General features: G+C 67.1%; 48 protein-coding genes and 3 tRNA genes (2 of these 51 cut by a window edge). 30 read left to right on the top strand and 21 right to left on the bottom strand.

Annotated features, from left to right (window positions below):
* Positions 1-51, top strand: the 3' end of a protein-coding gene (locus N4S67_RS19300) for a hypothetical protein (protein WP_313959965.1). The gene continues 537 nt to the left of window position 1, outside the view; 51 of the gene's 588 nt are visible here — the last part of the coding sequence; its start codon lies beyond the left edge, outside the window; it ends in the stop codon at positions 49-51.
* An 82-nt stretch (positions 52-133) separates the two neighbouring features.
* A complete protein-coding gene (locus N4S67_RS19295) occupies positions 134-772 on the top strand; it encodes an IspD/TarI family cytidylyltransferase (RefSeq protein WP_260994586.1) in 639 nt (212 codons plus the stop codon).
* Here N4S67_RS19295 and N4S67_RS19290 read toward each other — a convergent pair.
* The gene (locus N4S67_RS19290; protein WP_390893451.1) at positions 741-1,421 is read right to left on the bottom strand and encodes an IspD/TarI family cytidylyltransferase; all 681 of its coding nucleotides are present in this window, start codon (positions 1,419-1,421) and stop codon (positions 741-743) included. The genes N4S67_RS19295 and N4S67_RS19290 overlap by 32 nt on opposite strands.
* A gap of 68 nt (positions 1,422-1,489) precedes the next feature.
* Here N4S67_RS19290 and N4S67_RS19285 point away from each other — a divergent pair, with 68 nt between their 5' ends.
* Complete coding sequence (locus N4S67_RS19285; RefSeq protein ID WP_260994584.1) at positions 1,490-2,683, top strand: FAD-dependent monooxygenase; 1,194 nt, start codon at positions 1,490-1,492, stop codon at positions 2,681-2,683.
* 7 nt (positions 2,684-2,690) lie between these two features.
* Here N4S67_RS19285 and N4S67_RS19280 read toward each other — a convergent pair whose 3' ends face one another.
* Both N4S67_RS19280 and N4S67_RS19275 read right to left on the bottom strand, forming a co-directional pair.
* Entirely contained in the window at positions 2,691-3,113 is a 423-nt protein-coding gene (locus tag N4S67_RS19280; RefSeq protein ID WP_260994583.1) for a PPOX class F420-dependent oxidoreductase, read from the bottom strand.
* A 152-nt stretch (positions 3,114-3,265) separates the two neighbouring features.
* Entirely contained in the window at positions 3,266-3,823 is a 558-nt protein-coding gene (locus N4S67_RS19275; RefSeq protein ID WP_260994582.1) for an AfsR/SARP family transcriptional regulator, read from the bottom strand.
* Positions 3,824-3,955: 132 nt separating this feature from the next.
* Between N4S67_RS19275 and N4S67_RS19270 the strand changes: the two genes are divergently transcribed.
* Both N4S67_RS19270 and N4S67_RS19265 read left to right on the top strand, forming a co-directional pair.
* Positions 3,956-5,218, top strand: coding sequence for a low temperature requirement protein A (locus tag N4S67_RS19270; RefSeq protein ID WP_260994581.1), 1,263 nt, complete (start codon positions 3,956-3,958; stop codon positions 5,216-5,218).
* Between the two features lie 211 nt (positions 5,219-5,429).
* Positions 5,430-5,849, top strand: coding sequence for a ChaB family protein (locus tag N4S67_RS19265; RefSeq protein ID WP_260994580.1), 420 nt, complete (start codon positions 5,430-5,432; stop codon positions 5,847-5,849).
* On the opposite strand, the gene N4S67_RS19260 is transcribed toward N4S67_RS19265, so the two are convergent.
* Positions 5,846-7,138 (bottom strand): MFS transporter, encoded by a 1,293-nt coding sequence (locus tag N4S67_RS19260; protein WP_260994579.1) that lies wholly within the window; start codon positions 7,136-7,138, stop codon positions 5,846-5,848. The genes N4S67_RS19265 and N4S67_RS19260 overlap by 4 nt on opposite strands.
* 309 nt (positions 7,139-7,447) lie before the next feature.
* On the opposite strand from N4S67_RS19260, the gene N4S67_RS19255 reads away from it, so the two are divergent.
* The gene (locus N4S67_RS19255; protein ID WP_260994578.1) at positions 7,448-8,230 is read left to right on the top strand and encodes a MerR family transcriptional regulator; all 783 of its coding nucleotides are present in this window, start codon (positions 7,448-7,450) and stop codon (positions 8,228-8,230) included.
* On the opposite strand, the gene N4S67_RS19250 is transcribed toward N4S67_RS19255, so the two are convergent.
* The 4 genes from N4S67_RS19250 to N4S67_RS19235 are packed head-to-tail and all read right to left on the bottom strand — an operon-like array spanning position 8,227 to position 12,154.
* Positions 8,227-9,027, bottom strand: a complete 801-nt coding sequence (locus tag N4S67_RS19250; RefSeq protein WP_260994577.1) for an ABC transporter permease — start codon at positions 9,025-9,027, stop codon at positions 8,227-8,229. The two genes, N4S67_RS19255 and N4S67_RS19250, sit on opposite strands and share 4 nt — an antisense overlap.
* The gene (locus tag N4S67_RS19245) at positions 9,027-9,899 is read right to left on the bottom strand and encodes an ABC transporter permease (RefSeq protein WP_260994576.1); all 873 of its coding nucleotides are present in this window, start codon (positions 9,897-9,899) and stop codon (positions 9,027-9,029) included. Before N4S67_RS19245 ends, N4S67_RS19250 begins: the two co-directional genes overlap by 1 nt.
* Positions 9,878-11,065, bottom strand: a complete 1,188-nt coding sequence (locus tag N4S67_RS19240; RefSeq protein WP_260994575.1) for an ABC transporter substrate-binding protein — start codon at positions 11,063-11,065, stop codon at positions 9,878-9,880. The genes N4S67_RS19245 and N4S67_RS19240 overlap by 22 nt, the downstream gene beginning before the upstream one ends.
* Positions 11,066-11,068: 3 nt before the next feature.
* Positions 11,069-12,154: an ABC transporter ATP-binding protein gene (locus tag N4S67_RS19235; RefSeq protein WP_260994574.1), complete on the bottom strand. Its 1,086-nt coding sequence runs from the start codon at positions 12,152-12,154 to the stop codon at positions 11,069-11,071.
* 138 nt (positions 12,155-12,292) lie between these two features.
* On the opposite strand from N4S67_RS19235, the gene N4S67_RS19230 reads away from it, so the two are divergent.
* The 4 genes from N4S67_RS19230 to N4S67_RS19215 all read left to right on the top strand — a co-directional run bounded on the left by N4S67_RS19230 (position 12,293) and on the right by N4S67_RS19215 (position 24,565).
* A complete protein-coding gene (locus N4S67_RS19230; RefSeq protein WP_260994573.1) occupies positions 12,293-13,027 on the top strand; it encodes a DUF1906 domain-containing protein in 735 nt (244 codons plus the stop codon).
* Between the two features lie 490 nt (positions 13,028-13,517).
* On the top strand, positions 13,518-22,739 hold the full coding sequence (locus tag N4S67_RS19225) for a type I polyketide synthase (protein ID WP_260994572.1): 9,222 nt from the start codon (positions 13,518-13,520) through the stop codon (positions 22,737-22,739).
* A gap of 46 nt (positions 22,740-22,785) precedes the next feature.
* A complete protein-coding gene (gene acpS / locus N4S67_RS19220) occupies positions 22,786-23,178 on the top strand; it encodes a holo-ACP synthase AcpS (protein ID WP_260994571.1) in 393 nt (130 codons plus the stop codon).
* 40 nt (positions 23,179-23,218) lie between these two features.
* The gene (locus N4S67_RS19215; RefSeq protein WP_260994570.1) at positions 23,219-24,565 is read left to right on the top strand and encodes a dipeptidase; all 1,347 of its coding nucleotides are present in this window, start codon (positions 23,219-23,221) and stop codon (positions 24,563-24,565) included.
* Here the strand turns inward: N4S67_RS19215 and bcp are convergent.
* Positions 24,542-25,015, bottom strand: a complete 474-nt coding sequence (bcp, locus tag N4S67_RS19210) for a thioredoxin-dependent thiol peroxidase (protein ID WP_390893428.1) — start codon at positions 25,013-25,015, stop codon at positions 24,542-24,544. The two genes, N4S67_RS19215 and bcp, sit on opposite strands and share 24 nt — an antisense overlap.
* Positions 25,016-25,115: 100 nt before the next feature.
* On the opposite strand from bcp, the gene N4S67_RS19205 reads away from it, so the two are divergent.
* On the top strand, positions 25,116-25,337 hold the full coding sequence (locus N4S67_RS19205) for a DUF3618 domain-containing protein (RefSeq protein ID WP_260994568.1): 222 nt from the start codon (positions 25,116-25,118) through the stop codon (positions 25,335-25,337).
* Between the two features lie 497 nt (positions 25,338-25,834).
* Here the strand turns inward: N4S67_RS19205 and N4S67_RS19200 are convergent.
* Positions 25,835-25,907, bottom strand: a tRNA-Lys gene (locus tag N4S67_RS19200).
* A gap of 152 nt (positions 25,908-26,059) precedes the next feature.
* On the opposite strand from N4S67_RS19200, the gene N4S67_RS19195 reads away from it, so the two are divergent.
* Complete coding sequence (locus N4S67_RS19195; protein WP_260994736.1) at positions 26,060-27,280, top strand: L,D-transpeptidase; 1,221 nt, start codon at positions 26,060-26,062, stop codon at positions 27,278-27,280.
* 54 nt (positions 27,281-27,334) lie between these two features.
* Here the strand turns inward: N4S67_RS19195 and N4S67_RS19190 are convergent.
* A tRNA-His gene (locus N4S67_RS19190) sits at positions 27,335-27,410 on the bottom strand.
* A gap of 26 nt (positions 27,411-27,436) precedes the next feature.
* Entirely contained in the window at positions 27,437-28,084 is a 648-nt protein-coding gene (orn, locus tag N4S67_RS19185) for an oligoribonuclease (RefSeq protein WP_260994567.1), read from the bottom strand.
* 56 nt (positions 28,085-28,140) lie between these two features.
* On the opposite strand from orn, the gene N4S67_RS19180 reads away from it, so the two are divergent.
* On the top strand, positions 28,141-29,724 hold the full coding sequence (locus N4S67_RS19180) for a DUF853 domain-containing protein (RefSeq protein ID WP_260994566.1): 1,584 nt from the start codon (positions 28,141-28,143) through the stop codon (positions 29,722-29,724).
* A 20-nt stretch (positions 29,725-29,744) separates the two neighbouring features.
* Here N4S67_RS19180 and cmrA read toward each other — a convergent pair whose 3' ends face one another.
* Positions 29,745-30,551 (bottom strand): mycolate reductase, encoded by an 807-nt coding sequence (gene cmrA, locus N4S67_RS19175; protein WP_260994565.1) that lies wholly within the window; start codon positions 30,549-30,551, stop codon positions 29,745-29,747.
* A 26-nt stretch (positions 30,552-30,577) separates the two neighbouring features.
* On the opposite strand from cmrA, the gene N4S67_RS19170 reads away from it, so the two are divergent.
* A complete protein-coding gene (locus N4S67_RS19170; protein WP_260994564.1) occupies positions 30,578-31,903 on the top strand; it encodes an MFS transporter in 1,326 nt (441 codons plus the stop codon).
* Here the strand turns inward: N4S67_RS19170 and N4S67_RS19165 are convergent.
* Positions 31,900-32,682 carry an MmpS family protein gene (locus tag N4S67_RS19165; protein ID WP_260994563.1) on the bottom strand — a complete coding sequence of 261 codons (783 nt, stop codon included), beginning with the start codon at positions 32,680-32,682 and terminating at the stop codon, positions 31,900-31,902. The genes N4S67_RS19170 and N4S67_RS19165 overlap by 4 nt on opposite strands.
* A gap of 130 nt (positions 32,683-32,812) precedes the next feature.
* Here N4S67_RS19165 and N4S67_RS19160 point away from each other — a divergent pair, with 130 nt between their 5' ends.
* The 3 genes from N4S67_RS19160 (at position 32,813) to N4S67_RS19150 (ending at position 35,159) form a co-directional block, all read left to right on the top strand.
* Positions 32,813-34,654, top strand: a complete 1,842-nt coding sequence (locus tag N4S67_RS19160; RefSeq protein WP_260994735.1) for an alpha/beta hydrolase family protein — start codon at positions 32,813-32,815, stop codon at positions 34,652-34,654.
* A 100-nt stretch (positions 34,655-34,754) separates the two neighbouring features.
* Complete coding sequence (locus N4S67_RS19155) at positions 34,755-34,964, top strand: hypothetical protein (protein ID WP_260994562.1); 210 nt, start codon at positions 34,755-34,757, stop codon at positions 34,962-34,964.
* 39 nt (positions 34,965-35,003) lie between these two features.
* Entirely contained in the window at positions 35,004-35,159 is a 156-nt protein-coding gene (locus N4S67_RS19150; RefSeq protein ID WP_260994561.1) for a DUF6131 family protein, read from the top strand.
* On the opposite strand, the gene N4S67_RS19145 is transcribed toward N4S67_RS19150, so the two are convergent.
* Complete coding sequence (locus N4S67_RS19145; protein WP_260994560.1) at positions 35,156-35,791, bottom strand: SACE_7040 family transcriptional regulator; 636 nt, start codon at positions 35,789-35,791, stop codon at positions 35,156-35,158. The two genes, N4S67_RS19150 and N4S67_RS19145, sit on opposite strands and share 4 nt — an antisense overlap.
* Before the next feature lie 88 nt (positions 35,792-35,879).
* Here N4S67_RS19145 and N4S67_RS19140 point away from each other — a divergent pair, with 88 nt between their 5' ends.
* The 8 genes from N4S67_RS19140 to N4S67_RS19105 all read left to right on the top strand — a co-directional run bounded on the left by N4S67_RS19140 (position 35,880) and on the right by N4S67_RS19105 (position 45,521).
* Positions 35,880-37,418: a carboxyl transferase domain-containing protein gene (locus tag N4S67_RS19140; protein WP_260994559.1), complete on the top strand. Its 1,539-nt coding sequence runs from the start codon at positions 35,880-35,882 to the stop codon at positions 37,416-37,418.
* Between the two features lie 7 nt (positions 37,419-37,425).
* Positions 37,426-39,432 carry an acetyl-CoA carboxylase biotin carboxylase subunit gene (locus tag N4S67_RS19135; RefSeq protein WP_260994558.1) on the top strand — a complete coding sequence of 669 codons (2,007 nt, stop codon included), beginning with the start codon at positions 37,426-37,428 and terminating at the stop codon, positions 39,430-39,432.
* Between the two features lie 16 nt (positions 39,433-39,448).
* Positions 39,449-40,588, top strand: a complete 1,140-nt coding sequence (locus tag N4S67_RS19130; protein WP_260994734.1) for an acyl-CoA dehydrogenase family protein — start codon at positions 39,449-39,451, stop codon at positions 40,586-40,588.
* A complete protein-coding gene (locus tag N4S67_RS19125; RefSeq protein WP_260994557.1) occupies positions 40,585-41,076 on the top strand; it encodes a MaoC family dehydratase in 492 nt (163 codons plus the stop codon). The genes N4S67_RS19130 and N4S67_RS19125 overlap by 4 nt, the downstream gene beginning before the upstream one ends.
* On the top strand, positions 41,076-41,894 hold the full coding sequence (locus N4S67_RS19120; protein ID WP_260994556.1) for an HpcH/HpaI aldolase/citrate lyase family protein: 819 nt from the start codon (positions 41,076-41,078) through the stop codon (positions 41,892-41,894). Before N4S67_RS19125 ends, N4S67_RS19120 begins: the two co-directional genes overlap by 1 nt.
* Before the next feature lie 100 nt (positions 41,895-41,994).
* On the top strand, positions 41,995-43,104 hold the full coding sequence (gene pdhA / locus N4S67_RS19115) for a pyruvate dehydrogenase (acetyl-transferring) E1 component subunit alpha (protein WP_260994555.1): 1,110 nt from the start codon (positions 41,995-41,997) through the stop codon (positions 43,102-43,104).
* Positions 43,105-43,287: 183 nt separating this feature from the next.
* Positions 43,288-44,346 carry an alpha-ketoacid dehydrogenase subunit beta gene (locus tag N4S67_RS19110; RefSeq protein ID WP_260994554.1) on the top strand — a complete coding sequence of 353 codons (1,059 nt, stop codon included), beginning with the start codon at positions 43,288-43,290 and terminating at the stop codon, positions 44,344-44,346.
* Positions 44,343-45,521, top strand: coding sequence for a dihydrolipoamide acetyltransferase family protein (locus tag N4S67_RS19105; protein ID WP_260994553.1), 1,179 nt, complete (start codon positions 44,343-44,345; stop codon positions 45,519-45,521). Before N4S67_RS19110 ends, N4S67_RS19105 begins: the two co-directional genes overlap by 4 nt.
* 1 nt (position 45,522) lies before the next feature.
* Here N4S67_RS19105 and N4S67_RS19100 read toward each other — a convergent pair whose 3' ends face one another.
* From N4S67_RS19100 to N4S67_RS19075, 6 genes are all read right to left on the bottom strand, one after another.
* Complete coding sequence (locus N4S67_RS19100) at positions 45,523-46,275, bottom strand: enoyl-CoA hydratase (protein ID WP_260994552.1); 753 nt, start codon at positions 46,273-46,275, stop codon at positions 45,523-45,525.
* A 23-nt stretch (positions 46,276-46,298) separates the two neighbouring features.
* Positions 46,299-46,619 carry a hypothetical protein gene (locus N4S67_RS19095; protein ID WP_260994733.1) on the bottom strand — a complete coding sequence of 107 codons (321 nt, stop codon included), beginning with the start codon at positions 46,617-46,619 and terminating at the stop codon, positions 46,299-46,301.
* Positions 46,620-46,795: 176 nt separating this feature from the next.
* Positions 46,796-47,407, bottom strand: coding sequence for a class I SAM-dependent methyltransferase (locus N4S67_RS19090; protein ID WP_260994551.1), 612 nt, complete (start codon positions 47,405-47,407; stop codon positions 46,796-46,798).
* Positions 47,408-47,425: 18 nt separating this feature from the next.
* Positions 47,426-48,763 carry a PE-PPE domain-containing protein gene (locus N4S67_RS19085; RefSeq protein ID WP_260994550.1) on the bottom strand — a complete coding sequence of 446 codons (1,338 nt, stop codon included), beginning with the start codon at positions 48,761-48,763 and terminating at the stop codon, positions 47,426-47,428.
* 65 nt (positions 48,764-48,828) lie between these two features.
* A complete protein-coding gene (locus N4S67_RS19080) occupies positions 48,829-49,584 on the bottom strand; it encodes an acyl-[acyl-carrier-protein] thioesterase (RefSeq protein ID WP_260994549.1) in 756 nt (251 codons plus the stop codon).
* 40 nt (positions 49,585-49,624) lie between these two features.
* Positions 49,625-49,698: transfer RNA gene (locus N4S67_RS19075), tRNA-Arg, on the bottom strand.
* Positions 49,699-49,822: 124 nt separating this feature from the next.
* Between N4S67_RS19075 and N4S67_RS19070 the strand changes: the two genes are divergently transcribed.
* The 5 genes from N4S67_RS19070 to ssb all read left to right on the top strand — a co-directional run.
* On the top strand, positions 49,823-51,307 hold the full coding sequence (locus N4S67_RS19070) for a wax ester/triacylglycerol synthase family O-acyltransferase (protein ID WP_260994548.1): 1,485 nt from the start codon (positions 49,823-49,825) through the stop codon (positions 51,305-51,307).
* Positions 51,304-52,959: an HAD-IB family hydrolase/lysophospholipid acyltransferase family protein gene (locus tag N4S67_RS19065; RefSeq protein WP_260994547.1), complete on the top strand. Its 1,656-nt coding sequence runs from the start codon at positions 51,304-51,306 to the stop codon at positions 52,957-52,959. Before N4S67_RS19070 ends, N4S67_RS19065 begins: the two co-directional genes overlap by 4 nt.
* A complete protein-coding gene (locus N4S67_RS19060; protein WP_260994546.1) occupies positions 52,956-55,295 on the top strand; it encodes a glycerol-3-phosphate 1-O-acyltransferase in 2,340 nt (779 codons plus the stop codon). Before N4S67_RS19065 ends, N4S67_RS19060 begins: the two co-directional genes overlap by 4 nt.
* A gap of 21 nt (positions 55,296-55,316) precedes the next feature.
* Positions 55,317-57,314 (top strand): cytochrome c oxidase assembly protein, encoded by a 1,998-nt coding sequence (locus N4S67_RS19055; RefSeq protein ID WP_260994545.1) that lies wholly within the window; start codon positions 55,317-55,319, stop codon positions 57,312-57,314.
* A gap of 181 nt (positions 57,315-57,495) precedes the next feature.
* Positions 57,496-57,671 carry the 5' portion of a single-stranded DNA-binding protein gene (gene ssb, locus N4S67_RS19050; protein WP_260994544.1) on the top strand. The gene runs 280 nt beyond the window's last position, so 176 of the gene's 456 nt are visible here — the first part of the coding sequence; it begins with the start codon at positions 57,496-57,498; the stop codon falls past the right edge of the window.

The following is a 57,671-nucleotide window of genomic DNA, read 5'->3' as shown; positions in this document are numbered from 1 at the left end:
TTGACCAAGAGCGACGACCGCTGGCTGATTTCGGCGTTCGACCCCGTGTAGGTCGGCGGTGCACAACCGGCGCGACCAAGCTGTCTCGGCCATCGTGTCGCTCCCGCTCTCGGTGGCGGACAACAGAGCGGCCGTGTTCGCCCCGCTAGCGGGTCTGCCACCCTTGGTGCGATTGATCGACACACTGCTCGACGCTGCAATCGAGCAGAGCCGCATCGTCGTCGCGGTGGCCGCGCCGCTCGCCGACGACGTACGCGAGTTCCTTGCCGGCCATCAGCTGCCTGAGGTGCGCATCGCGGTCGCCGCGGAGTCCGGGTCGCGGGCGGAGTGCGTGGCTGCGGCGCTGAAACTCGTTGCCGGCGACGTTGTTCCGGCCCACAGCGTGCTGCTCTGCGACGTCCGGCAACCGCTGACGCCCGTCGAACTGTGCGCCCGGGTGATCGCGGCCCTCGGGTCGGCCGCCGTCGTGTTGCCCGTCCTGCCGCTGACCGACAGCGTCAAGGTCGTCGACGCGCGCGGCACCGTGCGCGGCACACTCGATCGGGCGACCCTACGCGCGGTGCAGTATCCGCGCGGCTTCGCCGTCGACATCCTCACTCAGCTACTTGCGCAGCGTGCGTCCGATGAGTTCGACGAACTCGACGAGACGCTCCGCGCCGGCGTTCCGCTCACCGCGGTCGAGGGGGATGCCGAGGCGTTGTGCGCCGACCTTCCCCGGGACGCGCAGTTCGTCGAGGCGATCATCGCCGGGGGCGCTGGGCACGGTCGATGAGAAGGCGTTCGGCCACGGCGATGTCGCGGGCGTAGGTGACCTTGAGGTTGCGCGGTTCGCCGGGGAAAGTGCGCACCTCGACGTCGGTGTAGGCCTCGACGCACGACGATGTGTCGGTGCCCTCGAAGCCGTCTCGATCCGCCGCCCGATACGCGTGCAGCAGTGGGCCGGCCTGAAACGCCTGCGGTGTCTGTACCCGCACCGGCGCACCGGCGCCAGACATGGCGGCGATTTCGGCGCCCGTCGCCCAGACGACGTCCGGGACGGCCAGCGCGGGGATCGCGCCGCCGAATTCGCGGGCGACCGCGAGCGCGGTGGCGAACATGTCCAATTCGGCGACCGGTCGTGCGGCGTCGTGGATCAGGACGGCATCGACGGCGCCGGAATCGATGTCAGCGGCCAGATAGCGCAGCACGTTGTTCTCCGAGGCGTGTCTGCTGTCGCCGCCCTCGACGAATTCCACAGCGGCGGCGGGCAACTCCCGCCTCACCGTGGTCTCGGCCAGCTCGCGTTCGCCGCGCCGGAACACCAGGACCACGCGCGCCACGTCGGCGCATCGGTCCAGCGTGTCCAGCGACCACGACACCATCGAGAGCCCCGCAACCTGCAGGTACGCCTTGTTGCCGTCGGCGCCGACCCGGGTGCCCATACCCGCGGCCAGCACCACCCCGACGGCGTAGGGCTCCACGGGTGTGCTCACCCTCGTATCTTGGCATTGTGCGACGCCCCCTGACGATTCTCATTTCGGGCGTCGGTGTCGCCGGTCCGGCGCTGGCGTACTGGCTGCACCGGCGTGGGCACCGTCCGATTCTGGTCGAGCGGATGCCGCAACTGCGGGTCGGCGGGCATGCCGTCGACATCCGCGGCACCGCGCTCGAGGTAGTCCGCCGGATGGGTCTCGTGTCCGCCGTGCGCGACGCGCGGACGCAGATCGACACGCTGTCGGTCGTGCGCCCCGACGGGCGTCGCACCTACGACATACGACTGCGTCCCTCGCATGAGACGCGTGGCGATCACGACGTCGAGATCATGCGTGACGATTTGGTGCGCATCCTGTTCGACGCGATCGCCGAGGACGTCGAGGTGGTCTTCGGCGACTGGCTGTGCGCCATCGCGCCACACGAGAACGGCGGCGTGGCCGTCGAGTTCGAGCACGGCTCCCCGCGCGAAGTCGACGTGGTCATCGGTGCCGACGGGCATCACTCAAGCGTTCGCGAGCTGACTTTCGGGCCCGAAGACCGGTTCACCACCCACCTCGGTGCATACCTGTCCATCTACACGCTCGACAACGCCCTCGGGCTGGCCGACCAGGCGGTGCTGTACAACGAGCCCGGCCGCGGCGCTGCGATGTTCACGGTGCGCGGCAACGAGCGGGCGAAGGCGGTTCTGCTGTTCCGCAGCCGGCCTCTCGACATCGACTTCGGCGATCCGGGAATGCAGTGGGCGCTTCTGCGGGAGCGCTTCGACGGAATGGGCTGGGAGACAGCACGTCTCATCGATGCTCTGCCCCACGCCCACGACTTCTACTTCGACGAGATGAGTCAGGTGAAGATGCCGTACTGGTCGAAGGGGCGGGTCGGCTTGCTCGGCGACGCTGGGTTCGGGCCGTCGCCGATGTCCGGACAAGGTACCTCGCTGGCCTTGATCGGCGCCTATCTGCTTGCGCACCATCTCTCGAACACGGCAGACCCAGTGGAGGCATTGGCGTTGTGGGAGAGCGGTTTTCGACAAACCGTCACACAGAACCAGGACTTGGCGACCGGCGGGTTGACAGCCCTACTGCCCGCTTCGCGGACCGCTATTCTGGCACGAAACCAGGCGGTTCGAATGCTGCCGGTGCTGGCGCGACTGGGACTTGGCTTCGGCGGGCGGGTCGAACGCGCCTCGCGCGCAGTGATCCTGCCGGATTGACGGGGCGTCAGGTCGCGACGTCGAACGTCGCGATCACCTTGGTCGGCCTGATGCGGACCACAAGTTCGCCGGGCACGCCGTTTCGTCTTCCAAACTCCTCGGCCCGCTCCGCGCCCATGTACCGGGCGCCGGTGCGGGTCGCGATGTCGAGAAGGTCGCAGGGATCCTCGCTTATCGACGCGACGCCCTGCACCTGAACGAACGAGTACGGCGGCCGCGATTCGTCGACGCACAGCACAACCCGTGAATCACGAGCCAGGGCACGGCCTTTCGCAGTGTACTTTCCGGTGTTGAACGCCAGTTCGTCATCGTCGACGACGAACCAGACGGGCGCCACCAGCGGCCTGCCGTCGGACGCGACGTAGCCGAGCATGCCGGTGCGGGTGCCTTCGGACAGGAAGTCGATGACGTCATCGGTCAAGTGGTCCATCCGGCCACGGTAGGACGCGCCGGCCCGAGCCGTCGACCGTCAGTCCTCCGCGTGCCGGTTGTAGTCCCACTGCTCGAGGTGGGCCTGCAGGTGGTGCAGCCCGATCGCAAGCAGCGTGATTCCGGCAGCGGCGCAGACCATCGTCAACGCGTTCACGGCCGTCTCGGCTGGGCTGCGCGGTCGGGATGGCTGCGGCGGAGGGGACCGCACACCGAGTGGACGACTTGTTTGTCGGCGCCGTGACCGAGCGCCTCGAACGCGCGCGATCGCATGTCGTGGTAGCGCGTGCGCTCCTGGGCGACCCAGCTCTCAACCCACTTGTCCAACAGTTCTCCGGCCCCCAGCAGCGGAAGCAGCTCGGCGACCAGGTCGGGATCCAGGTCGCCGCGGAGCAGCCGTTCGATGCCGTCGACGGCGTCGTGCCAGTCGACCGCGACATCCGGTGACAGTTGCAAATACTGCGGGTCGATCAGCAGCAGCGGCTCGGCGCCTGCCGGTCGCAGCCGCCACATCGCCGAGCGCAGGCTCGCCACTGCCCGTCGCGTCTGGGCGTGCGGCCACAGCGTGGCACAGACCCACAGGCGATGGACGGGACGGCGTTTGAGTGCTAGAAGTGCGACGAGTCGTTGGCAGGCCGGTGGTAACTCGACCGGCCGATCACCGTCATGAACTGCGAATTCGCCGAGTAGTTGCACGTTGAACTGTTGCACTCATCGATCGTCTGGCTTCGCCCGACCGCAGGCATGCGTAGTGCACTACTCCTTTCTCGGGGACCACCCACATCCATCGCGCCCACCGCCGCGGCCATGAGGTTCGATGTAGCGGGGAAAGGACATGTTGCAATGACTGAGGCGCACGACCGGCCGTCGACCACCAGTCGGCGTGGGATCCGTCGGATGACAGGACGCGACCCGCACGAGGAGCACCGGGCGGCCACGCCGCTGGAGTTGCTCTTCGACCTCACCTTCGTCATCGCGTTCGGCATCTCGGCGAACGAGTTCGCGCACATGCTGGCCGAGGAGCACGTCGGCGCCGGCTTGATCGCCTTCTCGATCGCAACGTTCTCGGTGTGCTGGGCATGGATCAACTTCAGCTGGTTCGCGTCGGCCTACGACACCGACGACTGGATCTATCGGTTGATGACGATGCTGCAGATGGTCGGCGTCATCGTGATGGCACTGGGCTTCCCGCCGATGTACGCGTCGATCGAGCACGGCGATCACGTCGACAACAGGGTCCTGGTCGCCGGCTACGTGGTGATGCGCATCGCTCTAGTGGGGCAGTGGTTGCGCGCGGCCAAACAGGACCCAGAACACCGTCCGGCCTGTCTGACCTACGCGATGTGGGTCACCATCGCACAGGTGGGCTGGGTCGCCGCCCTCGTTCTCGACACCTCGGTCCCGGTGACGGTCGCGGTGATCGTGCTGCTGATCGGGGTCGAGACGCTGGGGCCCGTCCTGGCCGAACGGAAGATCCGCACGCCGTGGCACGCGCACCACATCGCCGAACGCTATGGGCTGTTGGCCATCATCGCGCTCGGCGAGGGCGTGGTCGGCACGGTCGCCTCCCTGTCGGCGGTCGTGTCGGCGCAAGGTTGGACTTCCGACGCGGTGTTCGTCGTGGTGGCGGGGGTGGGGCTGACTTTCGGAATGTGGTGGTCGTACTTCGTGGTGCCACAGGCCGAGCTGCTGCATGCCCACCGCGAACGCTCATTCTGGTTCGGGTATCTGCCCATCGTGATGTTCGGCGCGATCGTTGCGACGGGAGCGGGGCTGCACACCGCGGCGTACTACATCGAGCACCACTCGAAGCTCGGCTCGGTCGGGACGGTGTTGTCGGTAGCCGTACCGGTCGGGATCTACATCGTCTCCCTCTATGTCCTCTACACCGCGATCGTGCGACGCGTCGAGAGGTTCCATCTGATGTTGATCGCGGTGACCGCGGTGGTGCTGGTGGTCGCGGTGCTCCTGGCCAACGCCGGGTTCTCGATGGCGAACTGCCTGTTGGTCGTGACCTTGGCGCCCATGGTGACGGTGATCGGTTATGAACTGGTGGGCCATCGGCGCGCGGCCGACGCGGTTGCGCGCGTGAACAAGCAGGGCTAGTCACCCCACGCGGTTTCAGCGGCTCGCGTCTCGGGTACGACTTAGTGAGCCGTTCGAGGCGATCGAGTAAGGGAACGCAGTACCCTCCCTCGCACCTGCGAGCAACCCCGTTCCGTACGGTCAAAAAGCGGCCTCGGTTCACGCTCTGCGTGCTGCGGATCTCGTGATCGCCTCGGCGGCTTCCACTTTAAGTGGCCTGGAAGGAGCGGCGATGCCGAAGACGACGAACAGCGGCAACGCCAAGAAGAGTGAGCTGCCGAGCACACTGCAGAAGTCAGACGCCAAGGCACAGCGCACTTTCGCCAAGGCTCACGACGCGGCCGCCGACGAGTACGGCGAAGGGGAACGGGCTCACCGCACCGCCTACAGCGCGTTGAAGCACAGCTACGAGAAGGTCGGCGACCACTGGGAAGCCAAGTCGGAGAAGGGTCCTTCGGATCAGCGAGCCGGGAGCGGCGGGCCCAATGCCAAAGGCGAGTCGGCCGAAGGCGTCAACGCCAATGCGACGAAGAAGCACCTGCTCGAGATCGCTCGCCGGCTCGACATCCGAGGGCGGACGACCATGAGCAAGGACGACCTGGTGACGGCGATCAAGAAGGCCAATCGCCGGGAGTCGGCGCGCAACCGCTAGCGACCCGCGTACCGGGTCTCGAAGGCCTCCAACAGCATCCGGTCACCCCCTGCGGGTTGTGAGCCAACCGCGGCGCGCATGGCCCGCCGCGCCTTCTGCCGGGTGATCAGAATCCCGGCGGTGGCAAGCGCCCACACCGCGTACTGCACCGTCCACGCCAGCCGGAACGACTCGGTTGACAGGTCACCCGCTGCGTCGAGTATGACGCCCATCGCCTGCATGACCAGCAGGGACGCAACGAACCCACCCATGTTCACCATGCCCTGTGCCGTGCCGAGCGTGGCGCTGGGATTGAAGGTGCGCGCGAAGTCGAATCCGACCATCGACCCCGGTCCGCCGACCGAGATCACGATGACGAGCAGTACCAGCAGCCACAGAGGCGACCGGCCCGGCAATGCCAGCACCACGGTCCAGGCAATGGCGTTGCTAGCGATGATCGCCAACACCAGGCGCGACCGGCGATGCGGGTGGCGGCCGGTGAAGATGCCGATGACGACGCCCGCCGAGATGGCGGTGACGACCGAAAGGGACAGCAGCGTTCCCGCGACGGCTGTCGACAGGCCCTGGGCCGCCGTGAGGTACGGGACGCCCCACATCAACGCGAACACCGTGACGGAGAACTGCGTGCCCATGTGGGTGAAGAATCCCAGTCGTGTTCCCGGCCGCAGCCAGACGGTCTTCACGCTGCTGAGCACCTCGTGCACCGACGTCGAATCCGTCGCCACGACGCGCCCATTCGGGGTGTCCTTGACCAAAGCCAGCGTGAGGACCATGGACACCACGCCCAGCGCGGCGACCGCCACGTAGGCCGTCGTCCATCCCGCTCCGGCGAGTAGCGCGAAGAACGGGACCGCCGACAGCACCTGACCGAGTTGACCGCAGATGCCGGTCAGCTGCGTCACGAGCGGAACCCGGCGGGCGTCGAACCATTGCGGCACCAACCGCAGAACGGAGATGAACGTCACCGCGTCGCCGAGGCCGAGCACAGCCCTTGCGGCGATGGCGGCGGGCAGCGACTCGGTGAAGGCCAGGGCGAACTGTCCCGCCGCCATCAGGCCCGCACCGGTAAGGATCAGCGCCTTCGAGCCGAACCGGTCGAGAAGCAGGCCCGCGGGCACCTGTGCACCGGCGTAGACGATGACCTGAAGGACGACGAAGGTCGACAGCACGCCGGGACTCGCGCCGAACCGCTGCGACGCGTCCAATCCCGACACTCCGAGCGTGGTGCGGTCGAGCACCGCGACGATGTAGGCGAGCAGTCCCGTTGCCCACACGATCCAGGGACGCACACCGAACCTCTCGCCGAGTTTGTCTTAATGTCTGTCAGTTCATCTTCACGCATCTCGTCGGCCAGACGCTAATTCCGGCCTGGTGAACTCACTCACCACCTTCTTGATGTGCGGGTCAAACAAGTTGGCTGTAAACGCATGCTAACGTGAGGTAAGAAACATACTATTGTTTAAAATTGCAGATCGATGTACATATAACTGGTGAAATCCGAGGGCGCGCCATGAGGCACAAGAATTCGCTCGTATGCGACGGGCTTGGCTGCGGTGCAAAGTGGACGTGCACCCCATGCCCGCCTAGGGAGCGTTGCGGTGGCTGAGTACCGGCTTGACGATCTTGCGCGTGTCTCGGGCGTGAGCGCCCGCAATATCCGCGCCTACCGCGAGCGAGGGCTGCTGGACCCACCGCGGCGGGTGGGCCGGTCGGCGTACTACGACGACTATCACCTGTCGCAGCTGCGGACCATCAACCAGCTGCTGCGCAGGGGGTTCAACTCAGCGCACATAGCCGAGTTCTTCACCAGCATGCGCCAGGGCGCCGACCTGGCCGACATCCTGGGCATTCAGCGTGCCGTGCTGGGACCGCAGGGCGGCACGGGCGTCGAAGTCGCGAAGAACGGTTCGTCGCCCGCGCCACCTGCCGGGGGACGTGGGCTCGACATCAGCCCCGACAGCGACGAAGCGCGGACGCTGATCTCCTACGAGCTGGCCGAGGTCATCGACAATGCCGTCGTGCTGGTCGACCCGACGATGGCCGAGATCGTGGCGCGGGCCGGCAGCCACATGCTGTACGTGCGCGCGCTCCTGCGGATCTTCGAAGGCACGCGCGCCGCCGTCGACAACGTGGCGAGCGCGTTCGTGCACGCGCTGACACAGAGTGTGACCGCGCGGTTCGGGCCCAACTACGTTCCCCGGCCCGACGAGATGGACGAGCTGACCGGAATCGTGCAGGACTACCGCGACCTCGGCAGGCGCGTCGTGCGGGACCGGTTGGACAAGTCGCTACAGGAGCAGATGGTCACCGCGCTGTCGGAGTACACGGCGGACGTGCTGGTCAGCCGGCAGCTCGAACCGAAAAACGACGTGGCGCGCTAACCGCGGGCCGTCGGCGGGTCACCGCCGAGACGCTGGGCCAGCCACACCGGGACGATCGCCGCGATGGTCAGCGCCGCGGCGACCACGTTGATGACGGGTGCCTGATTGGGCCGGAAAAGGTTGCCGAAGATCCAGATCGGCAACGTCTGCACCGTCGGGCCCGCGGTGAACGTCGTCACGACGATCTCGTCGAAGGACAGTGCGAAGGCCAGCACCGCGCCGGCCACCAGCGCCCCGCGCATCATCGGGAACGTGACGTAGCGGAAGGTCTGCCAGCGTGAGGCGCCGAGGTCTTCGGAGGCGTCCTCCAGGTCGCCGCCCAGCCGACGCAGTCTGGCCTGGGTGTTGTTGAAGACGATGACGATGCAGAACGTCGCGTGCCCGACGATGACGGTGGCCAACCCGAGCGTGACGCCCAGCGCCGAGGTGAACGTCGCATTCAGCGCAATGCCGGTGACGATGCCGGGAAGGGTGATCGGCAGCACCACAAGCAGATTCACCACTTGTTTGCCGAAGAAGTCGTAGCGGGCGGCGGCGAATGCGGCCATGGAGCCCAGTACCAGCGCGATTAGCGTCGCCGCCAGACCGACCAGCGCCGAGTTCGCCAGCGACTGCCACATGCCCTCGCTGCGCAGCGCATCGGCCCACCACCGCAGCGTCAATCCGGTGGGCGGGAACGCAAACGTGCGTGACGCATTGAACGCGTTGACGACGACCAGCAGCAGTGGGGCGTACAGGAACAGCAACACCGCCACTGTCCACGCACCTGCGGCGCGGCGAACACCGTTGGCGCACATCAGATGTTCTCCAACGCACCGGTACGCCGCACCGCCAGCAGGTAAATCACGATGGCCACGAGGGGAATGAGCGACAGCGCGGCGGCCAACGGCTGGTTGTTCGCAGTGACGAGCTGACCGTAGATTATGTTGCCGAGCATCTGTGTCTTGCCGCCAACGATCGTCACCGCGATGTAGTCGCCCAACGACAGTGAGAAGGTGAATAGCGACCCCGCGGCCAGCCCGGGAAGAATCAACGGCGCCACCACCATTCGCAACGTCGAGAGGTCAGAGGCGCCGAGGTCGGCGCTCGCGTCCAGCAGCGAGTCCGGAACCCGCCAAAACGCGGCGAACACCGGTAGCACCATGTACGGCAGCCACAGATAGGTCAGTGTCACGATGGTCGCTGTCAGACCGTAGCCGGGGCTGTAGCCCGTCGCCCAGGCCATCGGCCCCTCGGGTGAGAGCGCGATCCGCCACGCATAGGCCTTGACGAGATAGCTCGCCCACAGTGGGGTGGTCACCGCGACCACCAGTGCCAGTCGCAGGCGAGGCGAGGCCACCTTGGCCATGAAGAACGCCAACGGCACCGCGAGTACGGCGCATAATGCGGTGACCGCCAGGGCCACCGAGACCGTCCGCAGCGTCGCGGTCCGGAACACCGCGTCGGTCAGTACACGTATCACGTTGTCGGTGGTGAAGGTGTGCACCACGGCGCCGGTGAACGCGTTCGTCGTCCAGAACGACGAAACCAACAGCACCCCGAGCGAACCCAGATAGGCAACGGTCAGCCACGCCAGTGGCGGCACCAGCAGCAGCCCCAGGCCGATCCGGCGGGCCAGGGACGGAGGCAACGTCGCGCGTGACGACGTCAGCCCTTGATCTGCTGCCACCTGTCGACCCACTCGCTGTAGGCCGTGCAATCGTCGCCGCTGCCGTCGACGCACTGCGTCTGGGGAGTGGTCCAGTAGCGGATCTTGGCGGCGAACTCCTCGTCGGTCGCGTGATAGATGTCGCAGAAATCCGGCTGGCTGGTGAACTCGCACGCCTTGGTCTGCGCGGGCGCCTCACCGAAGTATTCCGCGACCTGGGCGTTGATCTCAGGCGAGGAGATCCAGTCCATCCACTTGTACATGCAGTTCGGATGCGCGGCCTTCGACGCGATCATCCAAGAGTCCGACCATCCCGTCGAACCCTCCTTGGGCAGAACAGTATTCACCTGCACCTTGTTGTCGGCGCCGATGGCGTTGGCGATCACCTGCCACGTGGTGCCGATGACCGAGGTGCCGGATTCGAACGCCTGCACTTCCTTGGTGTAGTCCGACCAGTACTCGCCGATGTTCTCGCGTTGCTTCTCGAGTAGTTCGACAGCGGCGTCGAGTTGTTCGGGTCGCAGCGAGTACGGGTCGGAGATGCCGAGATCGGGTTTGGTCTTGGACAGATACAGCGCGGCGTCGGCGATGTAGATGGGGGAGTCGTAGGCGGTGACCTTGCCCTTGTACCTGTCCGCGTCGTCGAACACCGCCGCCCACGAATTAGGCGCATCGCGGACGACTTCGATGTTGTACATCAGCAGATTGGCGCCCCAGCCGTGCGGGATGCCGTACATTTGGCCGTCGACGGAGTTCCACGACTTGTTCTTCAGGAACGACGAGATCGTCTCGTAGTTGGGCACCAGATCGGTGTTGACAGGCGCGACGTCGCCGGCGTAGATCATCCGCAGCGTGGCGTCGCCGGAGGCCGAGACGCCGTCGTACTGACCGGATCTCATTAGCTGCACCATCTCGTCGGAGGTGTTGCCGATCTTGACGTTGACCTGGCAGCCGGTTCGCTGCTCGAACGGGGTCACCCAGTCGGCGCTGTCGTCGTTCGAGCCGTCCTCCACATATCCGGCCCACGCGACGAGGTTCAACCGGCCCTCGCCGTCGCCCACGGCGGTGAGCGGCTCCATGTGCGGCGGCGTCTCACCGCTGTCGCCGGGTTGGGAGCCCGAACAGGCGACTGCCAGGGCGGCGCACGCGGTGACCGCAAGAGCGCTGCGCACTGCGAGTAAGGGCATCGATCACTCCTCGTTGGACGAGAGGGCATACACGGCTTTGTCGGGCCATGCCAGGGTGATGGCGCTTCCGTGATGGAGATCCGGCGGCAGCCACTTGCTGCTGGCGGTGAGGACGGTCGCGGTGAGATTGACGCCGCGAGTGGTCCTGGCGGTGATGCGGGTGGTGGCGCCGGCATAGATGACCTCGGACACGGTCGCCTCGACGGCCCGCACGCCGGACACCGCGTCGGTTCCCTGCGCGAAGACACCGATGCGCTCGGGGCGCACCACGAACGTCCCCGCGCGGCCCAGGATTTCTTCGGCGGCGGCGCCGTCGAGCACGTTCGACGTCCCGACAAAGTCGGCGACGAACCGATTCGCCGGATTCTCGTACACCTCGCGCGCCCGACCGACCTGCTCGATGCGGCCGTCGTTGAGGACGGCGAGACGGTCGCACAGCGACAGCGCCTCGTCCTGGTCATGGGTCACGATGACGAAGGTGATCCCGACCTCGCGCTGAATGGCCTTCAACTCCACCTGCATCCGTTCGCGCAGCTTCAAATCGAGCGCCCCCAGCGGCTCGTCGAGCAGCAGCACGCGCGGCCGGCCGACCAATGCCCGTGCCAGGGCGACGCGTTGACGCTGGCCGCCCGACAACCGCGACGGCCGCCGCGGGGCGTACTCGGTGAGCTGCACCATGTCCAGCGCGTCGGCGGTGCGGCGCCGGCGTTCGGTCCTCGGCACGCCGCGCACCTTCAACCCGTATTCGACGTTCTGCCCGACGGTCATGTGTGGGAACAGCGCGTACTCCTGAAAGACGGTGTTGACGTCGCGGCGGCGTGCCGGCAGCCCGGTGACGTCGAGGCCGCCGAGCTTGACGACTCCGGCGGTCGGCCGCTCGAAGCCCGCGATCAGGCGCAGGACCGTGGTCTTCCCGGACCCTGAAGGGCCGAGAAGCGCGAACAGTTCGCCGTCCCCCACCGTCAGGTCCGCACCCGCGATTGCGACCGTCTTGCCGAACTCCTTGCGGACGCCGACGAGTTCGACCTGTGTCGCGTCGACCGCCGCGCTGTTCACCGGCGCGGCGTCGCGGACCGCGTCGGAAGGCATGGCCAATCGTAGGAACGGAACCGGCGACAGCGCAGGGATTCGAGGGTGCTTTGAGGGTGCTTCGAGGGTGAATTGTGATGTCACTGTTACCAGTGGCGTTGCCGTGAATTTTGGGGCCGCTGTCGTATTCTGTGGCACGTGTCAATAACGCGGCGCGACGTCTTGAGGAGCGCGCTCGCGGCGCCGGCCGTATTGGCCGCGGGGACCGGTCTGCAGACCCTGGCGTCGGCGGTCGCTCCGGCGCAGGCCGCAGCCGCACCGATGGGCGTGCTGCTCGACTACGCCGCGGGCGTCATCAAAGCCTCCGACATCCGCGCGTCCGGCGCACTGGGCGCCATCCGCTACGTCTCGGACCGGCGACCGGGTGGGGCATGGATGCTGGGTAAGCCCATTGCGCTGCCCGAAGCGCGCGACCTCTACAACAGCGGCCTGAAGATCGTGTCCTGCTACCAATACGGCAAGCAGGACACCGCGGACTGGCTCGGCGGTCAGAACGCCGGCGTCCAGCATGCGAAACGGGGCTGGCAACTACACGTCGCCGCCGGCGGCTCGTACGGGGCGCCGATCTACGCATCGATCGACGACGACCCGACGTTCGAGCAGTACAAGCAGCAGGTGGCGCCGTTCCTGCGCGGCTGGGAAGCGGTGCTGGGCCGTCAGCGAGTGGGCGTCTATGCGAACTCCAAGACCATCGAGTGGGCGCTGCAGGACGGGCTGGGCTCGTATTACTGGCAGCACAACTGGGGGTCGCCCGGCAGGGTGGCCCATCCGGCCGCACACCTTCATCAGGTCGAGATCGACAAGCGCTCAGTCGGGGGTGTGGGCGTGGACATCAACCACATCCTCAAGCCCCGATTCGGGCAGTGGGATTAAACCTTACCGATCAGTAAGTAGAGACAGCAAACTCCTTGGCCGCACCGGTGCGGGCGACGAGACACATTTGGACCACGTGTCCACTCCCAGCGTCGCGACATCGCTGGTCAGGAGAGCCGAGAAAATTCACATAACGATTAGATAACAATACTGCCTTGATCAGCGCAGTTACCTTACTCAGCCGTAACCACCCGCATGCAGGACGTTTGTCCCGGATGGCTTCTGCGGGTGCGTTACCGCGCGTTATCGAGAAAGCGGTTACCCGTGCGTAGAACTCATCAGTAACCATTTCAGGCCCCGAAGAGGGTGCATTTCTTATGCCACTCTTAGTACGGCTGGAGTGCCCCGCCTGGTGGTCGCGATGCGACGGACCAGCTGGATTCGACGCCGAATCGCCGGGCCCGCAGGAAACGGGCCGACGGAGCACCGATGAACAGCCGACAGACGACGAGCGAAACGCGCGAGACGGTACCGAGGGAGATAGCAAGACGTGACGATCAACGAGCAGCACCGAGTGTCCAGCGACCGCACCGCCGAGGCCTCGGACATGGCGGGTACCCACGCCCTCGTCGATCGCCTGAACGCCGGCGAACCCTATGCCGTGGCGTTCGGTGGCCAGGGCGGCGCGTGGCTGGAGAACCTCGAAGAGCTCGTCAGCTCGGCGGGCATCGAGTCGGAACTCAACGCCGTCGTCGGTGAGGCCGAGCTGTTACTCGAGCCGGTCGCGCGCGAGCTGGTGGTCGTTCGGCCCATCGGCTTCCAGCCCATGCAGTGGGTCCGCGCGCTGGCCGCCGAGGAGCCGCTGCCCGCCACCAAGCAACTGATCACTGCCGCGATCTCCGGCCCAGGCATCCTGCTGGCCCAGATGGCCGCCATTCGCGCGCTGACGCGTCAGGGACTGGATCTGTACGAGACCCCGCCGGTGGCCATGGCCGGACACTCACAGGGCGTCATGGCCTGCGAGTCGCTGCGGGCCAAGGGCGTCAAGGACGCAGAGCTGTTGGCGCTCCTGCAGCTCATCGGCGCGGCCGGCTCGTTGGTCTCGCGGCGGCGCGGGATGGTTGGCCGGGGCGACAAGTCGCCGATGGTCTCGGTCACCAACGTCGACCCCGACCGCATCGCCGAGCTCCTCGAGGAGTTCTCCACCGACGTGCGCACCGTGCTGCCGCCGGTGTTGTCCATCCGCAACGGACGACGCTCGGTCGTCATCACCGGCACCCCGGAGCAGCTGGGTCGGTTCGAGCTGTACTGCGCCAAGATCACCGAGAAGGAGGAAGCCGAGCGCAAGAACAAGCTGCGCGGCGGCGCGGTGTTCAGCCCCGTGTTCCACGGCGTACAGGTCGAGGTCGGCTTCCACACGCCGCGGCTGGCCGACGGCGTCGAGGTGGTCGACCGCTGGGCCGAGAAGTGCGGCATCGACGCAGCGATGGCCCACGAGATGACGGAGTCGATCTTCGTGCGGCCCATCGACTGGGTGTCCGAGGTGGAGCGGCTGCACCAGGCCGGCGCGAAGTGGATCGTCGACCTGGGCCCGAGCGACACCGTGACGCGGTTGACCGCGCCGGTGATCCGCGGCCTCGGCGTGGGCATCGTGCCCGCCGCCACGCGCGCGGGCCAACGCAACCTGTTCACCGTCGGCGCCGAGCCCGAGGTCGCGCCCGCGTGGTCGAGCTACAAGCCGACGCCGGTGACGCTGCCCGACGGCAAGGTCAAGCTCTCGACGAAGTTCACCAGGCTGACCGGCCGCTCGCCGATCCTGTTGGCCGGCATGACCCCGACGACCGTTGACGCCAAGATCGTCGCCGCGGCGGCCAATGCGGGTCACTGGGCCGAGCTGGCGGGCGGCGGTCAGGTCACCGAGGAGATCTTCGACGACCGCATCGCCGAACTGACACAGCTCCTCGAGCCGGGCCGGGCAATCCAGTTCAACACCCTGTTCCTCGATCCGTACCTGTGGAAACTGCAGGTGGGCGGAAAACGACTGGTGCAGAAGGCCCGTCAGTCGGGCGCGCCGATCGATGGCGTGGTGGTGTCGGCCGGAATCCCCGAGCTCGAGGAAGCCGTCGAACTGATCGAAGAGCTCAAGAGTGTGGGCATCAGCCACGTCGTGTTCAAGCCGGGCACGGTCGAGCAGATCAAGTCGGTCATCAAGATCGCCGCCGAGGTGCCCGGCAAGGACGTGATCGTGCACATCGAGGGCGGCCGCGCGGGCGGGCACCACTCGTGGGAAGACCTCGACGATCTACTGCTTTCGACGTACGCCGACCTGCGCAAACTGACGAACATCACCGTCTGCGTCGGCGGTGGGATCGGCACGCCCGAGCGGGCCGCCGACTACCTGTCGGGCCGTTGGGCCGAGGAGTACGGCTTCCCGGCCATGCCGGTCGACGGCATCCTCGTCGGGACCGCGGCGATGGCCACCGCGGAGGCCACGACCTCGCCTGCCGTCAAGCAGATGCTCGTCGAGACCACCGGCACCGACCAGTGGATCAGCGCCGGGAAAGCCCAGGGCGGCATGGCGTCTTCGCGCAGCCAGCTCGGCGCCGACATCCACGAGATCGACAACACCGCCTCGCGGTGCGGCCGGCTGCTCGACGAGGTCGCCGGCGACGCCGACGCCGTCGCCGCGCGGCGCGAGGAGATCATCGCCGCGATGGCCGACACCTGCAAGCCGTACTTCGGCGACGTCGGCGACATGACCTACCTGCAGTGGCTGCAGCGCTACGTCGAGCTGTCCATCGGTGCCGGCGACAGCACCGCCGACACCGCGTCGGCCGGCAGTCCCTGGTTGGCCGAAACGTGGCGTGACCGCTTCGCCGACATGCTCAAGCGCGCCGAGGCGCGACTGCACCCGCTGGACTCCGGCCCGATCCTGACCGCTTTCGACGACAGCGCCGAAGGCCAGACACTGCTGGACAATCCGGGCCAGGCCATCACCAAGCTGCTGGAGCGCTATCCGGACGCCGAGACCGTCAAGCTGCACCCGGCCGACGTGCCCTTCTTCGTCACGCTGTGCAAGACGCCGGGCAAGCCGGTCAACTTCGTGCCGGTCATAGACAAGGACGTCCGGCGCTGGTGGCGCAGCGACTCGCTGTGGCAGGCGCACGACGCGCGCTACACCGCGGATCAGGTCTGCATCATCCCCGGCACGCAGGCCGTCGCAGGCATCACCCGGGTCGACGAGCCGGTCGGCGAATTGCTCGACCGCTTCGAGCAGGCCTCGATCGACGAGGTGCTGGCCTCCGGTGCGCAGCCGACCCCGGTCGTCTCGCGCCGTCAGGCCAGGGTCGACATCACCGGTCCGCTCGCCGTCGTCCTCGATTCGCCCGACGTGTTGTGGGCCGGTCGCACCGCCATCAACCCGGTGCACCGCATCGGCCCGCCCGACGAGTGGCAGGTCAACGAAAACCGGGCCGCCACACACCCTTCCACGGGTTCACGGCTGGAGCGCTCCGGTGACGTCGTGACGCTGTCGGTGCCGTTGTCCGAGGTGTGGATCACGATTCGCTTCACGCTGCCGTCCTGCACGGTCGATGGCGGCATGCCGGTCGTCACCGTCGAGGACGCGTCGGAGGCGATGCGGTCCGTGCTGGCCATTGCGGCCGGTGTCGACGGACCGGAGTCGTTGCCGCCGGTGCACGACAACACCGCGAAGGTGTCCGTCGCATGGGACCCGGAGACCGTCGCCGACCACACCGGCGTGACCGCCACCTTCGGCGCTCCGCTGGCGCCGGGCCTGACACTGGTGCCCGACGCGCTCGTCGGCCACTGCTGGCCCGCGGTCTTCGCGGCCATCGGTGCCGCGCTCACCGATGACGGCTTCCCCGTCGTCGAGGGCCTGCTCAGCCTGGTGCACCTGGACCACGCCGCCCACCTGCTGGCGCCCATGCCGAAGACGACAGCCGAATTGACCGTCACCGCAACCGCTTCGGCGGCCACGGACACGGAGTACGGCCGCGTCATCCCGGTGCAGGTGCAGATCGCCGACGTCGACGGGGCGGTACTGGCCACCCTCGAGGAGCGGTTCGCGATCCGCGGCCGCAACGGCGGCGCCGAACTCGCCGACCCGCCGCGGGCCGGCGGGGCGATCACTGACAATGCGACCGACACGCCGCGGCGCCGTCGCCGCGACGTCACGGTCACCGCGCCGACCGACATGAGCGCCTTCGCCGTGGTGTCCGGTGACCACAACCCGATTCACACCGACCGCGCCGCCGCTTTGCTGGCCGGGCTGAAATCGCCCATCGTGCACGGCATGTGGCTGTCGGCGGCTGCGCAGCACGTCGTCACCGCCACCGACGGCAAGCCGGCCCCGCCGGCCCGCGTGGTCGGCTGGACCTCCCGGTTCCTCGGAATGGTGTTGCCCGGCGACGAGATCGACTTCCGCGTCGACCGCGTCGGCATCGACCGCGGCGCCGAGATCGTCGAGGTCACCGCGAAGGTCGCGGGCGACCTCGTGATGTCGGCGACGGCTCAGCTGGCCGCACCGAAGACGGTGTACGCGTTCCCCGGCCAGGGCATCCAGCACAAGGGCATGGGCATGGAGGTACGCGCCAGGTCCAAGGCCGCCCGCAAGGTGTGGGACAGCGCTGACAAGTTCACCCGCGAGACGCTGGGCTTCTCGGTGCTGCACGTGGTGCGTGACAACCCGACCAGCCTGATCGCGTCCGGCGTGCACTACCAGCACCCCGAGGGGGTGTTGTATTTGACGCAGTTCACGCAGGTCGCCATGGCGACCGTGGCCGCCGCGCAGGTCGCCGAGATGCGTGAGCAGGGGGCGTTCGTCGAAGGTGCGATCGCCTGTGGGCACTCCGTCGGTGAGTACACCGCGCTGGCCTGTGTCAGCGGGGTTTACGAACTCGAGGCGCTGCTCGAAGTGGTGTTCCACCGGGGCAGCAAGATGCACGACATCGTGCCGCGCGACCACCTGGGCCGGTCCAACTACCGGCTGGCCGCCATCCGACCGTCGCAAATCGACCTCGATGATGACGACGTCACCGACTTCATCGACGAGATCGCCGAGCGCACAGGCGAGTTTCTGCAGATCGTCAACTTCAACCTGCGCGGTTCGCAGTACGCGATCGCGGGCACCGTCCGTGGGCTCGAAGCGCTTGAGGAAGAGGTCGAGCGCCGTCGCGAGATCAGCGGCGGCAAGCGGTCGTTCATCCTGGTGCCCGGCATCGACGTGCCGTTCCACTCGTCGGTGCTGCGTGTCGGCGTCGGCGATTTCCGCCGGTCCCTGGAGCGGGTCATGCCGCGCGACCAGGATCCCGACCTGATCATCGGCAAGTACATCCCGAACCTGGTGCCGCGGCCGTTCACGCTCGACCGCGACTTCATCCAGGAGATCCGCGATCTGGTGCCCGCCGAGCCGCTGGACGAAATCCTGGCCGACTACGACACCTGGCGGAACGAGAAGCCGCGTGAGCTCTGCCGCAAGGTCGTCATCGAGCTGTTGGCATGGCAGTTCGCCAGCCCCGTGCGATGGATCGAGACGCAGGACCTGCTGTTCATCGAGGAGGCCGCGGGTGGTCTCGGGATCGAGCGGTTCGTCGAGATCGGCGTGAAATCGGCTCCGACGGTCGCCGGGCTTGCGACGAACACGCTGAAGCTGCCGGAGTATTCGCACAACACCACCGAGGTGCTCAACTCCGAGCGCGACGCGGCGGTGCTGTTCGCCACCGATACCGACCCGGAACCGGAGGCGGAGGAGGACGACGCACCTGCAGCCGTCGCGGCGGCCCCGGCCGAGGCGGCTCCCGCTGCGGCGCCGGCTCCGGCGCCCGCCGCGCCGAGCGGCGGTCCCCGGCCCGACGACCTCACCTTCGACGCTGCCGATGCCACGATGGCGCTGATCGCGCTGTCGGCCAAGATGCGGATCGACCAGATCGAGCCGTTGGACTCGATCGAGTCGATCACCGACGGTGCCTCCTCGCGGCGCAACCAGCTGCTGGTCGACCTGGGCTCCGAGCTGAACCTCGGCGCCATCGACGGTGCGGCCGAGGCGGACCTGTCCGGGCTGAAGGGTCAGGTCACCAAGCTGGCACGCACCTACAAGCCTTACGGCCCCGTGCTTTCCGATGCGATCAACGACCAGTTGCGCACGGTGCTCGGGCCGTCCGGCAAGCGGCCGGCCTACATCGCCGAGCGGGTCAAGAAGACCTGGGAGCTCGGCGACGGCTGGGTCAAGCACGTGACCGTCGAGGTGGCACTGGGCACCCGCGAGGGCTCCAGTGTGCGCGGTGGGGCGCTCGGAGGTCTGCACGACGGTGCGCTGGCCGACGTGGCGTCCGTGGACAAGGTGATCGACGGCGCAGTCTCGGCAGTGGGTGCGCGCCAAGGCGTTTCGGTCTCGCTGCCGTCGGCCGCCGGAGGTGGCGGAGGCGTGGTGGACTCCGCCGCGCTGGGCGAGTTCGCCGAGCAGGTCACGGGTCGCAACGGCGTGCTCGCGTCGGCCGCGCGTCTGATCCTCGGCCAGCTGGGCCTCGAGACTCCCGTCGTTGTACCGGAGGCCTCCGACGCCGAGCTCATCGATCTCGTCACCGCCGAACTGGGTTCGGACTGGCCGCGTCTGGTGGCACCGGCGTTCGACGGCCGCAAGGCGGTGCTGTTCGACGACCGCTGGGCCAGCGCCCGCGAGGACCTCGCGAAGCTGTGGCTGATGGACGAGAGCGAGATCGACGCGGACTGGCAGCGCTTGTCCGAGCGCTTCGAGGGCGCCGGGCACATCGTCGGCACCCAGGCCACCTGGTGGCAGGGCAAGGCGCTGGCGACGGGCCGCAACGTCCATGCCTCGCTGTACGGCCGCGCCGCGGCGGGCGCCGAGAACCCCGGAACGGGCCGGTACAACGACGAAGTCGCCGTTGTCACAGGCGCTTCGAAGGGGTCGATCGCCGCATCGGTGGTCGCCAAGCTGCTCGACGGTGGGGCGACCGTGATCGCGACCACGTCCAAGCTCGACGACGATCGGCTGGCGTTCTACCGCACGCTTTACCGCGACAGCGCCCGCTTCGGCGCCAAGCTGTGGGTGGTGCCCGCCAACATGGCGTCCTACACCGACATTGACGCACTGGTCTCCTGGGTCGGTTCAGAGCAAACCGAAAGCCTTGGGCCGCAGTCGATTCACCTGAAAGACGCCCAGACACCGACGCTGCTGTTCCCGTTCGCGGCGCCGCGGGTGAGCGGTGATCTGTCCGACGCCGGTTCGCGCGCCGAGATGGAGATGAAGGTGCTGCTGTGGGCAGTGCAGCGGTTGATCGGCGGACTGTCGCACATCGGGGCCGAGCGCGACATCGCCGCACGGTTGCACGTCGTGTTGCCCGGCTCACCGAACCGGGGCATGTTCGGCGGTGACGGCGCCTACGGCGAGTCGAAGTCCGCGCTGGACGCGCTGGTATCCCGGTGGAAGGCCGAATCGTCTTGGGCGCAGCGGGTTTCGCTGGCACATGCGCTGATTGGCTGGACCAAGGGCACCGGGCTGATGGGCCACAACGACGCCATAGTCGGGGCGGTCGAGGAAGCCGGCGTGACCACCTACACCACCGACGAGATGGCGAGCATGTTGCTCGACCTGTGCGACATCGAGTCCAAGGTCGCCGCGGCGCGTGAACCGCTTCAGGTGGACCTCACCGGTGGTCTCGCCGAGGTCGAGCTCGACCTGTCCGAACTGGCGACGAAGGCCCGCGAGGAGATGGTGGCCGAGAAGACCACGGAGGAGGCCGACGACCACGGCACCATCCGTGCGCTGCCGTCGCCGCCTCGTGGTTACAAGGCAGCACCGCCGCCTGAATGGGACGACCTCGATGTCGATCCGGCTGACCTGGTGGTCATCGTCGGCGGCGCCGAGATCGGGCCGTACGGCTCGTCGCGCACCCGCTTTGAGATGGAGGTCGACAACGAGCTGTCGGCGGCCGGCGTGCTGGAGCTGGCGTGGACGACCGGCCTGGTCAAATGGGAGGACGATCCCAAGCCGGGATGGTACGACACCGAAAGCGGCGACTTGGTCGACGAGGGCGAACTCGTCGAGCGGTATCACGACGCCGTCGTCGATCGCGTCGGCATCCGTGAGTGGGTGGACGACGGTGCGATCGACCCGGATCACGCTGCCCCGCTGCTGGTGTCGGTGTTCCTCGACAAGGACTTCACCTTCGTGGTGTCCTCGGAGGCCGACGCGCGGGCGTTCATGCAGTTCGATCCCGAACACACGGTCATCGCGCCGGTGCCCGACAGCTCGGACTGGCAGGTAACCCGCAAGGCGGGCACCGAGATCCGGGTGCCGCGCAAGGTGAAGCTGTCACGCACCGTCGGCGCACAGATTCCGACCGGCTTCGACCCGATGGTTTACGGCATCACGCCCGACATGGCGTCGTCGATCGACCGAGTGGCGCTGTGGAACCTCGTCACCACCGTCGACGCGTTCCTGTCGGCGGGCTTCACGCCCACCGAGCTGATGCGTTGGGTACACCCGAGCCTGGTGGCCAGCACGCAGGGCACCGGCATGGGCGGCCTGACGTCGATGCAGACGATGTACCACGGGAACCTGCTCGGCCGGAACAAGCCGAACGACATCCTGCAGGAGGTCCTGCCGAACGTCTTCGCCGGACATGTGGTTCAGAGCTACATCGGCAGCTACGGCTCGATGATCCACCCGGTCGCCGCCTGTGCGACGGCCGCGGTGTCGGTCGAGGAGGGCGTCGACAAGATCCGACTGGGCAAGGCGGAGTTCGTGGTCGCGGGCGGCTACGACGACCTGACGCTCGAGGCGATCATCGGCTTCGGTGACATGGCGGCCACCGCCGACACCGAGATGATGCGCGCCAAGGGCATCAGCGATTCGAAATTCTCCCGCGCCAACGACAGGCGCAGGCTCGGCTTCGTCGAGAGCCAGGGCGGCGGCACGATCCTGCTGGCCCGAGGCGACCTCGCGGTCGAGATGGGTCTGCCTGTGCTTGCGGTGGTGGCCTACGCGTCGTCCTTCGGCGACGGTGTGCACACCTCGATTCCGGCTCCTGGGCTGGGTGCGCTGGGTGCGGGCCGCGGCGGCAGGCAGTCGCAGTTGGCGCGCTCGCTGGCCAAGCTCGGCGTTGGGCCCGACGATATCGCGGTGGTGTCCAAGCACGACACCTCGACGTTGGCCAACGATCCCAACGAGACCGAGTTGCACGAACGTCTCGCGGACTCGCTGGGTCGCTCCGAAGGCGCGCCGCTGTTCGTGGTGTCGCAGAAGAGCCTCACCGGCCACGCCAAGGGTGGTGCCGCGGCCTTCCAAATGATGGGGATGTGTCAGATGCTGCGCGACGGCGTGATTCCGCCGAACCGGAGCCTGGACTGTGTCGACGACGAACTGGCCGGCGCAGCGCATTTCGTCTGGCTGCGCGACACCCTGCGACTGGGCGACAAGTTCCCGCTGAAGGCGGGCCTGGTCACCAGCCTCGGCTTCGGACACGTGTCCGGCATGGTCGCGCTGGTGCATCCGCAGGCGTTCCTCGCGGCGCTGACCCCCGAGCAGCGGGAGTCGTACAAGCAGCGCGCCGGCGAGCGCGTGCTCGCCGGCCAGCGCAGGCTGGCATCGGCGATCGCCGGTGGACGACCGATGTACGAGAAGCCGGCCGACCGCCGGTTCAGCGACGAGGCGCCGGAGAAGCGGCAGGAGGCCGAGATGCTGCTCGACCCGGCGTCGCGGCTCGGTGACGGTGACGTCTACGTCCGGTGATGAGCGCTTGCGCGATGAACGTCAGCACTGAGATAGCGTTCTGCCCATGGCGGTAGTCGGGGTTGGGATCGATCTGGTTTCCATCCCCGACTTCGCCGAGCAGGTCGACCAGCCGGGCACGGTGTTCGCCGAGACGTTCACACCCGGTGAGCGCAGGGACGCCGCCGACAAGAGTTCGTCGGCGGCCCGCCATCTCGCGGCCCGATGGGCGGCCAAAGAGGCCGTCATCAAGGCGTGGTCCGGTTCGCGCTTCGCCAAACGACCGGTGCTGCCGGAGGGCATCCACCGCGACATCGAGGTCATCACCGACATGTGGGGCAGACCGAAGGTGCGGCTCACCGGCGCGATCGCCGAGCATCTGAAGAACGTCACCATCCACCTGTCGCTCACGCACGAGGCCGACACCGCCGCCGCGGTCGCCGTCCTCGAAGAGCGCTAGCCCCCGACTTCCGCGCGAGCCTGCGACTAGCCTCGTGGCCATGAGTGAACTCGTGCAGCGCGTGCGTGAGGTGCTGCCCTCGGTGCGGCGCGACCTCGAAGACCTGATGCGCATCGAGTCAGTGTGGGCCGACCCGGCCCGTCGTCCCGAAGTGGAACGCAGCGCCGACGCCGTTGCGAAGTTGTTGTCGGAGGCCGGGTTCGGCGATGTGCGCATCGTCCGCGAGGGCGGTGCGCCCGCCGTCATCGCCCGGCACAACGCGCCGCCCGGCGCGCCGACGGTGCTGCTGTACGCCCACCACGACGTGCAACCGGAGGGCGATCACCGCCAGTGGGATTCGCCGCCGTTCGAGCCGACCGAGCGCGACGGGCGCCTATACGGTCGAGGCAGCGCCGACGACAAGGCTGGTATCGCAACACATCTCGCCGCATTCCGCGCACACGGCGGCAACCCGCCGGTCGGGGTGACGGTGTTCGTCGAGGGGGAGGAGGAGTCGGGTTCGCCCTCGTTGTCCCGGCTCTTGGCGACCCACCGCGACACGCTGGCATCCGACGTCATCGTGATCGCCGACTCCGACAACTGGAGCACCGAGATTCCGTCGCTGACGGTGTCGCTGCGTGGCCTCGCCGACTGCGTCGTCGAGGTGGCGACGCTGGATCACGGGCTGCACTCAGGGCTGTGGGGCGGTGTGGTGCCCGACGCGCTGAGCGCATTGGTGCGGCTGCTGGCCAGCCTGCACGATGACGACGGCAACGTGGCCGTCGACGGCCTGCACGAGGCCACGGCCGCAGACGTCGACTACCCACCCGAACGTGTCCGTGAAGAGGCGGGTCTGCTCGACGGTGTGTCCGAGATCGGTTCGGGCTCAGTGCCGCAACGGCTCTGGGCCAAGCCGGCGATCACCGTGATCGGTATCGACACCACGCCGATCGGGCAGTCCTCCAACACACTGACTCCGCGTGCCCGCGCGAAGGTCAGCATGCGCGTTGCACCCGGGGGTGACGCACGAGAACATCTGGCCGCGTTGACCCGGCATCTCGAACAGCACGCGCCGTGGGGCGCGCGGGTGACGGTCACGCCGGGCGACCTCGGCCAGCCGTACGTAATCGACGCGACGGGTCCGGTTTACGACGCGGCAAGGGCGGCCTTCCGCGACGCGTGGGGACACGATCCGGTCGACACCGGCGTGGGTGGCTCGATCCCGTTCATCGCCGAGTTCGCCGAGGCGTTCCCCGCGGCGAAGATCTTGGTAACCGGGGTCGAAGACCCTGCGACACAGGCACACAGCGTCAACGAGAGCCTGCACCTCGGTGTGCTCGAGCGGGCCGCGACAGCCGAGGCGCTGCTGTTGGCGAACCTCGGCTCAGACCGACAGGTCGCGCCGTAGCTTGGCGACGTGCCCCGTGGCCCGGACGTTGTACTGCGCCGCGGCGATCTTGCCCTTCTCGTCGACGACGAAGGTCGACCGGATGACGCCCTGAACGGTCTTGCCGTACATCGTCTTCTCGCCGAAAGCGCCCCACGCGGTGAGCACTTCGCGGTCGGGATCCGACAACAGCGGAAAGGTCAGCCCTTCCTTGTCGCGGAACTTCGCGAGCTTCTCCGGCTTGTCGGGGGAGATGCCGACCACGTCGAGTCCGGCGTCGTTGAGCTCGCTGAGGCTGTCGCGAAAGTCGCACGCCTGCTTGGTGCACCCCGGTGTCGAGGCGGCCGGGTAGAAGTACACGATGACCTTGCGGCCCTTGAAATCGGCCAGCCGGACGGTGTTGCCGTCGGCGTCGGACAAGCTGAAGGTCGGGGCCTTGTCGCCCACCTCGAGACGTGGAGTCGCTGCCACGTGGACCATCCCTTCTGATCGACCGGTTCGCTCGGTTGAACACGGGCTGATCTAGGGTAGTGCGACAGCGCATACGACTTTCAGGGCCCGGGAGGAACCAGTGGCGGACCGTGATCCCGACACCATAAAGCGGGACATCGACCAGGCTCGTGACCAGCTGGCGTTAACCGTCGACTCCCTCGCCGAACGCGCGAACCCTCGCAGGATCGCCGACGACGTGAAGTCCGGCGTGCTGCGGTTCGCGCAGAAGCCAGCTGTGATCGCGTCGCTGGCCGGCGCGGTGGTTCTGATACTCGTGGTTCGCGGGATCAGGCGACGCTGAGGCGCCCGCTCAACGCCGCCGGGCGGAGCGGAACCATTCGGTGAACGAGAAGCCGGGGGGGTTGGCGACGCGGCCGATGCGGCTACAGCTGTGCACCGCGACCGGCACCTGCGCAGTTACCTCACCATTCGCTTGGGCGCCCCCTGTGCCCGCTGCGAACGATGCGCTCGTCTGCGACATCAGCTAAGTCCTCGCTTCTTCTGCTGCCCCCCGCGCGACGGAGGATCCCGACGCGTCAGCTAACTGAACTCTAACATTGATAGCCGATTAACCGCTGTTCGAAACCTGACGACCGGCGGATCGTGTTGCGTCCGCAACAATCGCCGGACTCGGCGGCACCGGGGGTCGGCAGCAAACTGAGGCGGTGTAGCACACCATCGGCGGCGTTGGCCCAGGTCAGCGCCCGCAATTGACGGTAACGTCAGCCGCAACGTGGCGAGGCCGACGGGCGAACGTGACGATCGCCACGATCCCCCCGGCCGAAAATCCAGTCTGAGTGCGCCGTCAGGGTTTCGAACCCCGGACCCGCTGATTAAGAGTCAGCTGCTCTACCAACTGAGCTAACGGCGCGCGTGTGCGACAATAACAGGCGTCACGGCACAGGGTGAAATCCCTTTCGCCGGGGACCGTGCAGCGCCGTCGCGGTCGCGCCCCTTGTCCGAATTGCCCTTAGACTGTTGCCAGGAATCGTCGAATCCGTGATGTGCGAGGTGGAGCAGAACATGTGGCAGGTCCAATCCGCGACCCGTCCGCGTCGTCGTCGTGCGTGGCTGGCCGCCATCGCACTGGTGCCCGCCGTGGTACTCGGCCTCAGCGGCTGTGGTGGTGAATCCGCCCCGCCCCAGCCTCAAGTCATCAGCGACAAGGGCACGCCGTTCGGCGATCTATTGGTGCCCAAGCTCATCTCGTCGGTCACCGACGGCGCAGTCGGAGTCAGCGTTGAATCCCCGGTGACCGTCAGCGCGGGCGACGGCGTGCTCGGCGCGGTCACGATGTCCAACGAGGATGGCGCGCCGGTCGCCGGCAAGCTCAGCCCGGACGGCCTGACGTGGTCCACCGCAGAGCCGCTGGGCTACAACGAGGAGTACACGTTGACGGCCGAGGCGTTGGGCCTCGGCGGCGCGACCAGCCGGCAGATGACCTTCGAGACGCATTCGCCGGAGAACCTCACGATGCCGTACGTGCTGCCCAACGACGGCGAGGTCGTCGGCGTCGGTCAGCCCGTCGCGGTGCGATTCGACGAGAACATCACCAATCGGGTGGCGGCGCAACGGGCTATCACCGTCAAGACCAACCCGCCCGTTGAGGGGGCCTTCTACTGGCTCAACAACCAAGAAGTGCGTTGGCGGCCCGCCAGCTACTGGAAGCCGGGCACCACGGTGGACGTAGAGGTCAACACCTACGGCGTCGATCTCGGCGACGGGTTGTTCGGCCAGGAGGATGTCAAGACGCACTTCACCATCGGCGACGAGGTGATCACCACAGTCGACGACAACACCAAGACGATGACGGTCAAGCGCAACGGCGAGGTCATCAAGTCGATGCCGGTGTCGATGGGTAAGAACAGCACGCCCACCAACAACGGGACCTACATCGTCGGCGACCGGCGGTCGCACATGGTGATGGACTCCTCGACGTACGGCGTGCCGACGAACTCGGCCAACGGGTATCGCACCGAAGTGGACTGGGCCACCCAGATCTCCTACAGCGGCATTTACGTGCACGCGGCACCGTGGTCGGTGGGCAGCCAGGGCTACAGCAATGTGAGCCACGGCTGCATCAACGTGAGCACCAGCAATGGCCAGTGGTTCTACGACAACTCCAAGCGAGGCGACATCGTCGAGATCGTCAACACCGTCGGGTCGACACTTCCCGGCACCGACGGGCTCGGCGACTGGAACATCCCGTGGGAACAGTGGAAGGCCGGCAACGCCAACATCTGACGTGACGACGAACGCGGCCCCCGACGTGATTGCCGGGGGCCGCTTTCGTTCTGGTGGGGTGGCTGACGGGGCTCGAACCCGCGACTTCCAGGATCACAACCTGGTGCTCTACCAGCTGAACTACAGCCACCATTGCCGCAAGCGGCGTCGTCGATATTAACCGGTTGAGGGCTCCGCGGCCGAATCCATTGCTCCGTCTTCATCGCCGGGTGGCCCCAATTCGCTGGCGATCGCGGCGATATCGCTGGTCGAAGGCCCTGGAGGCGCGACGAAGGCCGTGCGGCGGTAGTACTTGAGCTCACGGATGGATTCGTGGATGTCGGCCAGCGCCCGGTGGGCCAGACCCTTCTCCGGCTGGCCGAAGTAGATGCGCGGATACCACCGGCGGCACAGCTCCTTGATCGAGCTGACGTCGATCATCCGGTAGTGCAGGAAGTCGTCGAGCTTGGGCATGTCCCGGGCGATGAAGCCGCGGTCCGTCGCGATCGAGTTGCCGGCCAGAGGCGCGGATTTGGCCTGCTTGACGTGTGTGCGGATGTAGTCGAGCACCTGCTCCTCCGCGGCCGCGAGGTCGACGGTCGACGCGCGCACCTCCTCGGTGAGTCCCGACCGCCTGTGCATGTCCCGCACGACCTCGATCATCGACGACAACGCCTGGTCATCGGCGTGGATGACCACGTCGAGGCCGTCGCCGAGGATGTTCAGGTCCGCGTCTGTGACCAGCACCGCAATCTCGATGAGCCGGTCGTTCTTGAGGTCCAGCCCCGTCATCTCACAGTCGATCCACACCAGTTCGTCAACCACGCTTGCTCTTCCCGTCGCTTCGCTCGCCTCCGACGATCACAGTACTGTTTTCGATCATGACCACCGAGTCGAGCGCGACGCCCGCACAGCAGATCGCCGCCGGTTACGCCGCCGAGGGACAGGCCCTTGAACTGGGCGCCGTCGTGGTCGACGGGGTCGCCGACCCGACCGCGAAGGTCCGAATCCCGCTGGCCACGGTCAACCGGCACGGGCTGGTCGCCGGCGCCACCGGCACGGGCAAGACGAAGTCGCTGCAGTTGATGGCCGAGCAACTGTCGGCCGCAGGCGTGCCGTGCTTGATGGCCGACGTGAAAGGCGACCTGTCCGGGCTGTCACGGCCGGGGGAGCCCGCCGACAAGACCGCACAACGCGCCGCGGACACCGGCGACGACTGGACGCCGACTGCCTGCCCCGTCGAGTTCCTGTCGCTGGGGACCAGCGGCATCGGCGTACCGGTGCGGGCCACCGTCTCCAGCTTCGGCCCGATTCTGCTGTCGAAGGTGTTGGGGCTCAACCAGACTCAGGAGTCAACGCTCGGCTTGATCTTCCACTGGGCCGACCAGCAGGGCCTTCCGTTGCTGGATCTGAAGGACCTGCGCTCGGTGATCCAATTCCTCACCAGCGACGAGGGCAAGCCCCAACTCAAGGCGCTGGGCGCCGTGTCCACGACGACGGCCGGGGTCATCCTGCGTGCACTGGTCAACCTCGAGGCCGACGGCGGCGACACGTTCTTCGGCGAACCCGAACTGGAGCCCGAGGATCTGATGCGCGTCGACGCGCAGGGCCGCGGCATCATCACGCTGCTGGAGGTCGGCGAGCAGGCCGCCCGGCCGGTGATGTTCTCCACGTTTCTGATGTGGGTGCTGGCCGATCTCTTCGCGACGCTGCCCGAGGTCGGCGACGTCGACAAGCCGAAGCTGGTGTTCTTCTTCGACGAGGCGCACCTGCTGTTCACCGACGCGTCCAAGGCGTTCCTGGAGCAGGTCGAGCAGACCGTCAAGTTGATCCGGTCGAAGGGCGTCGGTGTGTTCTTCTGCACGCAGTTGCCGACGGACGTGCCCAATGACGTGCTCTCGCAACTGGGTGCGCGCATCCAGCACGCATTGCGCGCGTTCACCCCCGACGACCAGAAGGCACTCGCCAAGACGGTGCGCACGTATCCGAAAACCGATGTCTACGACCTCGAGTCGGCGTTGACGTCACTCGGCATCGGCGAGGCGGTGGTCACTGTGCTGTCCGAGCGAGGCGCACCCACTCCGGTCGCGTGGACCAGGATGCGCGCACCGCGCTCGCTGATGGACACCATCGGTCCCGACGCGATCGCGGCGACCGCGAAAGCCAGCCCTCTGCAAGCCGAGTACGGCCAGACCATCGACCGCGAATCGGCCTACGAGCGGCTGGCCACCAGACTGGCGCCACCGGAGAAGATCGAGCCCGCCGCGCCCCCGGACGCCGAACCGCCCCCTCATGGTGAGGTGCCGCCGATGCCCGCGCCCGTGCAGCCCGAAGGGCCGGGCTTGTTCGACAAGGTGATGGACAGCCCCGCGTTCAAGAGCGCGATGCGCTCGGCGGGCACCGTCATCGGCCGCGAGATCACTCGCAGCATCTTCGGCACCGGTCGCCGCCGTCGCCGCCGCTGACTCCTCCCCGCAATGGGGGGCTAGCTGCCGCCGAGCTTCTTGTAGACGGCGCCGACGATCGGCGTCACGACCGCGCGCGGCGTGTAGCCACTGGCCACCGACATCGCTTTGGAAGTCACACCGGGCACCACCCGCATCTTGTTGCGGTCCAACGCGTCCAACGACTGCTTCGCGGTGTATTCGGTCGAGATCCACAAGAAGTCGGGAATCAACTTCTCGACCAGCGACTGCTCGTCCTGCGACGGCAGTGTTTCGCGAACCGGACCCGGTGCCAGCAGCGTCACGTGCACGCCCTGGCGCTTGAGCTCACCGCGCAGCGACTCGCTGAACGTGTTGACGAACGCCTTGGTTGCCGCATAGGTGGCGTTGTTCGGGATCGGTGAATTGCCCGCCGCCGAACCGGAAATCAGGACGCCGCCGGACTTGCGCGAGACCATGCCCGGTATCACGGCGAGCGCGAGGTCGTGCACGCCAAGCACATTCAGCTGCACCTGAGCCTTTTCACCCGCCGGGTCGAGGGCTGCCACCGGGCCGAACGTCGCGGTTCCCGCGTTGGCGCACAGGATGGAGATGTCGCGCGTGGCCAATTCCTCGCAGAGCTTGGTGCGCTCGGTCGGGTCCGCGAGATCGACCGCCCGCACCTCGACCGTCACTCCGTACTGCGCGGTGATCCGGTCGGCCAACGCGCGCAGCACGTCCTCGCGGCGGGCGGTGATGATCAAGTTGTGCCCGCGGGCGGCGAGCTCGATGGCCAGCGCCTCGCCGATGTTCTGCGAGGCGCCGGTGACGACAGCACGGGCGTCCGCGCTGGGTGCGGGTACTGGCATGGGCCGGACTATATCGTGGGCGGACCATGAGCGAGCCACCCGATTCAGGCCGGCCGTCGACACGCGCGACGAACCGGCGGCAGGTACTCGCGTGGGCGCTGTGGGACTGCGGCTCGACGGGGTTGAACGCCATCGCGGTGACGTTCGTCTTCAACATCTATCTGACCGACACCGTCGCCGACGACCTGCCGTCCGACACGAGCCCGAGCGTGTGGCTCGGTGTCGCGTTGTTCGTCGCCGGGCTGGCGATCGCGGTGTTCGCCCCGGTGACCGGCATCTGGGTGGACGCCGAATGGCGACGGCGGCGCATGCTGGCCGCGCTGACCGGCGTCTCGGTGCTACTCACTGCGTCGATGTACTTGATCCGCGACGACTACCGCTACTTCGTCGCGGGTCTGATCCTGCTCGCCGTCACGTCGGCCTGCACCGAACTGGCCACCGTGCCCTACAACGCGATGCTGCGCCAGTTGTCGACGCCGCAGACCTCGGGCCGGGTCTCGGGATTCGGCTGGGGCATGGGCTATCTCGGCACCGTAGTGCTTCTGCTGCTGATATACGCCGGGTTCACCTCCGGCGACGGCGACACCCGCGGTCTGCTCGACATACCCGCCGCGGAGGGGCAGAACGTGCGAGCTGCGCTGCTGTTGACCGCGGTGTGGTTCGGGTTGTTCGCCGTTCCGGTGCTCGTTGCGGTGCCCAGCGGCGCCCGTCCGCCAGATGCGGGGCTGCAACGCATCGGTTTCATCGGCGCCTACCGCAAGTTGTGGTCGGAGGTCCTGGGCGAGTGGCGGCGGGATCGCCATGTCGTCTACTACCTGCTCGCCAGCGCCGTCTTCCGCGACGGGCTCGCGGGCATCTTCACGTTCGGTGCGCTTCTGGGCGTCAGCGTCTACGGCGTGTCGGGAGCCGACATCCTGCTGTTCGGTGTCGCGGCGAACGTCGTGGCCGGTATCGGCGCCGTGCTGGGCGGGTTCCTCGACGACCGATTGGGGTCCAAGGCGGTCATCGTCGGTTCGCTCGCCGCAATGGTCGTCGCGGGTACGACGCTGATGACGTTGTCCGGCGTCCTCGCGTTCTGGATCTGCGGTCTGCTGCTGTGCCTGTTCATCGGGCCGAGCCAGTCGTCGGCGCGGACCCTGATGCTGCACCTGTCGGCCGAGGGTAAGGAAGGCATCGCGTTCGGCCTCTACACCACCACGGGGCGGGCGGTGTCATTCCTCGCTCCGTCACTGTTCGCGGCGTTCGTCTACGCGTTCGGCACCGACCGCGCAGGCATGGCGGGCCTGTGTGTCGTGCTATTCGCCGGGCTGCTGGCCATGCTCGCGGTGCGCGTGCCGCACCGGCCGAACTAGCCGATCGCGGTGCACACCGTCAGGCCGGCACCGCTGCGCTGCTGCACCACGGCCCCGTCGATCGAGATCGAACAGTTCACTTCGCGGCCGACGTTGATGATGCTGACGCTCGCCGAAGCATCTGCCGGAGCGGACAATTGGACTGCTTTGCTCCAGGGCAGCATCACGTTGAACTCGGTCTGCAGCACCCCGCCCGCGTCTACGTAGGTGATGTTGATGGCGCGTCCGTCGCCGCTGACGTCGTAGACGACGGTCTGCGTCGCCCCCGGCGCGGTGGTTCCGGTGGTTGGCGGGCTGCTCGGCCTGCTCGGCGCGGTGGGGACGGGCACGACGGGTGGCAGCGGCGTGCGCGACGTCGTCGCAGGCGTCGAGGTGGACATGTCCGGTTCCGGCATCGAGGGCAGCGGCGCTACCACCGTCTCCTGGCGTCCGCTGTTGACGATGACCAACGCGATCACCAGGCCGATCACCGCCACCACCGAGACCGCCGCCAGCACCCACAGCCAGCGCGGCGACTTGGGTTCCTCGTCCTGCGGCTCGCCGGGCGCGTAGGGCGCACCGTACTGGCCGGCCGCGTAGGGGTCGTAGCCGTAGGGAGAGGTATCGGACAGGCGCTCGGTCGGCGCCGGCCCGGCGGGGGGCTGGTAGGTGGGGCCGTACGGGGCCTGCCCCGCATACGCCGGGTCGGTATATCCGGAGTAGCCGTCGCCGTACGGCCCGGACTGCTCCTCGCGTCCGCTCCAGCCTGACTGCTCCTCGCGGCGCGGTCTGTCGGTCATACCCACCTCATGGCTGCGAGGGTACCGGTGCAGCCGCATAGCCGGTGGGCAGGCTGTTCAGCGCAAGAGGTGGGGTCTGTGCAAAATTGGTCGCGTGGGAGATCAGGTTCGTCGCATCTACGGCGCCTCGATGTCGCCGGACGCCACCGCGTTCGCACACCTCGTCGACGACGGCGGCTACCCCCGGGCGGTGCAGCGTTTCCTTCGCGGCTGGCGGGCTAGTTCGTCGCGCGACGTCGAACTGCCCGTCGAAGGCCCGGTCACCCGTGTGCTGCACTCCGCTGACGGTCACTGGCTGGCGTGTCAGGTTGCGCCCGAAGGCGGCACCCGCAGTCAAATTTGGGTCGTCACAACCGATCCCGACGATCGCGCCGCCCGTCGGATTGATTGGTGGCCTGTCGGTGTGCAAGAAGGTACCGCCGAGCTGATCAGCTGGGACGGCACCAAAGTCGCGGCGATCCTCACCGACGAGAACGGCGTCGGCAGTTCCTGCCTCATCGACCCGGCGACCGGCGACCAGATCGTGTTGGACCGCCGATCTGCGGGCCGTCTCGTCGACGCCTGGGCCGGCGCCGCTCTGGTGCGCGTGGGGCCGCGCGGCTACCGCGATTTGATCCTGCTTCGTGGCCGGACCGAAACCGCGCTGCTGCCATACGATCCGGGTTCGACGACGGACTTCGGGATCATTCTCGACGACCACGGTCCGCGGCGGTTGCGCACTGGCATGGAGGGCGACACTACCGAGCTGTACCAGCCGGCCACGAATTTCGACGTGAACAGCACCGCGGGTTACGTTCGCGCGCTGATCCGCAGTGAGAACGGCACCGAGCACGCCCGTCTACTCGAAGTCACCGCGACTGCCGACGGCGTTTCCTACCAGGTAGTGGCCGAGCGGCCTGGTTGCGAACTCGATGAGTTCACCGTCAGCGACGACTTGTCCACTGTGGCGATGTTGTGGAACATCCACGGCGCCAGTGAGTTACAAGTACTCGAACTCGCCGACTTCACGTTGCACGAGCCGATCCCGCTGCCCGGCATGGTGGCCAGTGAGCTGAGCATCAGCGCGGGCGGCTCCATGTTGGCGATGACGGTCGAGGGGCCGTCGACGCCGCCGACGGTCGAGCTGGTGGATCCGCGGACGCGTGAGTGGGAGCCCGTCGACCGCGAGCCCAGCCTCGGGCCGGTGAGTGCGGACCCAACGCTGGAGACCGTCACGGCGCGCGACGGCATGAAGTTCACCGGCTGGCTGTTCCGTCCGCCCGAGGGCATCGAGTCGATCGGCGCGATGCTGTTCCTGCACGGCGGCCCCGAGGGGCAGGGCCGGCCCGGATACAACGAGTTCTTCCCGGCACTACTCAAAACGGGCATCAGCGTGTTCCTGCCGAACGTCAGGGGTTCCGGCGGCTTCGGCAGGTCGTTCATGCACGCGGACGACAAGGAACGCCGTTATGCGGCAATCGACGACGTCGCCGATGCCGTCGAATTCCTCGCGGTCAACGGCGTGGCCCCGGCGGACCGGATCGCGTGTTGCGGATGGTCCTACGGTGGCTACCTGACCCAGGCGGCGCTGACGTTCCACCCGCACCTGTTCGCCGCGGGTATCAGCATCTGTGGGATGAGCGATCTGAACACCTGGTACCACACCACCGAACCGTGGATCGCGGCTGCGGCATATCCCAAATACGGCCATCCCGTCAGCGACCGCCAACTGCTGGAGGATCTGTCGCCGCTACAACGGGTCGACGCGCTGACAGCGCCGCTGCTACTCGTGCACGGCGCGAACGACACGAACGTTCCGCCCACCGAATCGCAGCAAATGTTCGACGCCTTGCGCGCGCGGGGTCGTTTTGCCGAATTGTTGATGTTCGACGACGACGGGCACGAGATCGACAAGCGCGAGAACCGCGCGGTGCTGGTCAAAGCCATGTGCGAGTGGCTGCTTGCGGCTTTCACGCCCTCAGCTAACTCGTGACCCAACTGTTGCCATCGAACAGGTTTGACGAAATTGTCCCAAGGGTAAAGTCACTGCTGCACGCGTCAGTAAATGGCGCTAACCGGGATGGAGGCGCAGCATGCGAGGCGGCGGAATATTAGGCGTCATTGTGCTCGTGTGGTTGCTCATCGGCGTGGTCGCGGCCTATCAACGCGATTACTTCACCAACAGCTCGACGAACTGCGCGACAGCGGGGAGCATCGCGCTCACCGTCGTTGTCGGCCCGTTGAATTACGCAGGTGTCAATCCAAAAGTCACCAATTGCAATCTGCCTGAACCCAGCCAGTAGTCGACTGGCAGTGAACAATTCAAAAGTAAAGGAGTCATCGTGATCGTCCTCGGAATTATCCTGCTGGTGCTAGGGCTACTGCTCAAGATGTCGATCCTGACCTACATCGGTGTCGTGCTACTCGTCATCGGCGCGGTCTTCTGGATCCTCGGCTCCGTCGGGCGACCCGTCGGTGGTCGAAAAGTCTGGTACTAGCGCTTCACAGCTCCACCGGCCGAGGTCAGTGCAGCGACCGTCATCGCGCGAAGGACGGTACGCGAACTGGCCTCGGCCGTTTTTGCGGTACCCGGCTTCACCGAATGCGGCGTCGAATTCAACAAGCCGAACGCTGCGTGCGCCATCACCCGGGCGTCCTGCTCCCCGAGCGAATCGTCCAGCTGCCTCAACACATCCACCCAGATCTCCACGTACTGCCGCTGCGACTTCCGGACCTGCCGCTTGGCGTTGGGCGGCAAGTGCCCGAGGTCGCGATCCTGGATGCGGATCAGGTCAGACTCCAACAATGCGAAGTCCAAATGGAAGTCGATGAGACCGTCCAAAGCCGCGGCCGGGTCCGACGCGCCGGCAACGACATTCGTAGCGCCGGCCAGCAGCCGGGTGCTGATGCCCACCAGCAGCTCGACCAGCAGTGCCTCCTTATTGGGGAAGTGGCGGTAGATGGCCGGGCCGCTGACACCCACTGCAGCTCCGATGTCTTCCAACCGCACCGCGAGGTAACCCCGCTCGGCCACCAATCGCTCGGCCGCGGCAATCAGTTGTGAGCGGCGATCGGACTTCGCCTTGCTGCGGCGCGTCGAGTCCGGGGCAGGCATCGCAGCAGGAGCCATGCCACCTCCAACCCGCCATGGACATTTCGGTTAATCGTGACTAACATACCATCAGTTAGTCGTCATTAACTCCAAAGAACGGTCACCAATGACTCATCGCGAGGAGCACCTCGCACTGGTCGGCCAGTTGCGCGAAAAGCTGGCGACGGCGGCGCTCGGCGGCCCGGCGCGCGCCCGTGAGAGGCATGTCGGCCGCGGCAAGCTGCTTCCCCGCGACAGGGTGGACGGCCTGCTCGATCCCGGCAGCGCGTTTTTGGAGTTGGCGCCGTTGGCGGCCGACGGCATGTACGACGACGAGTGCCCCGGCGCAGGCATGATCGCCGGCATCGGTCGGGTCTCGGGGCGCGAATGCATGATCGTGGCCAACGACGCGACGGTCAAAGGTGGCACGTACTACCCGGTCACCGTCAAGAAGCACCTGCGCGCGCAGGAGATCGCCGGGCAGAACCGGTTGCCGTGTATCTACCTCGTCGACTCGGGCGGAGCATTCCTTCCTCGGCAGGACGAGGTGTTCCCCGACCGTGAGCACTTCGGTCGCATCTTCTTCAACCAGGCCAACCTGTCGGCCGAGGGCATCCCGCAGATCGCGGCCGTGCTGGGTTCATGCACGGCGGGTGGGGCGTATGTGCCCGCGATGAGCGACGAGGCCGTGATCGTTCGCAACCAGGGCACGATCTTCCTGGGCGGTCCACCGCTGGTGAAGGCCGCGACGGGGGAGGTCGTGACGGCCGAGGAACTCGGCGGTGGTGACCTGCACTCGAAAACCTCAGGCGTGACAGACCATTTGGCGCACGACGACCGCGACGCGCTGCGCATCGTCCGTCGGATTGTGGCCACGCTCGGCCCGCGCGAGCCGGTTCCGTGGGAGGTCGCCCCGACGGTCGACGCGATCGCTGACCAGTCCGAGTTGTACGACGTGGTTCCCGTCGACTCGCGGGTGCCTTACGACGTGCACGAAGTCATCACCCGGGTCGTCGACGGGGGAGAGTTCTCCGAGTTCAAGGCGGAATACGGCAGCACACTGGTCACCGGGTTCGCGCGCATTCACGGCCACCCCGTCGGCATCGTCGCCAACAACGGGGTGCTGTTCGGCGAATCCGCGCTCAAGGGTGCGCATTTCATCGAGTTGTGCGACAAGCGCATGACGCCGCTGCTGTTCCTGCAGAACATCTCCGGCTTCATGGTCGGGCGCGACTACGAGGCCGGCGGCATCGCCAAACATGGGGCGAAAATGGTCACCGCGGTCGCGTGCGCGCGAGTGCCCAAGCTGACCGTTGTCATCGGCGGTTCCTACGGAGCGGGCAACTACTCGATGTGCGGGCGTGCGTATTCGCCGCGCTTCCTGTGGATGTGGCCGAACGCGCGCATCTCGGTGATGGGCGGTGAGCAGGCCGCGTCCGTGCTGGCCACGGTCCGCGGCGACATGACCCCCGAGGAGGAGGAGAGGTTCAAGGCGCCGATCCGCCAGCAGTACGAGGACCAGGGTAACCCGTACTATTCGACCGCACGGTTGTGGGACGACGGCGTCATCGACCCGGCTGACACCAGAACGGTTCTCGGCCTTGCGCTTTCGGTGGTGGGGCAGGCGCCCCTCGAGTCCGTCTCCTACGGCGTCTTCCGGATGTGATGTGCACATGACCTTCGATACTGTTCTGATCGCCAACCGCGGGGAGATAGCCGTCCGCGTCATCAAGACGCTGCGTGCGATGGGCATCCGGTCAGTCGCCGTGTTCAGCGACGCCGACGCAGGCGCTCGCCACGTACGGGAGGCCGACGTCGCGGTGCACATCGGACCGGCCTCAGCGCGCGAGAGCTACCTCGACATCGAAGCCGTGGTCGCAGCGGCCAAGCGTACCGGCGCTCAGGCCGTCCACCCCGGTTACGGATTTCTCTCGGAGAACCCGCAATTCGCCGCGGCGCTGCAGACGGCGGGCATCGCGTTCATCGGTCCGCCGGTGGTTGCCATTGAGACCATGGGCGACAAGATCGCGGCCAAGGCCGCGGTGTCGGCCTTCGGAGTTCCTGTCGTTCCCGGGGTTTCGCGGCCGGGCCTCACCGACGACGACCTGGTAGCCGGCGCCGCGGATGTCGGCTATCCGGTACTGGTCAAACCCTCCGCCGGGGGTGGCGGCAAGGGGATGCGGGTCGTCCACGACGCTTCGGAGTTGCCCGCCGCACTGGCCAGTGCGCGACGCGAGGCAGCCGCCGCATTCGGCGACGACACGCTCTTCATCGAGCGATTCGTGTTGAATCCCCGCCACATCGAGGTGCAGGTGCTCGCCGACAGCTACGGCAACGTCGTGCACCTCGGGGAGCGTGAATGCAGCCTGCAACGCCGCCATCAGAAGGTCATCGAGGAGGCGCCATCGCCGCTGCTCGACGAGGCGACCCGCGCGCGCATCGGCGCCGCGGCGTGCGACACGGCCCGCAGCGTGAACTACACAGGCGCAGGCACGGTCGAGTTCATCGTGTCAGCGGACCGTCCCGACGAGTTCTTCTTCATGGAGATGAACACGCGGCTGCAGGTCGAACATCCGGTCACGGAGCTTGTCACCGGTATCGACCTCGTCGAACAGCAGGTGCGTATCGCGGCGGGTGAGAAACTGCCCATCGCTCAAAACGACGTCACGATGCGCGGCCACGCGATCGAGGCCCGGGTCTACGCCGAAGACCCGGCACGCGGGTTCCTGCCGACCGGGGGAAGGGTGCTCGACCTCGTCGAACCCGACGGTGTGCGCATCGATTCGGGGCTTCTGCGCGGATTCGTCATCGGCAGCGACTACGACCCGATGCTGGCGAAGGTCATCGCCCACGCCGGCGACCGGACCACCGCCCTCCGCACCCTGGACCGCGCGCTGGCCGAGACCGCCGTGCTCGGCGTGACCACCAACATCGAGTTCCTCCGTTTCCTGCTGGCCGATGCCGACGTGGCCGCGGGCCGTCTCGACACCGGCCTGCTGGATCGTCGCATGCCGGACTTCCATCCCGCCGAAGCCGGTGACGCCGAGTTGATCGCCGCGGCAGCGTACAAATGGCTGCACGCGTGGCCGACACCCGCGGGCGACCTGTGGGCGGTGCCGTCCGGATGGCGTATGGGGGAGCTGGCACCGACGACGTACCGGCTGCACTCCGGCGAGCGCACCGACCACGTGCACCTCACGGGCTCGCCGTCGTCGGCGACCGCGGTGGTCGAGGAGGGCGAGAAGCGTGCGCTGACTGCGGCTCTCGTCGACGGCAGGCTGGTGATCACGTTGGACGGACTGCGCACCGACTACCACGTCGCCTGCGCCGACGGTCAGATCTGGCTGGCCGGTGGTGGCCACATCGCTGTCGTCGAGGAGCTGCGCGAGGCTCCGGTCCGGCCCGACGACGCACACAGCGGTGACGCCGAGCTGACCAGCCCGATGCCCGGTTCGGTTGTCGCCATCGGCGTTTCCGACGGTCAGCGCGTCGAGGCGGGGACGGCCGTCGTCACCGTTGAGGCGATGAAAATGGAACACGCGTTGACCGCACCGGTCGAGGGCGTGGTGGAACTGCTGGTCGCCGTTGGCGATCAGGTCAAGGTGGGCCAGCCGCTGGCGCGAGTCGTCGTCGAGGCCGCCCCCATGCAGAACGAAGAAAAGGAAGCTCGTGTCCTCTGAATTCCTGGCGACCGGCATGCTGCCCGATCACTACGAGCAACTGGCCAAGACGGTCCGCGACTTCGCCCAGAGCGTGGTCGCGCCGGTCGCGGCAAAGCACGACGAAGAGCACTCGTTCCCGTACGAGGTGGTCGCGGGCATGGCCGACATGGGTCTGTTCGGCCTGCCGTTCCCGGAGGAGTACGGGGGCATGGGCGGCGACTACTTCGCGCTGTGTCTGGCGCTGGAGGAACTCGGCAAAGTTGACCAGAGCGTCGCGATCACGCTGGAGGCCGGGGTCTCGCTGGGCGCCATGCCGGTGTACCGCTTCGGCAACGAGGACCAGAAGCAGGAGTGGCTGCCGCTGCTGACAAGTGGCAAGGCGCTCGGCGCGTTCGGACTGACCGAAGCGGGCGGCGGCACCGACGCAGGCGCCACCAAGACGACGGCCAAGCTGGACGACGGGCACTGGGTCATCAACGGCACCAAGCAGTTCATCACCAACTCGGGCACCGACATCACCAAGCTGGTGACCGTCACCGCGGTCACCGGTGAACGCGAGGGCGGAAAGAAGGAGATCTCGTCGATTCTGGTGCCGGTTCCCACCGACGGGTTCACCGCTGAACCGGCGTACAACAAGGTGGGCTGGAACGCGTCGGACACCCACCCGCTGAGCTTCGACGACGTGCGCGTGCCGCAGGAGAACCTGCTCGGCGAGCGAGGCCGTGGATATGCGAATTTCCTGCGCATCCTCGATGAGGGCCGCATCGCGATTGCCGCGTTGTCGGTCGGTGCCGCGCAGGGCTGTGTCGACGAATGCGTCAAGTACGCGAAGGAACGCGAGGCCTTCGGCGCGAAGATCGGTACCTATCAGGCCGTTTCGTTCAAGATTGCCCGCATGGAGGCGCGCGCGCACGCCGCGCGTACGGCCTACTACGACGCCGCCGCCCTGATGCTGGCAGGCAAGCCCTTCAAGAAGGCCGCCGCTGTGGCCAAGCTGGTGGCCAGCGAGGCGGCGATGGACAACGCCCGCGATGCCACCCAGGTGTTCGGCGGCTACGGGTACATGAACGAGTATCCGGTGGCCCGGCACTACCGCGACAGCAAGATCCTCGAGATCGGGGAAGGGACAACGGAAGTGCAGCTGATGCTGATTGCACGTGAGGCGGGCCTGTGAGCGAGGACAGGCGGGTTGTCGTTCAGCGTGGCCTGTGGTTCGAGGAATTCGAACCCGGCGTGCTGTATCAACACCGACCCGGCCGCACCATCACCGAGGCGGACAACGTCTTCTTCACCACGCTGACGATGAACACCCAGGCGCTGCATCTGGACGCGGCGTTCTCCGACGCCCTGCCGCCGTTCAACCAGCGGCTGGTCAATTCGATGTTCACGCTGTCGACGCTCGTCGGCTTGTCGGTCGCGCAGCTGACGCAGGGCACCATCGTCGGCAACCTGGGCTTCGGTGAGGTCGCTTTTCCCAAGCCACTGTTCCACGGCGACACGCTGTACGCCGAGACGGAAGTGACTGACAAGCGCGAGTCCAAGAGCCGACCCGGCGAAGGCATCGTCACGTTCGCGCACACCGGTCGCAATCAGCACGGCGACATCGTCGCGACGGCCTCACGCAAGACGATGGTGCGCAAGAAGCCGGCGGGGGAGGCATAGTGGCACTCGACCAGCCCGGTGTCGCATGGTTGTTCTGCCCGGCCGACCGGCCGGAGCGGTTCGAAAAGGCGGCTGCGGCAGCCGATGTGGTGATCCTCGACCTCGAGGACGGGGTCGCGGCGAAGGACAGGGAAGCCGCGCGTGCCGCGCTGATCGACACGCCGCTGGACCCTGCGCGCACCGTGGTGCGGGTCAACCCCAGCGCCACCGCCGACCACCAACTCGACCTCGAGGCGCTGGCGAAGACGTCCTACGCCACGGTCATGCTCGCGAAAACCGAAGACCCACAACAGGTGCGCGACCTTGCACCCCTTGACGTCGTGGTGCTCATCGAGACGCCGTTGGGCGCGCTGGCCGTCAACGACCTGGCGCGGATGGACAATGCGATGGCGCTGATGTGGGGCGCCGAGGACCTGTTCGCGGTCACCGGTGGCACCGCCAACCGGTACCCCGACGGCAGCTATCGCGAGGTGGCCCGCCACGTGCGGTCGGCGACACTGCTGGCGGCCAAGGCGTACGGGCGGCTGGCCTTGGACTCGGTCTACCTGGACATCAAGAATCTCGACGGGTTGCGCGGTGAGGTCGACGACGCGGTCGCGGTCGGCTTCGACGTGAAAGTCGCGATCCACCCGTCGCAGGTGGCGGTCATCCGCGAGGGCTACACGCCCGGCGCTGAGCAGGTCGAATGGGCGCGACGCGTTCTCGACACGGCCCGCGATCAGCGGGGCGTCTTCGCATTCGAGGGCATAATGGTGGATGCCCCAGTTCTGCGGCGAGCAGAGTGCATCGTCGCGTTGGCGCCACACCCCGGCAGCTGACGGACGGACCCCCCCACCAGGGGTTGCTCTGACCGCCTCCGTACTGAGCACCTCAGTCGCCTGACGGCGCGACCCGCCGTCAGTGACCCAAGGAGGCGGTATGGCAGGGTCGGTTTCGGCACCCCTGACGTCGGTCGACGTCGAGATGGAGCCGGTTCAACTGGTCGCCCCGGACGGGACGCCGACCACCACGAGCACGGCGGATCCCTACCGCCGAGACTTCCCACCCGAGACGCTGGCCTGGCTCTATGAGTCGATGGTCGTCACCCGCGACCTCGACGTCGAGTTCGTCAACCTTCAACGACAGGGTGAGTTGGCGTTGTTCGCGTCGTGCCGCGGCCAGGAGGCCGCGCAGATCGGTGCGTCCGCGTGCCTGCGCAAGACCGACTGGATGTTCCCGCAGTATCGCGAGATCGGCGCGTTCCTGCTGCGCGGCATCACGCCTGCGCAGATCGGCGCGGTATGGCGGGGCAAGTGGCACGGCGGGCTCGGCTTCACCGACAAGTGCGTCGCGCCCATCGCCATCCCGATCGGCACCCACGGACTGCATGCGGTGGGTGCGGCAATGGCGGCACAGCGACTCGGCGAAGACTCGGTCACGTTGGCGTTCCTCGGCGACGGGGCCACCAGCGAGGGCGATGCGCACGAGGCGCTGAACTTCGCAGCGGTGTTCAAGGCGCCGTGCGTGTTCTTCGTGACGAACAACCAGTGGGCGATCTCGGTACCGGTCAGCCACCAGATGGCGGCGCCGTCCATCGCGCATCGGGCCGTCGCCTACGGCATGCCGGGCGTGCGCGTCGACGGCAACGATGTGCTGGCCTGTTTCGCGGTGACGTCGGAAGCCGCGAAGCGGGCTCGCGACGGCGGCGGGCCGACGCTGATCGAGGCGCTCACCTACCGAATGGGTCCGCACACGACCTCCGACGACCCGACCCGGTATCGATCCGACGACGAAGTGGCACAGTGGGCCGCGCGCGATCCGATTACGCGCTACCGCACGTATCTGCAGTCGGTAGGGGTGTGGAGCGACAGACTCGAGGAGCGAGTCGGGGCGAGGTCCAAACGCTTACGCGCCGAATTGCGCGACGCGATCGTCGGCGCCGAGGACTTCGACGTCACGGAGATGTTCGACACCGTCTACCACGACATCACCCCGGACCTGGTCGCTCAGCGCGAGCAGCTGCGCGCCGAGCGGGCGAAGGAGGCGTGACATGACGCAGCGCACGCGAGGAGCGATATGACGCAGCGCACGCGAGGAGCGATATGACGCAGCGCACGCGAGGAGCGATATGACGCAGCGCACGCGAGGAGCGATATGACGCAGCGCACGCGAGGAGCGATATGACGCAGCGCACGCGAGGAGCGATATGACGCAGCGCACGCGAGGAGCGATATGACGCAGATCATCGAGCGGTCCGCCTTTCCCGGTGAGGACCAACCGAGCGGTCCCATGCTGACCGAGGTGCAAGCCGCGTCGACGCTGACAATGGTGCAGGCGATCAACCGGGCGCTGCACGATGCGATGGCCTCCGACGACCGGGTGCTGGTGTTCGGTGAGGACGTCGCAACCCTTGGTGGTGTCTTTCGCGTCACCGAGGGACTGGCCGAAACTTTCGGCGTCGAGAGGTGTTTCGACACGCCGCTGGCTGAGTCCGGCATCATCGGCATCGCGATCGGCATGGCGCTGCGGGGACTGGTACCGGTGCCCGAGATCCAGTTCGACGGGTTCGCCGCACCGGCGTTCGACCAGATCGTCAGCCACCTGGCGAAATATCGGATGCGCACCCACGGGGATGTGGACATGCCGGTGACGATCCGGATTCCGTCTTTCGGCGGAATCGGTGCGGTGGAACATCATTCGGAGTCCACCGAGAGTTACTGGTTGCACACCGCAGGACTGAAGGTGGTGGCGCCGTCGACGCCGTCGGACGCCTACTGGCTTCTGCGTCAGGCGATCGCAAGCCGCGACCCGGTCGTGTACCTGGAACCGAAGCGTCGGTACTGGGCGCGGGAGGCGGTCGATACGCATGTGCCCGGCCTTCCGTTCGGACGGGCCGCGGTTCGGCGCATTGGAGCCGATGCCACCGTGGTGACGTACGGATCGCTGGTGGCCACCGCGTTGAGCGCCGCGGAACTGGCGGCGCAGCAGCATGATTGGAGCATCGAGGTCGTCGACCTACGGTCGTTGAACCCGCTGGACTTCGACACGGTCGCGGATTCGGTGCGCAAGACGGGCCGCGTCGTGGTGATGCACGAGGGCCCGCGCACGCTGGGGTTCGGCGCCGAACTTGCCGCCCGCATCCAGGAGGAGTTGTTCTACGACCTGGAAGCACCGGTGTTGCGTGCCACCGGGTTCGACACGCCTTATCCGCCGGCGCGGCTGGAGAAGGTGTGGCTGCCCGGCGTTGACCGACTTCTCGACTGCGTCGAGCGGACATTGAGGCAACCATGAGCGGCGGCGTGCGGGACTTCCTCGTTCCCGATCTCGGCGAAGGCTTGGAGGACGCGACGATCACCGCGTGGGAGGTAGCGGTCGGTGACGTCGTCGAACTCAACCAGACGCTGTGCACGGTGGAGACGAACAAAGCCGAAGTCGAGATACCGAGCCCGTATGCCGGGCGCATCGTCGAACTCGGCGGCGCTGAAGGGCAGACGCTAGCCGTCGGATCCGTGTTGGTTCGCATATCGACGTCTGCCGCTGCGGGCGCCGAACCGAAGCGCACTCCGGTGCTCGTCGGGTACGGCGCTGACGACGCGATGGACAGCAGCAGGCGGGCCAACGGCGCACCTGCGACGCGGCCGCGGGCCAAACCACCGGTGCGCAAGTTGGCCGCTGACCTGAACGTCGACCTGCATGCGGTGACGGCTTCCGGCCCAGACAGCGTCATCACCCGCGAGGACGTCATGGTGGCGGCAGGCCGGTCGGCAACCGATCCGGACACGGTGTCGGTGCGGGGCGTGCAAGCGGAGATGGCACGCCGAATGACGCTGTCGCGCCGCGAGATCCCCGATGCTCATGCGGGCGTGCAGGTCGACGGCGCGAAACTACTGCGGCTGCGAGACCTGTTGCGGGACAGCTGCGAAGACGCGGTGACACCGTTCGTGTTGACCTTGCGGTTGTTGACGATCGCGCTGCGGCGACACCCGGCCCTGAATTCGACGTGGGTCGAGACGACCGAGGGTCCCCAGGTTCGTCTGCACTCGGGGGTGCACCTGGGTTTCGGCGTGGCGGCCCCGCGCGGGCTGCTGGTTCCCGTCATCGAGGACGCACAGGACAAGACCACCCGCGAACTGGCGGCGGTGGTGGGTCGATTGATCGACGATGCGCGGGCAGGCACGCTGACACCGGCGCAGTTGCAGGGCTCGACGTTCACCGTGTCGAACTTCGGCGCGCTCGGTCTGGACGACGGTGTGCCCGTCATCAACTATCCGGAGGCAGCCATCCTGGGGATGGGCTCGCTCAAGCCGCGGCCGGTGGTGGTCGAGGGCCACGTCGTCGCACGGCCCACGATGTCGCTGACGTGTGCGTTCGACCATCGCATCGTCGACGGCGCGCAGGTCGCGGCGTTCCTGTGCGAGGTACGCGACCTCATCGAGTCACCGGAACTGGCGCTGCTCGACCTCTAAATCACTTGCGCTGCGCGGCTTGGAGGCGACGCGCGAACTCGGGCGACTCGATTGACAGGGCCTGCGGGCCGAGTTCGGTGTCGACCGCGAGCCTGTGCTGTTCGGTGTCGACGAAGCCCGGGTTAGCGGTGGCCCGCATCGACGCCTTCGTCGCGAGCACCACTTCGCGGGGCGCCGAGGCGGGGCCGGCGGCCAGTGCGCGGGCGGCCGCGACCGGATCGTCGGCGATCTCGAGAGCCAGGCCGTGCCGGACGGCGGATTGCGCGTCGAACCGCATGCCGAAAAGCAGCGACGCGCGAGCCACCTGTGGGCCGACACCACGCTGCAACATCCACGTGGCGCCGCCGCCCGGGTGGATGCCCAGCTTCTGGAAACGCGGATCGAACAGCGCCCCCGGACCTGCGATACGCACGTCGGCGGCCAGTGCGAGATTCATCCCGGCGCCGACGGCCGCACCGTTGACGGCGGCGATCGTCGGCAGCGTGCAGTTGGCGACCGCAAGGAATCCGTCGTAGATCTTGCGCAGGCCATCCTCGGTCGCCGCACCCAGCGCGGTCAGGTCGGCTCCGGCGCAGAACGCCTTGCCCGCGCCGGTCACGATGAGGGCGTGGACGTCGGCGTCGGCTTCGGCGGCATCGACGGCGGCGCGCAGAGCCGCCGATATCTCCGCGGTCACCGCGTTGCGGCGGTCGGGGTCGTTGACGGTCAGCAGCGCGACGCGATCCTCGACATGGACCAGTACCGGTTCGGACACGAGGCTCAGCCTAGTGACAGCGTTCAGTTGGCGACCGTCAGCGTGACGTTGGCCAGCGCCACCGCCACGTCACTGGGTAGGACGTCCATGAATGTCGGGACGTCGCGAACGGCGGGGCCGCTCGCGATGACGTTGCCGGGAAAGCCCGCGCTGCAGGGGAAGTTGTGGCACCGGTACCAGAAACCGGGCGCGCTCTGATAGGGGTACATGCTCGGTGCTTGGTCGACCCGGTAGCGGCCCGGTTCGATCGAGGCCGTCGTCCATCCCGGGCGAGGGTTGGTGACGACGTTGAACACGCCGTTGCTGCCGTAGCTGGGCGGGCCGGCGTGAGCCGCCGGTGCCATGGCACCCGCCAGCAGCACCCATGCTGCGATGACCGCAGGTGCGTGGGTGGCGCGCCGGCCTGGCTTCACGCCGTGAGTGTAGCCAGTTCGGCGGGGGCTAATCGGCGGTTTCGCCGTCGTCGGCAGCAGGTACTGCCGGGGGTGGTGGTGTCGGTTCACTCGTGGCGCAGGTGAATTTACGGGACCCGCCCGTTCGACCACAGCATGCGATATCTGTAGTACAGGCCGCGCCGGATCCAGGCGCCCGGCAGAACGTCGTCAACCGTGCGGCGAATGTCATCGAGCCCTTCCGTCGGCTCGGCCACCCGCACGCCGACGTCGCGGATCTCTCGGTGCCACCACGACCCCAGCCGCGCCGCAGGCACGCACGCCACTGCCCAAGCCCAATCGCGCACCGTCTTGTTCGCCGACACGCCCACGACTGCTATTTCTCCGCCGGGTGTCAGAAGGTCTCTCGATTTCTGCAGCGACGCCCGCAGATCCATGTGGTGCAGCGTGGCGACGAAGGTGACGAGGTCGAACCTCCGGCCCTCGGCGTCGAAGTCGTCGAACGTCTCATGGGAGACGGATACGTGATCAAGCGTCGCCAGGCGCTCGGTGGCCTTTTCAGTCGCCCACCGGTCGGGATCAATCGCCGTCACCGACCGTGACACCGCGGCCAGACGCTGCGCGAGAAGGCCCTCCCCACACCCGGCATCCAGGACGTCGCCGTGGTGCCTCATGGCGATTCCTACCAGCCATCCGTGATATGCGGCGTTGTGGTTCCAGTACTCGCCGTCGGCCGTCATGCCGACGACTGTGCCACGCTACGACTCGTCGCCGTTGTCGCCCTTGTCGCCGTTGTCAGGGTCGTCGCCTGCGGTGCCAGGATCGGCGGCCGCCGGATCGGCGTCATCCTGATTCTGCGTGGGCGTCTCCGGCTGGGTGATCGTTGAATCCTGCGCAACGTCAGGGGTTTCCGACTCGTCCTCACCGATCTTTCCCGGCACGGACTTGTCGCTCTGGCGCTGCACGTTGGTCAGCGGCTTGGTCGCCTTCTCCGGCTCTTCCCCCGACTCGATGATGGTCTGCTCTTGATCGTCGGCGGAAGTGGAGACCACGGCGTCATCGACAGTCGACTCGGCCGGCGGGATCGGCGCGAAACCTTCCTGGACCGCACCCGGAATCTTCGAGATCGTGTCGGCGATCTCCGCGGGCGACGGGAAGAGCCGCGCCGGCTTGTACTGGCTCGGATCTGCCGGGATGGGATTGCCGCCGTAGTAGGCGGAGTCGACGATCAGCTTCAACAGCGGTTCAGCGCGGTCGGCAATCATGTCGCCGATGCCGAACGGTACGACGTCGCGGATCAACCGCGCCAGCGGCAACTGATCGGTCGTGTAGGTGACGTACGTCGTCTTGCCTTTCTGAACGACGTATGCGATGACCCGACCGTCTTCGGAGACCGTGCATGTGCTCGAACCGCACGTCGGATTGCCCTGGTCGTCTACCGGCAGGTCGATCTGCTGCTGATCCTGATACCCGTACAGGTAGGCGACCAGCGAGTTGAGGTGGGCCAGACCATTGAACAGGTCGGCAGGAGCGTTGGAGTTGTAGTTGTACTGATAGGCGGTGACGATGACCGTCGCGCCCGTGTCGGTCGGCGTGGGGAACGGGTTGACCCCGATCAGCGCGAACCACGGATACCTTGTGCCGAAGCCGCCATCGGGTGCCGACACGTTGTTGTCGAGTACCCAGACGGTCTTGCCCACGACGGGATCGTTGCGCTGCGCCAGCTGCCCCAACAGCAAACTCGCGTTCGCGGCGCCCCAGCCCGAGGCGACGACGGCGTTCCTCGGGTCGTCACTATTGGCTTGCAGCGCCTGGCCGATGCCCCACGGGCCGGTAAGGAAGTTGACGGTGGTGATGTCGTCGCCGGATGGGCCGGTGAACTGTGGATCCCTGAACTGTCCTCCGAAGAAGTCCTGAACACCGGCGCCGGAGGGGTTGGTCGAGCTGCCGACGGCGATCAGCGCGGTGAGGTCGACCAGGGGCGAAGAGATCGATGCGGGCTGTGTGGCGGCAACGCCTACGACGCTGGTCGCCACGCCGACGGCCGCGACGCCCATCGCCAATCGCGTCCCGCGCTTTCTGCCCGGTCGCACCATCTCAATTCCTCCCCGTCGGTCGTGTAGCAAACGTATCCTTCCAGGTCGCGGCGGTCCAGTCGCCGTCACGAGAGCTTGCGGAGCAGCGCCGCGGCACGGACCTCTTCGCCGACAGCTATGGCGATGTGCACATCGTCGTCGCGGCGGGCCCACCGCAGCATTACCTCTTCGCCATACCGGATCGGCTTGCGATATTCCACGACAGCTCGATACGGCGGTCTGCAGATCTCGGGCTGTGCTGCCATCACTTCGTGGATGGCGTGCCAGTACGCAGTGTTGGTGACGTGTTCGAAAACGTCGATGTCGGTGCGACGCAAGGCGAATGGCATTGTGACGTCCGCGTCGGCCGGGTCCGCCAGCCACGGCCGCCATTTGAGGCGGTGCACCTCGGTGGTGCTCGCGAACTTCTCGATCAGACTGTCGGAGACCCGCTGCGGGGTGAGCGTGCGCTCGTTGATGGCGATCCAGAAGCCCTCGGTCTCGATACGGCCGCCGTCGCTTCCGACGAGGTCGACGCGCATGGAGCACCACCTGGTCGACAGCGCCGGACACCACCGACTGAACGACACCTCATTGGGCCACTCGATGGGTTGGACCACGTCGATCACCGTGCGCTGGACGAGCCAGTGCGGATGTTCTTCGGCCTCACCGGCGTCGAGCAGATTCTCCGCACCCACCTCCTGGATGTAGCGGGCCACTCCGTCGAGGCGTAGTCGCAAGTCGCCGTCGATGTCACCGGTCGGAACGGGCCACGAGGTCCGGTACACGTAGCCGGCATCGGGACGCGGACTCAGCCGCCGGTAGGCATCGTTGCTTGGCATCGCGTCCTGTGTACCCGGTGGCAGGTCGGCGCCACATCAGCGCCCCCGGCAGGAATCGAACCTGCGACATTCGGATTAGAAGGCCGATGCTCTATCCAACTGAGCTACGGAGGCAACGCCAGAGAGTCTATCGCCTGGGCACGTGCCCTCAGCTATTAAAGGTCCCTCGTGCCGCCGGGTGGCGGACTAGCGTGGTGACGTCATTACTTCACCGTCGAATGGAGGGGAGCGACGACCCATGAGCGACGTGCCGGACCTCGACGCCGCGGGACTCCCGGAAGAACTCAGTGCGCTGGACCAGATCCTGCATCGCGGAGAAGGCAACCCGCGTACGCGCTCAGGGATCATGACGCTCGAGATCCTGGATGGCACGCCCGACTGGGAGCGGTTCCGGGCCAGGTTCGACAACGCCTCGCGGAAGGTGCTGCGGCTACGGCAGAAAGTCGTGACGCCGACCTTGCCGACGGTCGCGCCGCGGTGGGTCATCGATCCCGATTTCAACCTCGACTTCCACGTCCGCAGAATCCGCATTCCCGAGCCCGGCACCATGCGTCAAGTGATGGACCTCGTCGAGGTCGCCGTGCAGTCGCCACTCGACATCTCCCGGCCCCTGTGGACGGCCACCCTGATCGAAGGACTCGAGGACGGGCGAGCGGCGGTGATGATGCACCTGAGCCATGCCGTCACCGACGGAGTCGGCGCCGTCGATATGTTCGCCAACATCTACGACCTCGAACGCGATGCGGAAACGGCCGCTCCGGCGCCTCTGCCGATCCCGCAGGATCTCTCGCCCAACGACTTGATGCGCCAAGGCATCAGCCGGCTGCCCGGCACCATCGCGGGCCGCATGCGAGGCGCGTTGTTCGGCGCCGCGCACGTCGTCGGAGAGGTCGTCCGGGATCCGGTACATCGATTGGGCGGCGCCGTCGACTACGCCGTGTCGGGCGCCCGCGTGATGGGACCGGTCGCCGAACCCTCGCCGGTTCTGCGACGGCGCAGCCTGTCGTCGCGCAGCGAGGCGATCGACATCGAGTTCGGCGATCTGCACAAGGCGGCCAAGTCCGCGGGTGGCTCGATCAACGACGCCTACCTGGCTGGGCTCTGCGGCGCACTGCGGCTCTACCACGACGAGATGGGCATCCCGATCGACACCCTGCCGATGGCTGTGCCGGTCAACCTGCGGTCCGATGCCGACCCGGCGGGCGGAAACCGTTTCGCCGGAGTCAATCTCGCGGCCCCGATCGGTCTTCTGGACCCCGAGGTCCGCATCAAGAACATTCGCACGCAGATGACGCGTAAGCGCGAAGAACGCGCCATCGACATGGTCGGCGCGATCGCACCGCTGATCAGCCTGTTGCCCGACTCCGTCCTCGAGTCGATGGCCGGATCGATCGTCAACTCCGACGTGCAGGCCAGCAACGTACCGGTGTACGCGGGCGACACCTTCATCGCCGGCGCGAAGATCCTGCGGCAGTACGGCCTTGGCCCGCTGCCTGGGGTCGCGATGATGGTCGTTCTGGTCTCGCGCGCAGGTTACTGCACGATCACCACGCGATACGACCGTGCGGCGATCACCGATCCCGACCTGTGGGCCCGGTGCCTGCTGTCGGGGTTCGACGAAGTGCTCGCACTCGGCGGCGACGGCCGCGCCGTTCCGGCTACCTTCACCACTGACGCACCCGCACCCCCGCCCATCTCATCGAATGGAAGTGCGCAGCAATGACTTCGGGAAACGGCGAAGCGCGGCAGAACAATCGCAGGACCATGCGCCTGCCCGGCTCTGTCGCCGAGATCCAGGCGAGCCCGGCGGGCCCACAGGTCGGCGCGTTCTTCGATCTGGACGGCACACTGGTCGCCGGGTTCACCGGGGTGGTCATGACGCAGGATCGGTTGCGCCGCAGGCAGATGTCGGTCGGCGAGTTCGTCGGCATGGTGCAGGCGGGGTTGAATCACCGGCTGGGCCGCTCCGAATTCGAGGATCTCATCGGCAAGGGCGCCCGCATGCTGCGCGGGAACTCTCTCGACGAGATCGATGAACTCGCCGAGCGGCTGTTCGTCCAGAAGATCGTCAGCCGCATCTACCCGGAGATGCGTGAGCTGGTCCGTGCGCACATGGCCCGCGGACACACCGTCGTGCTCAGCTCCTCCGCGCTGACCGTCCAGGTCGAGCCGGTTGCGCGATTCCTCGGCATCGGGAACGTGTTGAGCAACAAATTCGAGACCGACGAGAACGGCTTGCTCACCGGAGAAGTCCTTAAACCGATCATCTGGGGGCCCGGCAAGGCCAGGGCCGTGCAGAGGTTCGCGACCGAGAACGATGTCGACCTATCCAAGAGTTACTTCTACGCAGACGGCGACGAAGACGTCGCGCTCATGTACCTCGTAGGGAACCCGCGACCCACCAATCCTGCGGGCAAGCTTGCGGCGGTCGCCGCGAAGCGCGGGTGGCCGGTGCTGCGGTTCACCAGTCGCAGTGGCAGCAGCCCACTTTCGCAGCTCCGTACCGCGGCAGGCATCGCCTCGATGGCGCCGATCGCCGCGGGAGCCCTCGGGCTCGGCGTGTTGACGCGTAATCGGCGCACCGGGGTCAACTTCTTCACCTCCGCGTTCGGCCGGACACTGTTGACCACCATCGGTGTCGACCTCCAGGTTCTCGGCAGGGAGAACCTGACCGCGCAGCGGCCCGCGGTGTTCATCTTCAACCACCGGAACCAGGCCGACCCGCTCATCGCGGGGCGACTTGTCGAGACCAACTTCACCTCCGTCGGGAAGAAAGAGTTGGAGAAGGACCCCATCGTCGGCACGCTGGGCAAGATCATGGATGCGGCGTTCATCGATCGGGAGGATCCGCGAAAGGCCGTGGAGGGTCTGAAGAAGGTCGAGGAGCTCGCCCGCAAGGGCCTGTCCATCCTGATCGCGCCGGAGGGCACCCGCCTCGACACCACCGAGGTCGGCCCGTTCAAAAAGGGGCCGTTCCGCATCGCGATGTCAGCCGGAATTCCCATCGTGCCGATCGTGATTCGCAACGCCGAGGTGATCGCCGCGCGCGACTCCAGCGTATTCAATCCCGGCCGCGTCGACGTCGTGGTGTACCCGCCGATACCCGTCGACGACTGGACACAAGACAACCTGCAGGAGCGCATCGACGAAGTGCGCCAGCTCTACCTCGACACGCTCACCGACTGGCCACACGACGAGTTGCCCACACCCGAGCTGTACACACGAAGGAAGAAACCGCCGAAGAAGGCCGCAGGCAACGGCGCAAAGAAGGCGCCGGCCAAGAAAGCGCCGGCCGAGAAAGCCGCGAAGACAGCCGTCAAGAAGGCGCCGGCCAAAAGGCCGGCTAAAAAGGCTGCTGGAGAACGCAAGTCGTGAAGCGCTCGGCTGACCACTACGCCCCGTTCACACCGACCGATGATGCGCTCGTGCTGGCGTCGGTGTCATCACAGGCCGAAAAGGAGCTGCTGCACCAGTGGCTGAAGCAGCAGCGACACGAACACCCCGACGCCAAAGTCGAGGTGCTGCAGTTGCCTGACGACGACCCGCCGCCCGGTGTGCTGGCCCAGCTCGTCTCCGGGCTGAAAGCCGACGAGGACCGGTCCGTGGTACCGGTGCGTGTGTTCTGGGTGCCCGGCGGCCTGCCGACGCGTTCGAAGGTGGTGGCGCTGCTGTCCGGCCGCGACACCTACCGACCGCCCGACATCCTCCAGCGCCGAATCCTGCGCAAAGACCCGTCACGGGCCCGGGTGGTCGCCGGCGAACCAGCCAAGGTGTCCGAACTGCGCCAGCAGTGGACGGACACCACCGTCGCCGAGAACCCAAGGGAATTCGCCCGATTCGTCATTCGACGTGCCATTCTCGCGATCGAGCGGGTCGAACTGCGTCTGCTCGGTCCCGAGTACAAGTCGCCTCGGCTGATCAAGCCCGAACTGCTGGCGTCGGCGCGGTTCCGCGATGGGCTGTCCCAGATTCCCGGTGCCGAATTGGACAAAGCCGGTGAGATGCTCGACGAGCTCTCGACCGGGTGGAGCCGGTTCTCGGTCGACCTCATCCCGTCGCTCGGGCGAGCGATCTTCAGCCGCGGTTTCGATCCCAACATCGACTACGACCGCGACGAGGTCGAGGCGATGCGGCGTAACCTGGAGAATCACCCTGCGGTGCTGCTGTTTTCGCACCGGTCCTATCTCGACGGCGTGATCGTGCCGGTGGCGATGCAGGAGAACCGGCTGCCGCCTGTCCACACGTTCGCCGGTATCAACCTGTCCTTCGGCTTCATGGGCCCGCTGATGCGCCACTCCGGTGTCATCTTCCTGCGCCGCAAGCTCGACGACCCGCTGTACAAGTATGTGCTGCGGCAGTTCGTCGGCTACATCGTGGAGAAGCGGTTCAACCTCAGTTGGTCGATCGAGGGCACCCGGTCGCGCACCGGAAAGATGTTGCCTCCCAAGCTCGGTCTGCTCGCCTACGTCGCCGACGCATACCTCGACGGGCGGAGCGAGGACATCTTGCTGCAGCCGGTGTCGATCAGCTTCGACCAGCTCCACGAGACGGCCGAGTACGCGGCCTATGCCCGCGGCGGTGAGAAGACGCCCGAGAGCCTGTCGTGGATGTACAACTTCATCAAGGCGCAGGGGGAGCGTAACTACGGCAAAATCTACGTCCGCTTCCCCGAGGCGGTGTCGATGCGCGAATACCTCGGCGTGCCACACGGGCCGATGGCCGAGGACGAGGCGGCGAAACGCCTTGCTTTGCAGAAGATGGCCTTCGAGGTCTCGTGGCGCATCCTGCGGGCCACCCCGGTCAACGCGACGGCTTTGGTGTCGGCGCTGTTGTTGACCACCCGTGGGGTGGCGCTGACGCTGGACCAGTTGCACCACACGCTGCAGGACTCGATGGACTATCTGGAGCGCAAGCAGACACCGATGACCAACAGCGCGCTGCGGCTGCGGACTCCCGATGGCGTGCGGGCGGCGCTCGACGCCTTGTCCAACGGACATCCCGTCACATGCGTGGAGGGCGGCAGGGAGCCGGTCTGGCGGATCACCCCCGAGAACGAACATGAGGCCGCGTTCTACCGCAACACTCTCATCGACGCGTTCCTCGAGACGTCAATCGTCGAATTGGCGCTCACGAGTGCCGCGCGTGCCGACGGGGATCGGTTGGAGGCGTTCTGGAACCAGGCCATGCGGTTGCGGGATCTGCTGAAGTTCGACTTCTACTTCGCCGACTCCGCGGCGTTCCGCGAGCACGTGGCCGAGGAGTTGTCCTGGTTTGACGACTGGGAGACGCGGGTCGTCGCCGGCGACGTCGACGTGCTGCTGCGCGCCAAGAAGCCGATGATCTCAGGCGCGATGCTGCGACCGTTCTTCGAGGCCTACGAGATCGTCGCCGACGTGCTGCGCGACGCGCCTGACGAGATCGACGACAAGGAGTTGACGAAGAGGGCGCTGGGCCTGGGTAACCAGTACGTCGCACAGCACCGGGTGCAGAGCAATGAGTCGGTTTCGGCGCTGCTGTTCGCGACGGCTCGCCAGGTGGCCGCCGACCAAAAACTGCTGACGTCCGCAGCCGACCTCGCCGAGCGTCGCACCGCGTTTCGTGACGAACTGCACGCCATCCTGCGCGACATGGACAAGGTCGATCAGATCTCGCGCGAACAGTTCTATGCGCGCGAACGCGCACGGCGAAGCGTCCCCGGCGGCCCCGTCTGACAGACGCCATACGCTGGTCCTGTGACCACCGTGGCGTCGGGCGTGCGCAGCAGCGCAGTGTGGCCGACGCTGGCCGGCGTCGCGGCGCTGGCCGGCGCGGTAGCCGCAGGCATCGGCGCGCTGTCGCTGGCAGATGCGCTGACCGCGACCGGACTGCCCGATCCCGGAGCCGTCACGACCTACGGGCTGCCGTTCGTCCGGGCCGCCGGAGAGATTGCCGCAGTGGTCGCGGTCGGGTCGTTCCTCTTCGCGGCGTTTCTGAGCCCGCCGCAGCGCAACGGTGTGCTCGACGCGAGCGGATACCGCGCGCTGCGCCTCGGCAGCGGCGCGTCGGCCGTGTGGACGGTATGCGCGGCGATGTTGGTGCCGTTGACGGTGTCGGACGTGTCGGGCCAACCGCTGCGCGACAACCTCAACCCACTCGCCATCTGGTCGGCGGCCGGGCTCGTCGACATCGCGAGCGCATGGCGCTGGACGGCCTTTCTCGCCGCGGCCGTCACCTTGGCCAGCCTTTCCGTGCTGCGATGGTCATGGACGCCGTTGCTGCTGGTCGGCGCCCTGGCCACCTTGGTGCCGCTCGGACTCACCGGCCACTCCTCGACCGGCGGCGCGCACGACCTCGCGACCAACAGCCTGCTCATCCACCTCGGCGGCGGGGCGTTGTGGGCCGGTGGGCTGCTCGCACTGCTGGCGCACGCCTTGCGCGGCGGGTCGCACGCGGACCTGACCGCCCGACGCTTCTCCGCGCTCGCCCTCTGGTGCTTCATCGCGATGGCCGTCAGCGGCGTCATCAACGCGGCGGTTCGGGTCACGCCTGCCGATCTGCTGCGCACCGAATACGGCTGGCTGATCGTCGCCAAGGTCGTCGCGCTGAGCCTGCTCGGCGTCCTGGGATGGCAGCAGCGCCGCGTCGGGGTGGCGGCCCTGCAGACCGACCCGGACGCTCGGCGCCCCCTGCTGCGGCTGGCGTTGGTCGAGGCTGTCGTGTTCGGTGCGACGTTCGGCATCGCCGTCGGTCTGAGCCGCACACCTCCACCGCCGCTGCAGCGCGAACCCAGCCCCACCGAGGTGGCGATCGGATACGACTTCGCGGGTCCGCCCACGCTGGCGCGGGTGCTGTTCGACTGGCGGTTCGACCTGATCTTCGGCACCGCCGCGATCGTCATGGCGGTGGTGTACCTGCTGGCGGTACGCCGTCTGCGCCGTCGCGGTGACGCCTGGCCCGTCGGCCGCACACTGGGCTGGCTGCTCGGCTGCGCGGCGCTGTTGTTCGCGACCTCGTCGGGGCTCGGGCGCTACATGCCCGCAATGTTCTCGATGCACATGATCGCGCACATGCTGCTCTCGATGCTGGTACCGATTCTGCTGGTGCTCGGCGCGCCGATGACCTTGGCGCTGCGGGCGCTGCCGGCGGCGGGACGCGATGATGCTCCGGGTCCGCGGGAATGGCTGCTGGCGGCGCTGCATTCGCAGGTGTCGCGATTGCTCACCAATCCGATCGTCGCGACAGTGGTGTTCGTCGCCGGCTTTTACGGCCTGTACTTCGGCGGCCTGTTCGACGCCGCGGTCGACGACCACGCCGCGCACGTGCTCATGAACCTCCACTTCCTGCTCAGTGGCTACCTCTTCTACTGGGTGGTGATCGGCATCGACCCGGCGCCGCGGCAGATCCCGCAGCTGGGCAAGGTCGCCATGGTGTTCGCGTCGCTGCCGTTGCACGCCTTCTTCGGCGTCGTGCTGATGGGCATGAAGACAGTCCTGGGGGAGACGTTCTACCGGTCGCTGCAGCTGAGTTGGCACACCGACCTGCTCGGCGACCAGCGCACCGGTGGTGGAATCGCTTGGGCCGCAGGCGAAGTCCCCCTCGTTGTGGTGATGCTCGCGTTGTTGATCCAGTGGCGCCGCAGCGATCAGCGCACGGCCAAGCGGCTGGACCGTGCCGCCGACCGAGACGACGACGCGGACTTGGCGGCGTACAACGCGATGCTCGCCGCACTGGCCCGCCGCAACGAACGGTGAGGTCTCGCACGCCGGTTCAGCTCTGATCAAGCGGTTGTCCACAACGGACAATTCATCCACAGCCAGCTCGTCGATAGGCGGCGTGACGGCGCCGGGTGTCAGCGCCTCGGCGCTCAATGGCGGTGTCAACGACGAACCGGGCTCCCGGGCGTCGTCAAGGAAACACGTTGAAGGAGACAACATGTTCGAGACACCGTTCACCATCGTCGGCAACATCGTCACCGACCCGATCCACCGTCGGGTCGGCGACCAGGAGACGGTGAGGTTCCGCGTCGCGAGCAATTCGCGCCGTCGTACCGCCGAGGGAACATGGGAGCCGGGCAACTCGTTGTTCGTGACGGTGAACTGCTGGGGGCG

The organism is Mycobacterium deserti (genome assembly GCF_025345615.1).
Classification (GTDB): domain Bacteria; phylum Actinomycetota; class Actinomycetes; order Mycobacteriales; family Mycobacteriaceae; genus Mycobacterium; species Mycobacterium deserti.
This window is presented reverse-complemented; position numbering and strand designations above follow the sequence as displayed.

Bases quoted from the DNA above. Each gene is read 5' to 3' on its own strand.
- N4S67_RS19270 (WP_260994581.1), top strand. From the start codon at position 3,956: ATGACTGAGGCGCACGACCGGCCGTCGACCACCAGTCGGCGTGGGATC.
- N4S67_RS19240 (WP_260994575.1), bottom strand. From the start codon at position 11,065: ATGCCCTTACTCGCAGTGCGCAGCGCTCTTGCGGTCACCGCGTGCGCC.
- acpS (WP_260994571.1), top strand. From the start codon at position 22,786: ATGGCGGTAGTCGGGGTTGGGATCGATCTGGTTTCCATCCCCGACTTC.
- N4S67_RS19085 (WP_260994550.1), bottom strand. From the start codon at position 48,763: ATGGTGCGACCGGGCAGAAAGCGCGGGACGCGATTGGCGATGGGCGTC.
- N4S67_RS19110 (WP_260994554.1), top strand. From the start codon at position 43,288: ATGACGCAGATCATCGAGCGGTCCGCCTTTCCCGGTGAGGACCAACCG.
- N4S67_RS19105 (WP_260994553.1), top strand. From the start codon at position 44,343: ATGAGCGGCGGCGTGCGGGACTTCCTCGTTCCCGATCTCGGCGAAGGC.
- N4S67_RS19180 (WP_260994566.1), top strand. From the start codon at position 28,141: ATGACCACCGAGTCGAGCGCGACGCCCGCACAGCAGATCGCCGCCGGT.
- pdhA (WP_260994555.1), top strand. From the start codon at position 41,995: ATGGCAGGGTCGGTTTCGGCACCCCTGACGTCGGTCGACGTCGAGATG.
- N4S67_RS19135 (WP_260994558.1), top strand. From the start codon at position 37,426: ATGACCTTCGATACTGTTCTGATCGCCAACCGCGGGGAGATAGCCGTC.
- N4S67_RS19235 (WP_260994574.1), bottom strand. From the start codon at position 12,154: ATGCCTTCCGACGCGGTCCGCGACGCCGCGCCGGTGAACAGCGCGGCG.
- N4S67_RS19080 (WP_260994549.1), bottom strand. From the start codon at position 49,584: ATGCCAAGCAACGATGCCTACCGGCGGCTGAGTCCGCGTCCCGATGCC.
- N4S67_RS19265 (WP_260994580.1), top strand. From the start codon at position 5,430: ATGCCGAAGACGACGAACAGCGGCAACGCCAAGAAGAGTGAGCTGCCG.
- cmrA (WP_260994565.1), bottom strand. From the start codon at position 30,551: ATGCCAGTACCCGCACCCAGCGCGGACGCCCGTGCTGTCGTCACCGGC.
- N4S67_RS19095 (WP_260994733.1), bottom strand. From the start codon at position 46,619: ATGGCACCGGCGGCTCACGCCGGCCCGCCCAGCTACGGCAGCAACGGC.
- N4S67_RS19250 (WP_260994577.1), bottom strand. From the start codon at position 9,027: ATGTGCGCCAACGGTGTTCGCCGCGCCGCAGGTGCGTGGACAGTGGCG.
- N4S67_RS19145 (WP_260994560.1), bottom strand. From the start codon at position 35,791: ATGGCTCCTGCTGCGATGCCTGCCCCGGACTCGACGCGCCGCAGCAAG.
- N4S67_RS19155 (WP_260994562.1), top strand. From the start codon at position 34,755: ATGCGAGGCGGCGGAATATTAGGCGTCATTGTGCTCGTGTGGTTGCTC.
- N4S67_RS19090 (WP_260994551.1), bottom strand. From the start codon at position 47,407: ATGACGGCCGACGGCGAGTACTGGAACCACAACGCCGCATATCACGGA.
- N4S67_RS19140 (WP_260994559.1), top strand. From the start codon at position 35,880: ATGACTCATCGCGAGGAGCACCTCGCACTGGTCGGCCAGTTGCGCGAA.
- N4S67_RS19170 (WP_260994564.1), top strand. From the start codon at position 30,578: ATGAGCGAGCCACCCGATTCAGGCCGGCCGTCGACACGCGCGACGAAC.
- N4S67_RS19160 (WP_260994735.1), top strand. From the start codon at position 32,813: ATGTCGCCGGACGCCACCGCGTTCGCACACCTCGTCGACGACGGCGGC.
- N4S67_RS19215 (WP_260994570.1), top strand. From the start codon at position 23,219: ATGAGTGAACTCGTGCAGCGCGTGCGTGAGGTGCTGCCCTCGGTGCGG.
- N4S67_RS19070 (WP_260994548.1), top strand. From the start codon at position 49,823: ATGAGCGACGTGCCGGACCTCGACGCCGCGGGACTCCCGGAAGAACTC.
- N4S67_RS19130 (WP_260994734.1), top strand. From the start codon at position 39,449: ATGCTGCCCGATCACTACGAGCAACTGGCCAAGACGGTCCGCGACTTC.
- N4S67_RS19195 (WP_260994736.1), top strand. From the start codon at position 26,060: ATGTGGCAGGTCCAATCCGCGACCCGTCCGCGTCGTCGTCGTGCGTGG.
- N4S67_RS19280 (WP_260994583.1), bottom strand. From the start codon at position 3,113: ATGGACCACTTGACCGATGACGTCATCGACTTCCTGTCCGAAGGCACC.
- N4S67_RS19165 (WP_260994563.1), bottom strand. From the start codon at position 32,682: ATGACCGACAGACCGCGCCGCGAGGAGCAGTCAGGCTGGAGCGGACGC.
- N4S67_RS19065 (WP_260994547.1), top strand. From the start codon at position 51,304: ATGACTTCGGGAAACGGCGAAGCGCGGCAGAACAATCGCAGGACCATG.
- N4S67_RS19290 (WP_390893451.1), bottom strand. From the start codon at position 1,421: ATGGGCACCCGGGTCGGCGCCGACGGCAACAAGGCGTACCTGCAGGTT.